The following is a 57,671-nucleotide window of genomic DNA, read 5'->3' on the forward strand; positions in this document are numbered from 1 at the left end:
CGAAGGCATCTACCTGTTGTTCCAGGCCCTGCTGGTGCTGTGGCTGGGCACCGCCAGCGTGGCGCTGCTGGGCGCCCAGGGCAACGCGCTGCTGTCGATCGCGCTGATGCTCGGTTACTCGTGGCTGCTGCAACGCTGGCTGCTGCGCGAGGGGCGGGGTGATGTCTACCGCCTGTTGCTGCTGGGCCTGGTGCTGACCATGGTGCTGGGCACCTTCACCCAGTTCATCCAGCTCAAGACCAGTCCGGGGGAATTCTCCATCCTGCAGAGCCTGGGCTACACCAGCTTCAACCGCGCCCAGCCGGCCCAGGTGCTGTACTCGGGCCTGCTGGTGGCGGCGGTGGCGCTGCTGGTGGCGCGCGGCACGCGGGTGCTCGACGTACTGGCGCTGGGGCGCGACCAGGCCATCGCCCTGGGCCTGGACCATGGCCGCTGCCTGCGCCTGCAGATGGCGCTGATCGCCGTGCTGGTGGCGGTGTCCACCAGCCTGGTGGGGCCGACCGCGTTCATGGGGGTGTTTGTCGCCAACATCGCCTACGCCCTGGCGCGCAGCGCCCGGCACCAGGTGACCCTGCCACTGGCCTGCGCCGTGGCCATCGGCATGTTCCTGCTCGCCCAACTGCTGGTCGAGCACCTGTTCAACTACCGGACCAGCGTGAGCATCCTCGTCAACCTGGTGTGCGGCGCGTACTTCCTCGCGCTGATGGTCCGCACCCGAGGCACCCCATGATCACCCTTGAACACCTGCACAAGGCCTACGGCGAGAAGACCGTGCTCGACGATGTGAGCCTGGCGTTTCCCGCAGGCCAGGTCACTTCGCTGATCGGCCCCAACGGCGCCGGCAAGAGCACCCTGCTGATGTGCATCGCCCGGCTGCTGCCGGCCAATCGCGGGCGGATCCTGCTCGACGGCCAGGACATCGGTCGCATCGCCATCGCCGACTACGCCCGCCGCGTGGCCACCCTGCGCCAGGTGCTGGACTTCAACCTGCGCCTCACCGTCGAGGAGTTGGTCGCCTTCGGCCGCTTCCCGTACAGCCGCGGCCTGCTGACCGCCGACGACCGGCATGTGATCGACGAGTCGCTGGATTTCCTGGGGCTGCAACCCCTGCGCGGGGCTTACCTCGACGAGCTCAGCGGCGGCCAGCGACAGATGGCGTTCCTGGCCATGACCATCGCCCAGCGCACCGACCTGCTGCTGCTCGACGAGCCGCTGAACAACCTCGACATGAAGCACGCGGTGCAGATCATGCAGGCGATCCGCAGGCTCTGCGACGAGCAGGGGCGCACGGTGATCCTGGTGGTGCACGACATCAACTTCGCCGCCAACTATTCCGACCACATCGTCGCCATGAAGGGCGGCGCCGTGCACAGCCACGGGACGGTCGCCGAGGTGGTCACCCAGGCCAACCTGCGCGCGCTGTTCGGCCTGGCCTTCGAGATCCTGCCCAGCGCGCACGGTTTTGTCTGCAACTACTTCAACCCATCACTATCGAGAGAGCTGGTATGAACGGAATCTGCAAGATACTGCTGGCCGCCGCCGTGGCGGCCGCGCTTCCCGGCTGCGACCAGGCCCCGCCGGCCCAGGAGCGCGCCGCCAGCGCCGACTACGCCCCGGTGAAGGTCGAGCACGCCCTGGGCACCACGCTGGTCGAACACCAGCCGCAGCGCGTGGTGGCCTTCGACATGAGCGAACTGGACACCCTCGACCAGCTCGGCGCGCCGGTGGTCGGCATCGCCAAGGACTATGTGGCGGGCTTCCTGGTCAAGTACCGCGACGACCCGCAGGTGGCCGATGTCGGCACCACCATCCAGCCCAACCTCGAACGCCTGCATGCGCTCAAGCCCGACCTGATCCTGATTTCGCCGTTGCAGGCGCAGAGCTACCAGGAACTGAGCCAGATCGCCCCGACGGTGCACTACGACATCGATATGGACAACCGCCAGGGCAACGTCATCGAGACCGCCAAGCAGCACTTGCTGACCGTCGGGCGGATCCTCGGCAAGGAAGAACGGGCCCGGGAAACCGCCGCGCGCATCGACGCCAAGGTGGCCCAGGTACGCCAGGTGACCGACGGGCGCCCGGAAAAGGCGCTGGTGGTGCTGCACAACAACGGCGCGTTCACCGCCTACGGTGTGCGCTCACGCTATGGCTTCATCTTCGACACCCTCGGGGTCAAGCCGGCCAGCGACGACATGCAGGCCGGCCTGCACGGGCAGCCGATCTCCAACGAGTTCATTCACCAGGCCGACCCGGACATCCTCTACGTGATCGACCGTACGGCGGTGATGGAGCGCCGGGCCGCGCTGGACCGCGAGACCCTGGACAACCCGCTGCTGCGCCAGACCAAGGCGTGGAAAAACGGCCATGTGGTGTTCGTCGACCCGCAGACCTGGTACCTGTGCACGGCCAGCGTGACCTGCCTGGAGCGGGTAGCGGACGAAGTGGTGAAGGGGTATCAGGGCTGATCCTGCCATTTGACACACTCCCTGTAGGAGCGGCCTTGTGCCGCGAAAGGGCCGCAAAGCGGCCCCGGCGATCTTTGCGTCAACGCTGAAATCCTGGGGCCGCTGCGCAGCCCTTTCGCGGCACAAGGCCGCTCCTACACGGATAGTGGCCAAATGACTGTGATTTCTGTTGAGGGATTCACCGCCTCGTACGGAATGACTAATGAGAAACATTACCATTCCGTCCCAAAGGACCCCCTCATGTCGCCACTGCAATACCCCAAGGCCCCAAACCTGCCCCGCAGGGCCTTGCACATAACCCTGCTGCTGGGCATGGCCACCCTTGCCGGCAATGCCTTCGCGCAACCGCCACGCCCCACCTCCTCGGCGCAGCAACAGACCCCCGATGTGAAGGAAGAGGGCCTGACCCTGCCGGAAACCCTGGTACAGGACACACGTGACTCCCTCGGCGCTCCGCCAGCGGAATATGCCGGTGGCCAGGTCGGCTCAGGCAGCCGGCTCGGCCTGATGGGCAACAAGGACTTCAGCGAAACCCCGTTCAACGCCATCAGCTACACCAAGGAATACATCGAGAACCGCCAGGCCCAGGACATCGGCTCGGTGATCGGCGCCACCGATCCGTCGGTCTACGTGCCGAGCAAGCGCGGCATCTTCGAAACCTTCTTCATTCGTGGCCTCTACAGCACCGGCAACGACATCACCTTCAACGGCCTGTCGAGCATGGCGCCGAACATGCGCGGCTCCACCGAGCTGGCCGAGCGCATCGAGGTGCTCAAGGGCCCGTCGGCGCTGCTCAACGGCATGCCGCCTGACGGCAGCGTCGGCGGCAGCATCAATATCGTGCCCAAGCGAGCCGGCGACGAGCCCCTGGCCCGGCTGACCGCCTCCTACGAGTCCGATGGCCTGGCCGGCATGCATGCCGATATCGGCCGCCGCTTCGGCGACCAGAAGCAGTTCGGCGTGCGCTTCAACGGCGTCTACCGCGACGGCGACACCCCGGTGGACGACCAGCAGCACCGCATGCAGTTGTCGTCGCTGGCCCTGGACTGGCGCGGCGAGCGGGCGAGGGCGTCGCTGGACTACTACCACCAGCGCGAGCGCATGGACGGGGTCAACTATTTCGGCATCTCTTCGATCAGCCCCGGGGTGACCCACCTGCCCAAGGCCAAGAAGGGCGATCACTCGCTGGCTCCGGAGTGGGGCTACACCGTCAACGACACCGACACCGTGGTGCTGCGCGGCGAGTACGACCTCAACGACTCGCTCACCGCCTTTGCCGGCTGGGGCCATAGGGAAGGGGGCTACAACGCGCTGATGACCAGCGGCATGCTGCTCAATGATGCCGGCGACATCGCCGCCACACCGATCCGCTCGGCCCGCGACGGCGAGCAGAAGTCTGGCGAAGTCGGCCTGCGCGGGCGTTTCGCCACCGGGCCCGTGGACCATGCCTGGTCGCTGGCGGCCACCCGCTACGACTCCGAGAACAGCTTCAAGGACAAGCGCCTGCCGACGCGCATCCTCACCAACTACTACAACCTGGACTACGGCCCGCGCCCGGAGATCGGCGAGTACGGCAACGTCACCTCGCGCATGCGCGCCCGGCTGAGCAGCGAAGCCTTGCTCGACACGATGTCGTTCCTCGATGACAAGGTGCAGTGGACCGTGGGTGCACGCCACCAGAACGTGCGAGCGTCGAACTACGACGGCAACCACCAGCGCACCTCCAAGGCCTACGATGAAAGCCGTGTATCGCCGGCCACGGCCCTGCTGGTCAAGGTCACCGACGAGCTGTCGCTGTACGGCAACTACATCGAAGGCCTGAGCCAGGGCGGCATCGCGCCGGACAACGCGCGAAACGCGGGCGCGATCATGGCGCCGTACCAGACCAAGCAGTACGAGCTGGGCGCCAAGCTCGACCTGGGCACCTTCGCCCACACGGTCAGTGTCTACCAGGTGAAGAAGCCAAGCGCCTATACCGACCCGGCCACGCAGATCTACGGCGTGTACGGCGAGCAGCGCAACCGTGGCCTGGAATGGTCGTTCTTCGGCGAGCTCGAGCCGGGCCTGCGCCTGCTGGGCGGTGCGTCCTACACCAAGGCCGAGCTGACGAAATCGATACGCAAGGAGAACGAAGGCAACCAGGCCACCGGCGTGCCCAAGGTGCTGGCCAAGCTCGGCGTCGAGTACGACTTGCGCGCGCTTCCCGGCCTGACCCTGACCGGCAACGCCAACTATGCCGGCCGGCGCTACGCCACCGATGCCAACAACCTGTCGCTGCCGTCCTACACGATCTTCGACCTGGGCGCCCGCTACAGCCTGAAGATTTCGGACAAACCGGTGACTTTCCGCGCCACCGTGCAGAACGTGGCCAACAAGGCTTACTGGATCGGTTCGTGGAACGGCGGCGATGGCAGTGGCCTGTCCGGCGGGCTGGGGACGCCGCGGTCGTTGTTGTTCTCTACCTCGGTGGATTTCTAGCCAGACCAGCGCTGGCTACGTGGGAGGGGCGGTGCGACTTGCACCGCGATCACCACGCAGCCGGTGCCAGGCTCTGCAGCCCATGGACGCTGGATGACCATTTGCTACTTTTGCATCAAACTGCTGAACGGCCTTGCAAAATGGAGCACTGGTGAAGGTGTTCATGAGCGGGCGGTCAGTTTCAGCCCGACTACTGAGGAGATCCGATCATGGTGACTCGTATCAAAGCCTGCTCAATCTTGGCCAATGAAAAAGAACACATGCGGTTAACATTGGAAGCACTGGCGGATGTTGATACTGACTGTGTGATTGATCATCAGGCCGTTCAGGCCTGGGTTGATAGCCTCGGCACGGACACACCATTACCAGCGCCGCACGGTGACGCATAACCGCTCGTACAGGGTTCGAAGTTGACAAGCATCATCAGCGTGGGAGCGGGCTTGGCCCGCGATCACCGGCATAGCCGGTGCCAGGCGTGTGGTCACCAAGTGCTTGGCGATAGTCTTGCAGCGCCTACAAGATCGAGCGCCGCCCGCGCGGCGCATCGCGGGACAAGCCCGCTCCTACATTTTTTGCAACGTGCCGAACCTGTCAGGCTATGGTTGCCCGCCTTGGCGCTTGCCTTGAGACAGGTGAGGCGCCAGTGGTGCCCACGCTGAAACCGCGTCATACCAACAAGACGGACCCGGTAATGGCACAGGATTGACTGGCCCGAAACAGATGTAGGAGCGGCCTTGTGTCGCGATGCGCCGCGCGGGTGGCGCTCGATCTCAAGAGCGCTGCAACTCTCTTGTCGGACACCCCGCAGCCCCCTCACACCCGAAACCGCGACACACTCGCCTGCATACCCTGGGCAATCTCCCCCAACCGCTGCGCCGCCGAGGCCAGTTGCCGCGTGGTGTCGGTACTGTCCCTGGACATGCGGGCAATCAGCTCGACCTGCTGCGCCACCTCCTGGCTGGCCTTGGTCTGCTCGCCGATGGTCTGCGAGATCTCCTCGACCACCGAGGCGGCGCGGCGCGCCCCTTCACGAATCTGCTGGATCGACGCCCCGGCCTGGGTGGCCAGCTCCACCCCGGCGCGTACCCGGGTGACGCCAGTCTGCATGCTGTCCACGGCATTGCCAGTGCTGTGGCGGATGCGCTCGATCATGTCGGCGATTTCCCGGGTCGACTGCGCCGTGCGCCCGGCCAGGCCGCGCACCTCGTCGGCCACCACGGCGAAGCCGCGTCCGGCGTCGCCGGCGCGAGCCGCCTCGATGGCCGCGTTGAGGGCCAGCAGGTTGGTCTGCTCAGCGATGGTATTGATCACCTGGATGATCGAGTAGATTTCCTCGGAGCTTTGCCCCAGCACAGTGATGGTTTCGGAGGAGCGATTGACCGCCTCGTCGATCCCCTGCATGCCGCCGACTACGCTGAGGATGACTTCGCCACCGTCGCTGGCCAGGCGCTCGGACTGACCGGAAATGGACTGCGCATCCCGGGCATGTTCGGCGATCTGCGCCAGGTTGGCGATCATCTGCTCGGTAGCCGAGGCCATGCTCACGGCGCTGTCGGACTGCTGGCTGGTGCGTTCCACCAGGCTGCTGGAGGCCTGGCCCAGTTCATCGGCTACCTCGCGCAGCAGCAGGTTTTCTTCGTGGATCGCCTTGATCATGTTGCCCAGGCTGTCGCGCATGTCGGCCAGCGAGCGCAGCAGGTGCCCGGTCTCGTCGCGGTCATGGACCTGGATCTGAGTAGTCAGGTCGCCCTGGGCGATGCGCTCGGCCACCGCCATGGTCCGGCTCAGGGGGCGCAGGATCGAGCGCAGCAGCAGGACGGTGCACAGCGCCAGGACCAGGGTGGCCAGGATCATCCCGCCGACCAGCACGGCGATGCCCTGGTGCAGGGTGGCGGTGCTCTGCTCGCGGCTCTTGTCGGCGTTGCCGGCGATCAGGTCGCTGAGGGTGCTGTTGCGCTGCTCCAGCTCCTTGAACGCCGCGACGAAGGCCGGCAACTGCGCCTGTGCCTGCTCGGGCGACTTCAACGCCAGCTGGATGATCGAGGTGGCGCTGGCGATGTACTGCTCCAGCAACGGGCCCAGGTCGCTGATCGCCTGGTGCAGATCGGTGTCCAGGGGCAGCTCGAGATTGCTCTGCACGACACTGCGGAACCACTTGGCGTGCTCGTCGAGGTCGGCCAGCACCTGGTTGGCGGTATCAACGTCGTCCGGCTTGACCAGCAGGGCGGCGAGCACGTCGGCACGCAGTGCGTCGTGCATCATGTCGCCTTCCATGTGATTGCGCAGGGCGGCCATGCTGTCCTCGCTGCGCTTGAGTGCCTGGTTCTGGTCATGCTCGGCGAGCAGGCCGCTACCGCCGAGCAACAGCGCGGCGAGGATGCTGACCAGACCGAACCCGATGGTTTTCTGGCGAATGTCCATTTCGAACGGCTCCATGAGGTAGGTCTGGTGAGCATAGATTGCTGGGTGTTTTTCGCCGTCGCTGCAGATTTTTCTATGATGCGAGGCAACGGTGTAGCGGATCGAACTTCTGGCGCTACGGTCGCGCGGCTATCGACCGGAGCTGTCTTCCTTGATAGCCGTCAATGGGCAGTGACCGTTGGCCCCAGCGGCGTCCGCCTGCGTTGGCGTGTAGAGTCCACGCTCCAGCATCGCTTGGCTGCTTGGCCAGACGTCAGGGCGTGGTAGCGGTGTATAGAAGGTCAACGTCGGCTCGGCGACGGACTGGCAACTGAAGCCGATATGGCGAATGAGTACTTCCTGGTGGCGTTGCCAACCGTCAGGTAGTCGTGCCAGCAATCGGGTGTCAAACGGCTGCCAGAGTTGACCTGACGATGGATGCCAAGGGTAGGTCAAGTAGATTTCGATAGCTTGCCCCTGACGGTGCTGTACCCAATAGCCGCCCTGGTCGAGCAACCGCGTATCGCGCAGCAGCGCTGCTAGAAGGTCGCGATGAACGGCATGCACCTGATGTAGCAAACGGTGATGCTCGCCCGACTGGCTCAGGCGCGCACTGCAGTATTCGCTGCGCTGCAAGTTGTCGCCATCCCAGGCAAGGCCAAGGCGACGCTCGCCGGTTTCATCGCGGTAGTGCATGAATAGCGTGCCGCGATTGTGCCGAGCGTCAAGGTCGACCGCGACACCTTGATAGCGTGAAGTGACCGAGTACTGTCGGTGCAGTTCGAGCCAAGCCGACGGGCACTCCAGGGCTGACAGTAGACCGTGCAGCCGGTCGAAGTCGACGCGGCTGTGACGGTGGGCCGCCCCGAGCCAGAACATGGGCTTGGGGCGGGTTTGCAGGCGACCGTCCAGCAGCCGCCACGAACATTCCAGGCGCAGACCTGGCAGGGCAGCGAGGTGCTGCCCCAGCAACTGTAGTCGAGGCATGTGCGGCGACGCCATTACAGACCTTTGGCGAGCTGCGTGAGGCTGACCTGGCTCCAGTTGCGCAAGTGCTCCGAGCCTGCCAACGGCTCTAGGATTTGTGGGTTGTCCAAGCACAATGCATGGAGTTCCGCCAACGTGAAACTGTAGCCCAGTGCTTCGCTCCAGCGCAGCAGCCCGTGCCAGTCGCCGGGGGCGAGCAAGGCGAAACTGGGGCCGACCTTGGCGAAGAACGCCGGGTCCTGGAGTTTCCGGACAAACGAATTCAAGGCATCGCTATTGCTCATCAACATAACCTGTTCCCCTACCAGTTCGATGGGTCGGCGTAATGTGTCACGGTATCCCACGTGCTTTGCGCAAAGCTGGCGAACGCTCCTCCTATTGTGTTGAAGGCACTCTCCACTTCGCTCGCCGCATAGCCCGCGCCCTGCAGAACGGTATTGACCGCATCGGGCGCAAGGTTGAAGACGTCGCTCAAGGCACGGGCGGTCGCCTCGGCCCCGTAGCCGACCCCGCGCAGCGCGGAGGCCACGGCCTGGGAAGAAGCGCCATAGGCCGTGGACAGCGCGCTGGCGACCTGGTCGGCGCCATAACCCAGGCCATTGAGCACGGTTGCAGCCGCGTTACCCGTGAGGTCGAAGACCGATTTGAGCGCACTGGCGATCTGATCGGCAGCATAGCCGGCCGCCTGCAGGGCCTTGGCCACCTCCTGGTCGGTCGCCTGGTACGCTGTAGTCAGTGCGCCCGCGACATCGCTGGCTGCGGCACCGAAGGTGCTCCTCAGAGCATTCGCAACTTCATCCAGCGCGTACGTCGACCCTCTTAGCAAGTAACCGATTTCATCAAGCGTCTTGCCGAAAGCATTCTTCAGCACATTGACTACGTACTCGGCGCCTTGAACGGCAGGCAGGATCGCATTGCTGTAGACCGCCTGCGCCCATCTGCCGGCATCGCCAAGCAGGCCGGCGAACAGCTGCTGTACATTGTTCAGTACCCAGTGCTCGATTGCCGCGAGTACGTCACTGAGCCCGCTGATGTCGATGTCAAGGTCGAATGGGCCGATGGTGCAGGTGAGCCCCTCGAAGTCGAAACCACCCGCAGCGCTGAACACCAGGTTGCTGGTGGAGGTGGACAGCCCCAGTGTAGTGTCGATCTGCGCGGTCAGGTTGATATGGCCCAGGCTCAGGCCGGCAATCGTCGGCAGTGGAATGTCGAAGTTGGGGCCGTAGGCGAACTGGCCGCTGAAGTTGTGGAAGTCCTTTAACACGCAGGCCATCGTGCCGGAAATGATGGCGCCGTAGTCGAGTGAGAAACGGATGCCGTTCTTGTCGATGGTGGCGTCGATACTGTCATGGAAACCGAGAAACGCGAGGCGGGCATCGAGCTTGAAGTAGGGCGAGTTCGACGTGCTGATCTGCAACTGTGCGCCACCGGGCGCTACCAATTGCTTACTGGTCGCCTGGTCGATAGCCTGTTTGGCTGCTGCTGACCTTGGAATGGTATTGTTGGCAATCGGGTTACCGCTGGCATCGACCTTGATGCTAACGCCGCTGCCATCGCCGCTGAGGGAAAACACCGGGCCAAAGGAGAAGGGTGCAAGTTCGGCCTTGCCTTGCACGCCGTTATTCAGGTCTATCGACAGGTCGGCGTAGAAGCCGAGCCCAAACAGATCCATCGCGGCGCTGAACCCGTACCCCATCGGCGCGAGGCTGCCATCCGGCAGGGTGACAGGCTCCATCGGGTTTTCCGCCCAATGCAATGACAGGTCGCTGAACTGGACCGGTACATCGATGTTGCAGGCCTGGTCGGTGAACAGGGTGATGACCTGCATGAGGCTCAACTGTGGCACGTAGAAGGCAAGATACAACGGATTGGGCACCTCACCCTGCAATGCGCACACCACCGCGAAGGTGTCGTCATCAAGCTGCACCACCTGGTTGCCTTCACCGATATGGAACTTGCCCTGGACACCCAGCGCAAAGCCAGGCGGCTCGAAGAACAGCCCCATGCCGACGCCGAACTGATCGAAATGCAGCCCCTTTATACCTGGCGGTGTGAGTAGGGTATGGTCGTTGCCATCTAGAGTCACGCCGATTTCCGCCTCGACGTTGTCGATAGTCATCGCGGCGATTGCGTTGAAGGTCGGGCTGTTGAACAGCGAGAACGGCATAATGGCCTTGATCTCGAATACCACGAACTTGAACAGGGGGAGGAGCGACAGCATTACCGTGGGTTTGTCCAGTTCGATCGTGCTGCTGCCCCCAATCGGAATGGACAGGTTATCGAACAGGCACTGCAGTTGCGTGCTGCCCACGGCAAGACCGGGCTCCAGGTCGACAACCACGGTGAAACGGAGGGTTGGCGAAGGCAGGATGGCCAACACATGGTCTAGCACGCCGCTGTCAAACGTAATGTCACTGAGCGTGAGCTGGCCACCGAGCTGAATGCGCTGGTTGGCCTGCGAGCAAAAGAACTTCGAGAGGATGATATCCGGCAGGCCAGAAGGCCAATCGATGCCCATGTATTGAAGCAGCGTCGACAAGCTGTAGCGCTGTTGGTCGGGAGGCAGGTTGCGTGTGGCCGGGGTGCGCGCCAGGGCAACCATCACCAGCATGTAGGAGATGTAGGAGCAGGTGCTATAGTCGGCGCTGTTCCTGAAGAAGGCATCGACGTCCTGGGCGCTGCTCTTGCCACCTTTGATCAACACGTTGAATTGCTGCACGAGCGGGTGGGTTGGGCTGTCCTGCATCAGTTTTACGAAGTTCTGCGTGGTGGCGATGACATCGAGGTCCGCCTGGTTCACCTCGAAGGTCTGCGGGGCCGTGCCCAGGGTGAACACACGCTTGACCGGCGTGTTCTGGCTGTCATAGAGGATGTAGGTGGAAATGGGACCGTGGATCGGCGTAAAGGCAGTAACGTTTGCCGCGCCCACACTGCCTAGGCTGGTCAGGGTGCCAAAATAGTTGGCGAGGCTCGTGTCATTGGTGTTGTCGACAAACGCATCGTAGACCGAGACCGGTCCGGCGAGCTTGTTGTCGATGGTGATCTGCGGGTAACTGGCCATGGACGATCTCCGCGAAACAGGGGCTGGTGTGCCCACCGCCGTTCAGGCGGCGGGCCTGATCGAAGCAGTGCTCAAACGGCGGCTTCGACCTCTATACCGATTTCCTGCTCGTACGCTTCGATACTTTCGGCTTCGGCAAGCGGTTCGTACTCGGCATTGATCTCTTGCCATTCGCTGGCACTTGTCTGGGCTTCGGCCAACGCTTGCGAGGCGTTTTTCAACTCTTGCACGGCAGCGGCATGTTGTTCGGCGTCGAGGGTGCCGATCAGCGTCTCCACCCGCTGCTGGGCTGTACTGATCTCAGTCAGTGCCTGTTGCAGATTGGCCTGGCCGGTGGCGCTCTGCGCATCGATGACCGCTTGTTGCAGTTGCTCGAAGGCGTTCTCGAACTCCGTTGTGGGAGTCAGCAGGCCGTCATTCATCTGCGAGGCGATCCACTCGTTGACCTGCGCACTCTTGGCCAAAGCCTCGTTCAAGGTCTGCGCTTGTTGCTTGCCTGCGGATTGACCGATCTGAGCGATCTGTGAAGTCAGTTTCCCCAGGATCAGGTCATCGGTGACCTGCTCGAAATTATCGACCTTGAGAATGCCGCAGACCTTGTTCTGGATGGCCTCGATCAGCGCTTCCTGCGTGGCTGTGCCGAGCGTCAGATCGATTTGGGCTTTTTGTACCATCGCCTCGTTGGCAAGCAGCGCCAAGTGTTTGGGCAAAATACCTTCCGGCAGTTCCGGCGTGTCGGTGACCGGGTTGCCCCGATGGACGAATTCATTGGTATTGCTGCTGTCGTAAACCTTATCGCCGACTTGGGGAGGGACGCCACGCAGTACGGTCTTGTCGTAGCAGAGCTTACCGTCCTCGTTGACGCTCCAGTGATCAGCGGGGTTCTGGGTGGAGTAGCGCTGGTCGGAGAAACCGAACGTGCGTTGCGATTTGTAGGTGGCGAAAGTGCCGTTGTTGCCGCTCATGCTGGTGCGACCAAGTTCCAGGCGAATGCGGGAGAACTGCTGAGTGACGCTGTCGTACTGGTAGTAGGAGGCATTGGCGTCAGTGGGCTGGGTGAACCAGGAAATGATCATACGCGTATCCTTTTGCGTTTGGGGGAACAGGCCGCAACCGCTCAGGCGGTTGCGGTATACGGGTCAGAGAGCGTCGGGGATTTCTTCGGTTTCTGGCGTGGTGTCTTCTTCGTTGAAACCCGAGTCGTTTTCCTCGTTGTTCATGTTTTCTTCGTACTGGTCCTGGGCCTCGTTGAGAGCGTCGGCCTGGCGGGTGGCTTCTTCAATGGCATCGGATGATTGCTGCAGCGCATCGACCTCCGACTTCTGCATTTGCTGAGCGCTCTGCTCGATGGTGGCCTGCATCGAGGTGGACGCTTTTGCCATGGTTGCGCTGGCATCCGTGAGGTTGCCCTGTTCGATCTGCTGCTGTGCCGTCTCGAATGACTGCTGCGCACTCGAGTAGGCGTTTTCGAAGTCCTGCGTCGGCGTCATGCCGTCTTCCAGCTGTTGATTAATCTCTTCGTTGAACGTCTGAGTTTCGTTCTCGATGGTCTGGGTGAGCACATCCTTCTGCTGGACCTGCGAAGTTTGTGCATAGCCATCAGCCACTCCCGCGCTGTCCTGGCTGATGATCTCGGCGCTATCATTGAAGGTCTCGGCATTGTCGCTGGCCGTGGTCTTCTCGATTTCTTGCACCTTATCCTGGTAGTCCGACTCGCTCTTGGCATCGGACTTGGCTTGCTCTTCCTGGCTCTGCTGGCCTTTCAGGCGTTTCTCGGCGATCTCGTACAGCATGACCAGACCCACGATCAGGCCCACCACCTGGCAGATGGTGCCGAAGGTCTGGCTGGAGGAGCCTGCCGCCGGTTTTTGTCCTGCGCTCTTGCTTGGCAGAGGGATCAGGGTCTGCGTCGAAACCACCTTTCTGCCGGCTACAGTACCGGTAAGCGTAGGGCCAGCGATGTAGCTCGTGGTTGGGGTGTTGTCGACCATGGTGGTCTGGATCACATTCATCCACACTGGCGTCAGCGACAGGCTCACATCCTGGCCGGGGTTCTGGTCGGTCAGCGTACCGTCACCGGCCATTACCGCACTGGAGGTCTGTTTCGGGCTAAGTGGCTGCAGGTTGCCGCTACTGTCCTGGGTGCACAGGGTCAGCGTTGCCGCGTTGCTGCTGGTACTTGAGGCGATGTTGAGCGTTCCCACAAGCGCCGGTACATAGCCCTGCGGCAATGGGTTTGGCGCGGCTTCGTACAGGTAGTAGGGGCCTTGCCAGCCTGAGGTGAACATGGAAAGCCAGGTCATGACGGCGTTCCATGAACTCAAGGTGCAGTTCTTGAAGTTCAGGGTGCCGGCGAAAAAGGTATTAATCGCGTTAGCATCGCCACTTTTCAACGCGATGTTGAGGTTCTTGGTCAGTGCTGAATCAGGGTTGGCCATTGCGTACTTGTGGAACAGAAACGACTGGATCATCGACTGCCGGTCGCTCTCGCCCACGGTGTAGCTCAGTGGCGGGGGATTGCCGAAAGTGAACTGAGTGCCGGACATGAATTTGAGCGGGAACTGGTAGTAGTACCAGCTTTGCAGTTCATCGATCGGACCGGTGTACATCGCCTCCAGTTGCGCGACCTGTCGAATGGTCGTCACGGTCCCGGTCGCGCCCGCGGCGATGGTGCCGAGCTTGGTGTAGACATAAGGCGCGCTCAGGCCGCTGGCGGCGGGGTTGAACACATCGTAGATGTCGATGGGAACCTTGAGCTGGTTGGTGATCTGTACCGGGATGCCGGAGAAATCACTGGACTGGCTGCTATTGGCGGTTGTTGCGACTTGGATGTTCATGATGGCTTCCTTGATTCCATGGGAAGTGAAACCCTGTCTGGGTAATTTGCAGCCAGGGACGAGCGGGTACGAATACAGCGCGATGTCTCCGGGGCAACACGTCACCTGCCGACGGTCAGTCAGCATCGTTGCTTGCGTTGTGATGAACGAGTAATGGACTTAGAAGCGCACTTCGCCGAACGGCGGCGCGTTGATCAGTTGCGAGCCGATAATGTCGGATGAAACGTGGAGGCAAGCGGCTGCGATGGGTGAGGGTGGCACGCTGGCGGCAGACATTGCCAAGCCCGTTGCGTGACGTGATCGACTCGAGAGCTTGGTCATTTTTCCTTCCCTGGGTGAAGAGCAACCAAACTGAAATGAACACTTCAATGTGTTCACGGTGTTTCACAGATATTTTTACCGAGGTTCTACATGACGGGTGGCAATAAGCCAGCAATCAGACGTTAGCCGGACCTGCCCTGGCTTTCCATGACAAGCGACGAACGGAGAATGTCCTTTGCCTGGAAGTTCTCGTTCCCCGTGTCTTGACACATTGCTGGTCATGACCTCGACGGAATCTGCAAGAGCCGATAGGTGAGGGGATGAGCATGACGTTGTCTGGCGTCTTCATATATAACTCAACTAAATGAATATTTAGTTGAGTTATAATTAATGATCATCAAAAAAACGGGCAGGGCACCTTTACCCATCAATCATGTGAAGTTTTCGCCCAGCTCGCATACCCTGGCAAAACCTTCAAAGGAATGAGACACCTTCATGCGTGGATTCACCGTCTTACCGCTGTTGTTTGCCCCCATGATCGCCTGGGGCGACTGCACGCAGCACCTGCAAACCTGGGCCCACCACCTGCATCCAACCTTGAAGCTCGCCAGCGAGTTTGCGGTCTGCAAGGTCAATCCTGCAGACGCCAGCCAGGTCCTGGCAGCCTTGCCCGTGATGATGAACGTCGATGAGTACGGGCAAGGCGATTATGGCCTGGATGTCCTGGTGGCCGAAGCTGTCAGCGGCAAGATCATTGCTCGCAGTTACCAGGAGGCAGCGATCGTCTCCGACGCGGTGCAGTTTTCAGGCCTGACGCTGGACACGGCGCGTTATCAGGTTGCGCCTGGGCAGCGGGCATTTGGCGTGCGCATTCGTCATACAGGCTCGTCGCGGGTCAATCCGTTCAGCAGCGAGACACTGAGTCTCTACGTGAACGACGGCTCGCAGTTGCGCCGGGTCATGGGAGGCCTGGTTGTAAGCAAGGGCAACGGTGAATGGGATGGTTCCTGCGCCGGTGAGTTCGGCGAGACAAAACGCACGCTAGCGATTGGCAAACCTGGCAAGGATGGCTTCAACAGGCTGCGGGTGACCGAGATATCGACTGGGAGTCGGAGCGTGCTCAAAGGCGAGGATGACTGTCAGGAAATCGAGAGCAGTACGTCGACGAAGACGTTCGATCTGGATTATGACGGTGGTCGGTATAGGGTACCGGAAGAACTGACGTTCCAGTGAGCTGGATTGGCATCAGGGCTTTGATGGAGGCTGAGATCTGGCCTCCCACTGGGCGTGGTGCTCAATGCGAATATACGCATAATGTATATTATGTTAAATCGCGTATTGTGGAAGGTGACCTTCTGGGTCGATCACCTGTGGTTTGCGTCTGCCAGATCACGCTCGAGCTGCCGGCGCCATCTCGACAACTGCACAGCGTCCTTTCGTGCGTACCTTCTGCACCAGTCGTGCTCTGTTGATGAACATATCGATCTGACAACTGCCTGAGTGCTACAACTCTTCCCAGGTCACGAATTAGCTTCGCGCAGTTATGCGCTCTGATTGCTGGATTGCCGGCTTGGGTAAGGCCATGCGAAGGCTTTCACGATACTGCTCCGCCGGCGCTTCATGGGTTACCTCGACAACAGCATCGTAATTTTCCCGGATGATCCTCTCGATCTCTGCAATCTCAGCTCGGAAGAACTCTTTCCGCCCGTTGACCTTGTTAAGCCGGCCAGATGCGAAATGCTCGTGGAGTTTCGCTTCCAATGCTGGAGCGTTGTTCGAGAAAACCATTGCATGCACGTCGAACCAAAACGGTACTGACGCGTCACCCAGCTCATCAACTCGATCCATAGGCTCTAGCCGGCGAGTCATGCCGATCTTGTAAATCCCTTCCCCGAATGCCCCCAGGTTAGAGATCACATACACATACCCAGCTTTGGCATTCTGCTCACGGTAATCAATGAGCTTTTCTTCGCTTTCGAGCTCGGCTCGCCCTGCCTCAACCTCGGCCAACTTCACCAGCAGCGCTGAGCGCTCCTCATCAGATTGCACTTGCTCAAGGCGAGCCTGAAGGTCACGCATTGCGGTCGTGAAGTGTTTCCGCTCCTTGGCAATTTTCTCCCGGGCCGCGCGAATTTCCTGCTCGAGCTTCTGCTGCTCTCGAAGTTCTTCACGAGCGCGTTTGGCCTCTTCCTTTTCCTCTTGCTTCTTGATTTGGAATTCATGAGCAAGGTGCAGTTCATCGAGCTTGAGATCGAGATAGATTCCAGATATCTCTACGCTCATGATCTTGCCTAGTCGATTGCAAGCTTCAAAGGATTTGAGGATTCGCTTTTCACCTAGCTCGACATTGTCAAACTTCACGTTAGACACGCAGGCATCGGTTTCGTTGTTGAATGAACGAACCACCAATTTGATCATGTCGTTTACGAGCTTACGACCTTGGGTTTGGCTGTTGTTCACCGTCCAGTTCGTGTTGCCGGTGGCTGCCTGCCCATTCTTGATCAGGACTTTTTGACGATCACGAATATGATCCAACCGAGCCTTGTACTCCTGGCTGGTTGTCAGCTTGAACTTAGGCTCATAGAGGGCAAAGCTTTCGAGGAGCAACGTCTCTTCCCATACGAGTATCTGCCCCTGCAGATCAGTGGAGCGCTGTGCAAGTGCAGCCAACTCCCTCTCTGAACGCTGGGTTTCCTCGCGTACAACTGCCAGCCTCGCTTGCTCTTGTTCAATCTGTTTCTGGACATCCACTACATCCATGGCGCCAATTTTCGTAACGAGCTCTTGCAGTTGCGAATGCTGTAACAGAAGCTCCGCAAGTTGTGCTTCTAGAGCTTCAGCACGCTGTCGGTGAGCCGGGCCTTTCAGATAGTCACTAAACGACATGGGTTCCTTCCTCGTTTTGAGTCGAATGCATAGACTGAAGAAGCACGAGGTAGGTATCGCAACGCCCTACAACGATTTGTCGTGCAAAGCCCTAATGGCACTGGCTCACTGCACCTCTTCTCTGCCGAGAATGAGCGTAACCGGAGTGAAATCATAAAGCCATCACGAAGTCTGCGGTGTCCGATGCTTCACTCTGTCTGGGGAAAAAGCTATTTGCATTCACACCGTGAACGGACCGGGCGCCGTGAGCGGCGCATGTCTGCTTGAGAGCGGCGCGGTCGGTGGGAGCCGGCTTGCCTCAGCACAGTTGCCTGTTCAACTGCATGGTCTATCGAATGGCCCGCCACAACACGGAACAGCGGGTCTTGACCGCCCTCCTCTCCAGCTTCGCCGAAATGCCCGACGCCGGTGGTTGTGAGCTTGCCTATCGAGCATGTCGAGCTCATCTTATGGACGATGTCGAGTGGTTGCGAAAATCCTAGGCTGGCTAAGGTGCGGCTGGAAATACCTTTTCCCTCTCTTACGATGCGTTCGATAGCCAAACATCACATCGCCCACAGATTCCGGGTGCGGGGCATCGCATCGTCCCGTGGATCCGGGCCACCTGACCTGTGCCAGAGCCCTTCCCTCTCATCCCTCTCCAAGCAGCGCTTGGATGAGTCATGGCTTTTCGCTATTGTACCTGAGCTAATGCGCTGGAGTAGGCCTGCAGAGCCAAATGACGTCCCTAGAAACCCCGAAACTCAGCACGTACCACAAAGGCGATCTCTTTGAGCAGAAGGTGTTCGAGTACCTCAGCCGTGAGCTTGAGGCCGGTAACCTCTTCTTCGCTCCTCAGTTCACCACTATCCAACGAAAACCGAAGTACTTCTCTCGAGAGCGAGAGGACTACATTGTGTTCGATATCTCCATCGAGGTGACGCGTCCAGGATTTGATACCCCTTCGATGATCATGCTGGTCGAGTGCAAGAACTACGGCAGCACCATACCGATCAATGACGTCGAGGAGTTCAGCTCCAAGATTGGTCAGGTCACCGGCCATAATGCCAAAGGCATGTTTGTCACCGCGAGCGCATTCCAGGCTAGTGCCCTGAATTTCGCCAGGAACAAAGGCATGGCGGTAGTTCGTCACCTCGATGAGGGAAATTTCACCTGGGAACTCTCGCGCTCCCTTCTCATGGGCGCTGTGAGCGCATCTGAACGCAGGAGCACTGAAATCCTGAATGCACTCATTGCTCCCTCGTTCCAGCCTGCAATCTACACTACCTACGCCGCCACTCCTCAGGGTTATACGAATTCATTGGCAGGTGTTTTCCAAAATCTTTTTTCTGAGCTTGGAAAGGATACCGCGGGCTATCAGCAGCTAATTCAGCGTCAACCTGCGACTAGGCAAAGGGTCGCGTTCCTCTCCTTACAGCAGATTGAGCAAAGGGCAACAGAGGTGCTACAGCGCACTGGCTACACCAGCGGTCATGTCGATCTGGAAAAAATAATTGACCATGAGCGCACGAGTAGTGGGCTAGAGGTGATCTTCAGCGGGCCATCGAGATCGGCCTTGGGCGGTATCTCATTCGCCCCTCCGGAGATCCAGATCTTCACAGACAACAAGGATGCGCCTCTCGCCCGGTTCACCTTGGCTCACGAGTTAGGCCATTACTATCTGGGTCACGGTGCATATCTGAAGCGTGAGCAGCTGCATGCGAGCGATATGGAGAAGCACGATAGCGTCCGAATACCTAGAACCGACGTGGAGCGACTGGAGTGGCAGGCCAATGCATTTGCTTCGTTCCTGTTGATGCCAACCATGAGGCTGCTCGAACGACTCGCGTTACTCGCAGTGATCTACAACATCCAAAACCGAGGACACGGTCTCCTCTACCTCGACCACCAGCCTGGGAATTACCGAAGCTTCCGACTGGTTTCAGACAATCTGAGCCATCACTTCCACGTATCAAAAACAGCCATTCGTCTTCGCTTGAGCCGTTTGGGGCTATTGGTTGACGCCCGAACATCAAACAGGCCACCTCTCGGCCTCCCGCAAATTGCTAGCCAAAGCCAAGAGTGGTAGTCTCCGCACCACGGTACTCGGTAGGTGCCGGCAGTCCACGCCAGCGAAGCTTTAGCACTATCGTGACAGTTGAAACACCGAACCTGACCATCATCAGGTTGCCTCGTAGTGGACACCAGGCCAGCCCTTTGCAGAGCTGAAAAATGCAAATTGCCTACAGCCACATCAAGCAAGTCAAACGCCTCGCCAAAGAGCTCAAGCAAGCTCACCCCACGCTCAAGTTAAGTCAGCGCCAAGACATCGCAGCAGTCCAGGTACTGGGCGTCAGGAACTACCACGAAGCCGCTCGCAGGTATGACCAATGGCTCATGCTCCATGTGCACATCTCACCTGACCGTAATGGTGCGAGCAAATGTACATTCTGTGACTTTACCTTTGCAGCTGATCTCAAAGAAGATCGCGATGCTCACCGTGAAGTACACGAGAAGCTGCATGAAGCAGGTGAAGCTCTAGGCTATTTCCCGGCCAACTTCTTGCAGCGTGAAAAAATGAAGTCTGAGGGTAGGAAGCAAGCGCTCTCAAACGAAAGCCTGGAGGCCCGCATCGAAGGTGTCTTGTTGGCGCTGCGTGGGTGGTTCGATCGCTCCCTAAACAATGCGATCTCTGGCGAGTACTGGCGCAGGCATCCATCGTTCGAGCTCTACGTGTCCATGATTCTGGACACCCTGAGCCATCTGTACGCAGACCTCCTACCGGAGTTAAAGGCCAGGTATGGATACCGCCCGGGCGAAATCAGCCCAGGTAAAAGCGACTGGTATCCGAAGTCCCGTTAAGCCCCTGAACTGGCCTCACCGTGATGGTGGGGCCTGCTTCCATCAGCGTAACTCAATGCATTTTGCGCCGCGCCTAACGTTCAGAAACGTCAGTAACCCCGCTCATCCATGTCGTTTTGAACCTGTTTGCGATCGCGATTGAAAGCTGCATACGGAATCGCGTGCGACGACAACCGAGGTGGATAGGCATAAGCCTCGCACTTTCACTCAGGATGGACAGAGAGATGTCACTTCGCTACCTTCAGCTCTCCGATAGGCACACTTCAAGGATCGAAATGAACGTCACAACCGTGGAATGCGAAAGCTGGGCTGACTTCAAGATCAGGATTATTAGTGATCTTTTTCCAGCAAGCAGCTTCCAAAAGGGCCGATTTCTTTTTCGAGGTCAAGGCGGTGAGTCCTGGAAACTGGCTTCCACATTTGACCGCTGGTATGCAGATAACGAAGGTCTACCCGCCAATAAGGTTGCTGTGGCTAACAGCATCCTGGAGGGATTCATACGTGAGTGTGAGCAGGAAGACCTGCCTCCAAACGTCCGAAATGACCGGATGATGATGCTGAGCTTAGGACAGCATCACGGGTTGCCCACTCGATTACTGGACTGGAGCGAAAGCCCCTACGTAGCTGCGTTCTTTGCGTTTAGCGGGCACATCCGACACGGTAATCGAATAGAGTCCAATGTGGCTATTTGGGTACTGGACTCAACACACTATATCTGGAATGACGATTCAGGTTGTTCGATCGTTAATGTCCCAAGTTTCGGTAACGAACGCATCCGAAACCAGCACGGGAAATTTACATACCTGCAGAACCACGCTCGTTCAATCGAAGACTACGTCGCGCAGCGTGAGGGTAATGAATCTGCCCTAAGAAAATACCTTGTACCAGTTGATGAAACTGGCTCTGCAATGGCTGATCTTGATGCTATGGGCCTCAGTCATTCAAGGATCTACCCTGGATTAGCTGGCAATGCCAAATCCTCGGAGGTCAGGGCAATTCTGGCTATGCGTGCAGAAAATCGCTAGAGCGGGCTTCAACCACACGGGGGGGAGCTCAAATGCACCCCGCCCGGCTAGATTTAGTGCTTGCAGAAACTAAACTCGACAGCAACTTTCGCCGCTGAAAGCTACGCGTCCTTGCGGCTTATCTAGTTTTTTGTGGGCGCGGGGCCTGTGGCCCCCTACTATGCTCTTTTGAAGGGCGTTGGCCCTGGCACTATCTCCGACTTGAATGGAAGTCGGCTCCTCGGAATCGGATTCGAAGGCGACACGGGTACCGAGCGCCCCGAAGCGGCCACCGCATTCCTACTCAGCTCTCCGTCCCACCATCAACCCATGATTCACATCTTGGGCCAGCGCCTTGGCCATGCCACTGAGGTAATGCACCGCCGTCAGCAGCGTAGGCAGATGATCCGTCTCCGCCATGGCCAGATCACTGATCTTGTGCACTGCACACATCAGCACGGTTGCCTGCTCAACCGCATGGTCCATCGAATGGCCCGCCACAACACGGAACAGCGGGTCTTGACCGCCCTCCTCTCCAGCCTCGCCAAAATGCCCGACGCCAGTGGTTGCGAGTTTCCTGATGCGCGGGGTCTGCAATTCCTTATCCATACCACTCCTCCTGCGGCCCCGCGAACGGCGCGGGGCCTGATCGGTGAACATCAATTGTGAGCCCGGGCTCGCCAGGTCAATGACGGGATTGCACGCGACTCAGCGCCACTTCCACCAGGGTGCGGGCGCTGTCGATTTCGTGCATGGCTGCGAGGGTCAAAACCTGGCCTGGGGGTTTGGCGTGCAGCAAGACGGTCTGCTGGCTGACGGTCAGGGCGCAGACGAGGTATTCGGAGATCTGGACCAGGAGGTCTTCGAGGGTGTGGGTGGTGTACTTGTCGTGTAGCGGTGGGTCAGGAACGATCTTTAGCATGGTTACACTCCTTCATCGGGATTGAACCGCCAAGATCCTGCTGTCAAACAGAATGGTGGCAGCGGTACGTGGGTTGACAGACCGAGGATGAAGGAACCCGGCGCACACGAGGTGCCCCACGTACAGCCGCCATAAGCGACAACGTGCAATCCTTCTATCAGCAACGGCCTGTCAAAGCCGTGTCGCGGGTTTGGTAGCGACTTGGCGAGACTAGATGGCTGATAGGGCTGCTGCAATGGGCTGTATGGTGGTGGGAGTATGTTTCGGAAATGGACTACAGAGAAGAGGGAAAATCCGATCCTGTGTAGATTATGGTCTCCCTCACCTGCTCCACGACGACACCGAGCTTTTCGAACAAGCTGACGATGGACCGGATATACGTTGCAGCGCTTTCACCGGTCAGGTATATGTCAGGTAAAATCCCCTTCAAACGTGGCATTGCGCCATGAATTTTTTAAAGCGCGCAACCTAAGTCATACATGTAATACCAGATCAAAAGGACGACCTAATGCAGATTTGTTTTATATGGGTAAAAAAATTTAAGAATTTAGAAAATTTTGGTATCTGCCTTTCTAATGATTTCGACTTCAAATTTGATAGCTCAAGAAATTTCCTCCAGCGCGTAGAGAAAAGCCCAATACCCAATTTATTTGGCGACACCATAACAAGCATCACTGGAGTGCTAGGTATAAACGGTGCAGGAAAAACGAATTCGCTAGAATTGATATGCCGCGTTCTGACCAGTAGAGAAAAACTCGGGCATGAATACTTGATGGTCTTCAGCGTTAATGGGGCTTTCTTTTGTTCTAGCAATTTAAAGCAACCCATTACTGCCAACTTCGAAATCAGCAGATCGACAGATATAGATAGCAACAAGGAGATGTACGCAGTATTCTTTTCTAATGTTTTCGATAAAAACTATATTGATTTTGGCGATGGGGTTGCCGATGTTTCTGTGAACAATAAAAATAACCCTAGAACTCTTGCCAGGTTACGAGACTCAATAGAGTCAGACTTCATCAATGATGTTGAATTTTTTCATTCAAGAGAATTTAAAAAGCTTGAGCTACAAGCGCCGCCGAGGGTTGAAATAAAAATTGAAAAATTTATCACCCGACACAACCAAACCTCCAGGCAAGGACCCGTAGTGCCAATTCTAAATTATTTAGCGGAAACCCGAAAGAAAAATAGGGGCAGGGGAAAACTTTACTTAGTGAGACAAACCATCCAGATGGGTTTTCTAAAGGTCTTGCTTGAAAGGGATGTACCAGATGAGCGTCTCATCGCTCACATGCTAAGTATTTTAGATGGCAATCCGCACCAAGAGCTCGAAGAACTTATTGGAGAGCTACGAGAGTGCTATTCTTCCGACAACGATGTGATCCCGTGGAATTCTAACTTTCTATTATACGAAACCCTGACAATTCTATTTAAACTAGAAAGCTTTCTTGATGAGATGAAATTCGAAATCGACGACACCATCAAAGGGCAAAAGTTTATATTTTCAATTGACTTTGAGCCGAGCGAGTCGTTCTGGTACAGACATTTGGCATGCATAATTCAATCTCTTAGATTTGGCTCAATTAGCTGGTCGGGAGTTAGTTCGGGTCAGAAAGCATATCTAAATCTATTTAGCTCGATATGGAATGGTGTGGATCGCTATAGATACACAACCAATAGAAAGCAATCAACCTTGATATGCATTGATGAGGGCGATCTCTACCTACATCCAGAATGGCAGCTGGAGTTTGTAGAAAGACTCATAAAGTGCCTACCTGAACTTTCCGAAGGAACTGTGCAAATAGTTTTCACAACGCACTCCCCGATTCTAATAAGTGATCTGCCTAACCAATGCGTGGTCATTTTAAATCATGAATACGATAGTTGTATTGGGGGTGGCGACCAGATTGCAAGTAGACACAAAACATTTGCGGCCAACCTTTACGATATTTACCAATATTCATTCGGGCTGAACCAGAAAAGAAGCGGGAATCTGTCCTCTGGTTATTTGAGAGAAATATTTAAACTTCTCGACAAAAAAAATTTAAGCCAACAGGATGCCGAAAGCCTCAGACTTGCACTGTCTGTGGTTGATGATGACGTCATTAAATTTCACATTCGCAAGCGGGTCGAAGCGCAATGATAAGCATTAATAGTCATTTGTCGACCAAGTACGCCGATGTACCCCAGCTTCTTGATGATATTGTCGAGGAAATGTGGAACGACTTGAATCCTGCCAATAGATTCAAGCAACCGATCAAACACGCCCTCACATCAAAAGCCCGAAGATTGAGGGCGTTAGTTTCAAGTCAGAAGCACGTGAATCTGGTTGGCGGCGATGCCGCTGCCAGACAATTGAAGTATGTTGAACTACTAGAGGACCCAGCTTATCTCAAGCATATCATTACCGCAAAACCTAGCCAGCTAAAATCAATAATAGCGACAGCCCAAAGTATCTTACGCGAGGAAGATCTATTTGTAATACTCAAAGGCAATACCAAGTCACAACCGTTTGGAGACCTCCTACTAAAAAGAGTATTTAATTATACGTCTTATCGGGGCAGCGATCATTGCTACAGACGCTATCAAAAGTTACTTTTTGAGCAGGCAACCTGTCCGTATTGTAACGATGAATCGGCAAAGATCATAAAAGTCGCAAAGGCTGCGCCAAAAAGCAGAATCATGATGCTTTATGATATTGATCACTTTTATCCGAAGCACGCTTTCCCTTACCTGGCGCTATCATTCTATAATCACATCCCTTCTTGCAAAACATGCAATCAGATATTTAAGGAGGGTAAAATCTTTGACATTGACACTCACATACACCCCTATCAGCGGTGTTTTGATTCTATCTATAGATTCGAACTGAACCACTCAGTGCTTAACAATGAGCCTATTGATAAGGTCAAGCTCATTAATGTGAGTACATTCCCTGACCAACTGGCTGGAATTTTAGGCCTAGAAGAGCGCTACACTGGTGGCACTAAGCTTGCGCGCACAGCAGATCTCATTGATATTCTCAGCAAGAGGACCCACTTACTTGCTAATCCTGCATGCGCTCCCGATGAGTTTAAAGCATTATTAGATTTAATTAACGCTTTTGGCGTAATAAAGAAAAAAGAAGAAATTTTATCTTTGCCGTACGGGAAATACAATAGAGACATTGTAAAAATGTTTGATATAAACAATGTATTAAACATTCACTAGTATCGGTGGTTTTTGTTCGAAAGGATTCCAGAGACGCCGCTGCAGCCCGCCAATGGTGGGCGCAGTGGCAAGCTCCATCCGCGCTAGTATCGTCGTCGCATAGACGTACCTGCGCTGTGTGGCTAAATGGGTAGCAGCGGTACGTGGGTTGACAGACCGAGGATATCGGAACTCGGCGCACTGAAGTGCCCCACGCACAGCCGCCATAGAGCGTTGCACATGATCCGTATATCAGGGGACGGTCTGTCAAAACCGTGTCGTCGATTTTGCGGCGACTTGGCGAGACTAGATGGCTGATGGGGCTGCTGCAATGGCTGAAAGGCGGCGGGAGTATGTTTCGGAAATGGACTACAGAGAAGAGGGAAGTCCGATTCAGAGCACATAAAAAGTGTTCTCTTGTCGACAACATAGGGCTGGTTGCGCCCCTGGATGTTCCCGGGCGGTACCACGGGTCAATTTTCCGCCTCGGGCGCCCGAAATGCTTTGCTGTAATAGCCGGACGAGTCGAAACAGCAAACCTGCTTCTTGCCGGTCGCAAGCATCTCGCAGGCATCACCTATTCGCTTTTCACGCGTCTTGAGTTGCTTCGCTGAGGTAATCCAGTGGATCCAGTCCACCCGCGCGAGGGTCGTCGTACTGTTCCAAACCTTTCTAGCCTCAGGCATGGTTGCCAGGGCTTCCTCGAAATCCGCTGGGATGTCAGGCTCGGGCTCCTTCTTCACAGGGACTAATTCGAGAGTAACGATATCGCCGACGGCCACACCTGCCGCGTCGAGTAACTCGCTACCGACCTTCAGCCAATGGCTCAGCTGACCATCGGGCTCCAGGGTTGCCCGGAAAGGATGCCCATTGATCGTGCCGTCAACGGACGTCCTTCCCCGCCTCGGAAGCCGTTCGCTCGCGTCCCTTGGAAGAACAGCAAACGCCCACGACCTGTCATCACCGGGCTTTAACGGACGAAGAAGCTTGGCTTCGAATCGGGACCTCGCATCGTCTGTTGTCATTGCAAGTTCTCCCACCGAGCGCCTAGTTAACCATCACTTCGTCCAGCGCCTGCTCCAGAGTGCTGACCGTACGCTCGATATTGTGTAGCTTTTCGAGCCCAAACAGGCCGATGCGGAAGGTCTGGAAGTCGGCCGGCTCGTCGCATTGCAACGGCACGCCGGCAGCAATCTGCAGGCCGTGGCTGACAAACTTCTTACCAGTCTTGATATCGGCATCATCGGTGTAGCTCACCACCACGCCAGGGGCCTGAAAGCCCACTGCGGCCACGCTCTTGATACCTTTGCGGGTCATCATTGCGCGCACCCGATCACCCAGGGCCTGTTGTTCGTCGCAGACCTTGTCGAAACCGTAGGCTTGCGTCTCTTTCATCACTTCGTTGAACCGCGCGAGGGCATCGCTGGGCATGGTCGCATGGTAGGCGTGGCCGCCCTGCTCATAGGCCTGCATGATCTGAAGCCACTTCTTCAAGTCGCAGGCGAAGCTGGTGCTTTGCGTCGATTCGATGCGCTCGAGGGCCAAGGCACTGAGCATCACCAGGGCGCAGCAAGGTGAGGCGCTCCAGCCTTTCTGCGGTGCGCTGATCAGCAGGTCGACCGCGCATTTGTGCATATCAACCCAGATCGCGCCTGAGGCGATGCAGTCCAGCACGAATAGGCCACCCACCGCATGCACAGCGTCGCCCACGGCCCTCAGGTATTCATCGGGCAGGATGATCCCTGATGACGTTTCAACGTGGGGGGCGAAGACAATCTGCGGCCTCTGCGCCTCGATGGCGGCCAGCACTTCGTCCAGAGGGGCCGGGGCGTAGGCAGCCTGGCGCCCCGCTTCAACCGGCCGGGCTTTCAGCACCGTTGTGGCCGCCGGAATGTTGCCCATCTCAAGGATCTGGCTCCAGCGATAACTGAACCAGCCGTTGCGTATCACCAGGCATTGCTGGCCGGTGGCAAACTGCCGTGCCACTGCTTCCATACCGAAGGTGCCACTGCCCGGAACCACCGCAACCGCTTGGGCGTTGTAGACCTGTTTCAGGGTGGTTGAAATGTTCTTCATCACACCTTGAAACGACTGGGACATGTGGTTGAGCGAGCGGTCCGTGTAGACCACCGAGTACTCGACCAGCCCTTCGGGATCGATACCGGGATAGATCTTCGACATGGTGCGGTTCCTTTGGCAGAGAGGTCCATGGCATCGACCCTGCCCTAAGCTATTGCAAATGACAAGATGCATCAGGCACTTCGCAATCGACAGTCTTGCCCCACCATCAAATTGGCATTGACCTATCAGCCCAAGCGCAAGATCGCGAGACTGGTAACCAGGACCTCGAGCAGATCGTTGCAACTCATCGGCTTGTACATCAGGAAGCCTTGGCCCACATCCACACCCAGCCGTTGCAGATGCAGCCGCTGCTTCTCTGTTTCGATGCCTTCGGCTATCAGTTCGAAGCCCATCGTTTGCGCCAGACCTACCAGCGCTTCAACAACCCGTGTCTCCCGCAGGCTGTTCACGTGGGCAACGAATCCTGCGTCGAGCTTGACCTGGGCAAACGGAATGCGCGCCAACCGCGCAAGTGTCGAGTGGCCCGTACCAAAGTCATCCAGCGCCAGCCCTACTCCGCTCTTCACCAGTTGGCTGATGTTCTCGATGCTGTTGAGGTTCAGCGCCAATGGGTCACGCTCGGTCACTTCGAGCATGACCTGGCTGCAAGGTACGCCGGCCTGCTCGATATGCCGGAGGATTCGGCTGGCGAAACCTTCTTCGTCCAACTGGCTGGGCTCGATGTTGTAGGAAAACACCAGCCACTCCCCCGAAGCGCTCAATTGCAGGTGCTTTTGCAGTTTCAACCCCTGCTGCAACAGGCAGTCCAGCAGTCGGGCATGGCGTTGCGGCGTATCAATCAGGTCGAGAAAAGCCTGCGGCCCCAACACCCCCTTTTGTGGATGCCGCCAGCGGGCAAGCACTTCGATACCGCAGATGCGCCCACTCCTCAAACAGACCTGTGGCTGATAGAAAGCCACGATTTGCTGCTGATCCAGAGCCTGGTCAATATCCAACGCCTCTCTCCAATCGTTCATCACTTCCCGCGATGAACGTGGCAGGCTACCGAGATTATGGCGCCTCACCGTTCGCTTGACCGTCAACGCCTTGAACAGCAATCCATCGATTTGCGCTGCCGCCAACGCATCGTAGCTGCCCACGAAATATTTGCCCGCCTGCACACGAAAATGGTTGAGCCCCCAGCGGATGGGGGCTGCCAACGCCTCACATTCGATCACCGAGAAAAAGCCGCTGTGCTCGCACAACCGACGCAAATAACCAATGCCTCCTCGCGCAGGCAAGCTGTCGCACACCACCAGGTCCGGTCCCTCCTGTCCACAGAGAGGCTCAGACCAGTCGCTTTCGTGGGTGACCACCTGCAGCCGAACGAAATCCAGCCGTGCGAACAGCGCGGTGAACCGCTCGACCCTGTAGGCATTCGCGCACAGCAAAAGCACGCTCAATGTCGGCATGGCCTGCAACTCCTGATAAAAAGCCGCGCATCGGCTTACTTGTAGGTGACAGTGAACGCCGCGCGCGCATTGGCCGAACCCGGTTCCGGGCCCAGCGACGAATCGGACGTCTGGATATAACGAGCCTTGAGCTCGATGTTCATGTTGCCGCTGCTCAGCCGCGAAATGGCCACTGCCTGCCCCAGCGGCAATGGAGTGACCCCGTCCTTGCGCAGTACCTGTACCGCGACCCCTTTTGCAGTCGACTCCGGCGTTAGGCCCAACAGACCACGCCCGGCATCAACGATGGTCGAGCCTTTGGCGCCATCGAGACGGAGCCAGGCATTGGCATTCTGATAGTAGTTCCAGCCTTGGTTGGCGGGGTAACTGCCCGGCGTGCAGTTGGTGAGCGGAATCAGTACATCGTTGCTTTGCGTATAACTATCCTTGCCCTTGAATACGTTGCGCCCGATCGTGCCCATGGGTACTTCGATATAGGCTTGGGCATTCCCCTCGATGGAGCACTCGGAGCGCACGACCGTACCCACCAGGAAGATGCTGTGCTTTCTACGATACGACCAGTAGCTAATCGTAGAGTAAGGGTTTTCTATCTTCGAGCTTCCAGCGGGAATCGCTTGACTTATTTTCACCAGGGTGAATTTTGCCGTGGCACTAGTATGTTGCGTTACCCAGCCCGTCAGACGTGTCTTGTAAGGAACATAGGGCGGCGACCCACTGCTCACATTATATTTCTTCAACGGCTCCGAACTGACCACCAGACCCACTCCGGGCACATTGGTCTTGACGATGGTCGCAGTGGAAATTCCACTCTCCATCGATGGTAATTGAATACCGTTTACCACTGGGAAGTTATCGCTGAAGCGCACATCCCATTCATCACTGGCGCCGCAGTTCCAGGGATTGTCGGGGCGGTACACATAACTCATGTTGGCCGTGCCTATGACCGACCCCACGGGGGCATCACGTGGCACATACTGTGTACCCATGTTGAAGGTTAAATAAACCTCTTCACCACCACCCGTGCAATACGAAAAAGCGGTCCCGCTGTGCAACAGCGCCATCGAGGCGAAGCCCAATGCCAGCCTATTCATCTGTCACCTCGCGTTGCATATCGACATCGCCGACAGAATAAGGCAGCCGAGTTTTGAATTATCCAGGACGCATCTTGTTAGCCACCAAGAACGTTCCCGGACTGCAACACGCCTTATCCAGATCACTGGCTAAGCGACTGTCAGGCTATAATCGCTTCCAACGCATACAAGCCGATTAACCAGAGACTAACCTGACATGAGCATTACCGTGCTGATCGTGGACGATCACCCGATCTTCTCCAGTGCCATCAGCGCCTTTCTGGAACAGACCGGATACAACGTTGTGGGCGAGTGCACCGACGGCATCGAGGCCCTGGCGAGTTTGCGCCGGCTAAGCCCGGATTACCTCATCCTGGATATTGGCCTCGACGGTCTGGATGGCCTCTCGGTGTTGCAACGCATCCACGCCGAAAACCTGCCGGTAAAGACACTGGTGTTCACCTCGCAGATGGCTGCCACCTACGCCTCACGCTGCATGCAAGCGGGTGCCAGTGGTTTCATCAACAAGAGCGCAACGCTGGACGACCTGTTGCGCGGCCTGAAGACGATCCAGGACGGCTACCTGTACTTCCCCAAGGACGTGCTCTCGCACTACATGGACTTCAACCCACAGAGCGACAACGGCACGCAGAGCCTGACCAACAAGGAAATGCTGATCCTGCAGTTGCTGGCCCAGGGCTTGAGCAACATGGAGATCGCCGAGCGGCTGCACCTCAGCCACAAGACCATCAGCGGCCACAAGGTCAACATCCTGCGCAAGCTGGGGGTACGCACCACCATCGAACTGGCCGATATCGCCAGAGACATGAACCTGATCTGAACACTGCCCCGTGAATACCCTGCGCGCCCTCCTCGCTTCGCTCCTGCTGCTGGCTGCCTTGCCATCGCTCGCCCAGGAACTGGCCCTTTCCTCCCGTGGCCAGGCCTTGAGCTTCTCTGCCCCGGTCAGCGAACCCGATCGTGCGTGGCTGGCGCAGAAACAGGTGGTCACCGTGGCCATCTCCAGCCCCGACTACCCGCCACTCACCATCATCACTGAGCACCAGCAGCTCGAAGGCATCCTCGCGGAAAACCTGCTCGCGCTGCAGGATGCACTGGGCATCCGCTTTCGGGTCGTGGTCTACGACAGCCGGGACAGTGCCTTCGCCGCTCTGGTGGCTCGCCAGGTCGACCTGGTGGACGCGGCCACGGCGCCCGAGGCCCAGCGCTACAAGGTGGCGTTCACCGCCCCCTATGCCTATACCCGCATCGCCCTGTATTCACCCACTGGGAGCTTGCTGGATATCGACCTGCGCGATGCGTCAGCTGAGATCTCTTCGACCGCCGATGGGTTCATCGATGCGCAAACGTTCCAGCTGTTCCGCACGGCCACGGTGAAGAACTACCCTACCCCGTACGAGGCCATCGCTGCGGTGCTCAAGGGCAAGGCCCAGGCGTACCTGGGTGACACCGTCAGTACCCTGTACCTGCTGAACCAGAGCTTCAACAACCTCCTGGTCACCAACACCAGCGTCAACGCCATCGAAACCGGTATCGGCTTCGCCTACACCGCCGACAACCGCAGGCTCGCAGCCATTCTCGACCAGCAGTTGCACTCCCACAGCCGTTGCCAGGTCATCAATCAGGTCAACTGGTGGGTGGCAGCGCTCAAGTGCCGTGAAGATGAACAGGTCAGCACGCTCGACGCCCAGGAAGAAGCATTGCTTAACCGCCGCGAGCCGATCAGGATAGCCGCCAGCGAAGACCTCGCGCCCTATGCTCTGTTCGACAGCCAGGGGCAGTTCGGCGGCACCATGTCCGACATCCTGGAGTTGGTGCGGATCAACTCCGGGCTGCGTTTCGAGGTGGTGCGCACCCGCTCGATCCACCAGACGCTGCAATTGCTGGACAGCGGCCAAGCAGACCTGGGGATCATCTCCCAGACAGCGTCGCGAGAGCGCAAGTACCTGTTCACCCGGCCGATCATCAACACACCGTATGCGTTGATCACCCGCACCGAGGCACCGGAGCAGCCGTATCTGGCTCCCGGTTCGACCCTCAGCATTGCCCTGCCCGAATCCGATGCGCTGATCGACTACCTGCGCGAACAGTTCCCGTCGATTGCCTTGAAGCTGACCGACAACGTTCCCGACGCGTTGAAAAGTGTCAGCAACGCAGACAGCGATTTCACGCTGCTCTCGGCCAACCAGGCTCGCTACTACCTGTCATACAAATATGAAGGGCAATTGAAAGTTGCCGATATGCTGACTCGTGTCTATGCACGGGTCGGCCTTGCGAGCACGGCGGACAATCCGGCGCTGATCTCGCTGCTGCAAAAGTCTCTGCAACGCATCTCACCCAACGAAGTCGCCACCATTTCCGGCCGCTGGCGCGCCAACGCGGCCACCGACAATCTTTACTGGACGGGCCTCAGCCTGCGGGTCTACCAGGTGCTCAGCGGGCTGTTCGTGCTGCTGCTGATCACCTGTGTGTGGATCGTCTACCTGCGCAAGCTGATCTTCAGGAAAGCCACGGTGCGCAAGGCGCTGCAAGCCAGGCTTGGCCTTATCCAGAACATTGTCGACAGCATTCCGCACCCCATCTATGTACGCGACCTTCAAGGTGCGCTGCTGCTGTTCAACACCGCCTACGCCGACAGTTTCCGTCCTTTGGCCAGCCTGGAAAGCAGCGGCGCGCAGCTCGACGCCATGCTCAATCCGACGCAACTGGCGCAGTGGCGCCTGGATTATGCCCGCGTGGCCAATACCGGCCAGCCCTGCGCGAGTGACCAGCAGCTGGCCCTACCCGGCAAGATGCTCGACATCTACCACTGGATACAACCCTTGCGCGAAGACGGGCAACAGATCTTCGGGCTGGTCTGCGGTTGGCTGGATATCGGTGATCGACTGCGCATACTGGGTGAGCTGCACGAGGCCAAGGACGCCGCCGACCAGGCCAACAGCAGCAAAACAATCTTCCTGGCGACCATGAGCCATGAAATACGTACGCCCATGAACGCAATCATCGGCATGCTCGAGCTTGTGCTGCAACGCAATGACATGGCAGGAAGATCGGTGCAGCAAGTTCAGGTGGCACACGATGTCGCGTTAAGCCTGCTGGAGTTGCTGGGCGGCATCCTCGACATCTCCAGCATCGAGTCGGGCGAGACCCGGCTGCACCTTGCGCCCTGGACCATGAGGCAGGTGGTCGACGGCGTCTTGCAGATTTTCAGCCACCAGGCTCATCGCAAGGGCCTGGACCTGGACGTTACCTACGAAGGGCATGTTGATACAGCGGTGCACCTTGACCGGCTGAAGGTCAAGCAAGTGCTGTCGAACCTGATAAGCAATGCGATCAAGTTCACCGAACAGGGCAGCGTCACCTTGCAAGTCGTTGGTCAGTCTTCGCAAGCAGGCCTGCTGGCATTCACCCTCCGCGTGCAGGACACCGGGCCCGGTATCGCTGAACAGGAACTACCGACGCTGTTCGTGCCCTTCTCTCGCGGAACCGTATCGCGCAACAGCGGCGCTGCTATCGGGCTGTCGATTGCACGCTCGCTAGCCCGCATCATGGGTGGCGATCTGGTACTGGACCCTGCATCCGACAACGGCACCAGCATGACCTTCACGCTGCCGGCCGAACCTGCGCCCGCCTGTACCACCTCCATGCCTGACGCGCTCGACGGGCCTGCCGCAACGGGTCGCGGCCCATTGAAGATACTGATCGTCGAGGACCATCTGCCAAGCCTGGTGCTGCTCAAAGAGCAGCTCGAGCTGCTCGGCCATCAGCCGACCTTGGCCCACGATGGACTCGAAGCACTGATGTGCTGGGAACAGCATGCCTTCGACCTGATCATTACTGACTGCAACATGCCCGAGCTGGATGGCCTCGGGCTGACGGAGGAGATCCGTCGCCTTGAGCGTTTGCAACGTGTACGGCCAGTCACCATTATTGGCACTACCGCCAGTGCCCGTGCCCAGGATCATGCGGCCGCCCTGGCCGCTGGCATGGACGCCTGCCTGCTCAAGCCCCTGAGTCTCGTGGTGCTGGCGCGGCATGCGCCGGCCTTCGCCCAGCAAGCACCGAGCGGCAGCGAACCTGCCGACCTGTGCGTGCCGTTGCTCGCAGGACTGCCGGAAGCGAAACGCCGACCGTTGCTGCGCAACCTGATACTGACCAACCAGCAGGATCTTTCTGCCCTGGACGACGCCCTCGGCTGCCAGGACCATGCTGCGCTGGCGAGCCTGGCGCATCGGTTCAAGACCGCTGCGCAGTTGATGCAGTCCGACGCCTTGCTGAAGCATTGTGAAGCTCTGGAGAAAGCTATCGAGGCTGGCGCCAAAAAGCCTTCGCTGACAGCGCAATGCCAGGCTATCGCAACCTTGGTGAACGACCTGAACGCTGCGCTGGCGGCCAGCCTCGACGCAACATGAGCAGTCATCCGGAGGCGCAACTCACTTCGGCCAGGCGCAGGCCGTCCTGTTCTCGGGTCTGCGCCAGGTCAAGGCTGAAGGCGCACTGCTGATCGGCGGCCTGGCCCCAGACCAGACGGTAATGCCGGTCTTCACCGACGGACAGCAGTACCTGGCCCATGGGCCCCACGGCACTGACACGCTGCCCAGTGCCATCGAGCACCGCCGCGCCAAACGGCACCGTCGTGCCACCCGGCAAGCCCACCGTGGCCAGTACCTTGTCACTGCGCCGTGCGCTGAACCGCGCCAGCACCACCGCGCCGCGCCGTGGGACCACGGTACCGACACCATTGTCGATGTCGGTGTTGGTGTCCAGCTTGCGAGTGTCGAGGCTGATGCGGTTGCGTCGGTAAGGCTGAACATACGGCACCAGGCTGTATCCCCGAGCGTCGGTGAAGACACCGGGAGCATTCAGCACACCTACATTCGGCGTGTCCGTGACCTCGACCAGCGCCATGGTCTCACCCAGGTGCTGCCCCAACTGGATACCCCCAGCGTGGGCCAACAACGCCCCGGACATACCGATGTTGAGCGAGCGATAGTCGCTACTGTGGCTCAGCCCCGCATTAAGGTCGGCCCAGGGCGCACGGTAACCGACAGAGGCCGAGCCGGTATTGGCCGAACGTGCGTTGCGCTGCAGGTCGAGGTTGTAGTTGAGGTTGTTGTATTCACCGGCCAAACCACTCAACCCCAAATGCTGGCCCTGACTGCCATCAGCTTCGCGCTCCACGCTGACCCTCGCGCTCTGGCCCCCCAGAGGGAAACTGATGGTCAGGCCTACCTGCAGCCCTTGCTGATCGTCAGCACTCAGGCTCTTGCTGGCGTGCAGCGACAGGTTGGCCCGTTGTACTTGGCTGCTCACGCCGAACTGCAGCTGGCGTTGCTGGCGCGCGCTGTTCCAGTAATCCTGTTGGGACAGGTTCAGGTACATCGAAGTGCTGCTGGCAAAGCTTTGTGAAACGTTGGCCTCCAGACGGCTGCGCCGGCTGACCATCTTGTATTGGCTGTCGTCAGCCAACGCTTGCTGCCAGGTACGATCCCCCACCACTTCGCTGAAATCACGGTAACCGGGGGTCGAATAGCGGTAGCCGGCAAAACGCAGGTTGGTCCCCGTGGCGAAGGCCTTGCCATAACGCAGGCCATAGCTCTGTCCGGTCACGGCCGAGGGCCAGATATCCGACCGGGCGTGAGTGACGTCCAGTGATACCGCGCCCAGGCTGCCCAGCCCCTTGCCGACACCTAACTGGTAGGCGCGGTAACCCTCGCCCACCAGCCCCGCCACGGACATGGTGAAATCGCGTGGCAAACCTCGGGCATATGAACCGAGCATGAAGCCCGGCTGTGCTTCGGGTGAACTCGCCGCATGGTAGTGCCCGGCGGTCACGCTGTAGCGCCAGGTACCGTCGCGTAGCAGATTGCCAAGGGTTGCATAGGGCTGGGTGAAACGCTGCTGCGTGCCGTCGGCCTCGGTGATGATCACTTCCAGGTCGCCACTGCCGGATGCCGCGTTCAGGTCACGGATCTCGAACGCGCCTGGCGGCACGAAGGTGCTGTAGAGCGAATAGCCATACTGACGCACCTCGACTTTCGCTTGAGTGCGGGCAACACCCTGAATGACAGGCGCGTAACCTTGCAGCGAATCCGGCAGCATTTGCAGGTCGCTGGCCAGTTGCACGCCGCGAAACGGGATGCTTTGCAGGGTGTCACCCAGGGTCATGCTTTCTCCGATCAGCAGTTGCCCCGCGGTGCCTGGCAAGTCACGTTGCAGATAGCTGGCTGCGCGTTCCCAGGTGCCGTCCTTCTGATACGAAGAACTGGAGCGCAGGCGCCAAGCGCCAAGGTTCAAACCACCATTGAGGTAGAGGCTGTATTGATCAGTGCCCTGATGCTGGTACTCACTCCTGGAACCGGAAAACTGGTAGTTGAGAAACCCAGCATTGATCCCTGCGTCCCACTCTTCGGGGCGCACGTAGCCCAAGGCATCGTGCCTGAGGTAGACCTGTGGAACACTGATGTCGAGCCTGAGTTGGCGGCTGTCGAAATGTACCGACGCTCCCTCCAGTGTCGCCAACCAGTCGGGACAATCCGTGTCGTCGATGGCGGCGGGCAACTGGATTCCCAGCCGTTCCAGCTGCGCCCGGGACAGGCATGGGCTTAGCGCTTCGCCCATGCGCCGGAAGTCGACCTCACGTTGCCCGATTGCCTCCTGGTTCAGGCGCACACTGACCAGGTAGCGCCCGGTCGGCAACGCCTGCTCGTGCAGCATGGCCTGCAGGTCACCCTGCCAGCCCGAACCGCCAATATCGACCATGAAGCCGGTATCGAATTGTGAGCCGGCCGCGGCATCGCGCAGCATAACCAGGAACAGCACCGTCCCTGCCCTTGCCATTCGTCCCTGGATCATGCGGTCAGAACCCGACGCGGGCTTTCAGCGGGTCCTGGTAACCGCCATGATCGTTGATGGTTGAGAACTCGACCATCGCGCCCGCCACCCCGACCTGACGCTTGAGCGGGTAATCCAGGCTCGATCTGGGCGCCAGCATGTCGATGTCCCGCAGTTCGATCGGCTTCTGGCCGTCCGTGACCCGAATGCCAATGAAGGTGACGTGGTACGCGCTGGGGTTGCTGACCCGTAGCAGCGTGCCGGTGGGCCGGTCGATCAGTTTCCACTGCAACTGCCCAGGGGCTTGCAACGCGGTGCCCGGCAAGCCCTTTGGGCGGTAGAAGAGTTTGACTCGGGTGCGCACGGCGACCTTGAGCGCATTGTCCTGGCGCTCGTTCTGCACTGGAATTTCCTGGGCGTTGAAGTAGAACACCGACTCACGATCGCTTGGTAATTCACCGGGTGTCCTGATGATCCGCACCACCTGTTCTTCGCCGGCACGCACCCTGAACAGCGCGGGCATGGCAATGAAAGGGCTGGCGCGGTCGCGGCTGTCGGCGGCGTCATTGACCCAGGCCTGGACCGCATAGTCGTCACGCCCCAGGTTGGAAACGATGGTTGATACGCTGCGCTCGTCCGCGCCGAGCACGATGCGCGTGCCGTTGAGCATCACGCCGGCACTGGCCGGCAGTGCTGGCCAGCAGACGATGAGTGCAACGCAAATCCTGCGCAGGCCGAAGCCGCCCGCGCGCGCACGAAGAAGGGTTTTCATTGCAGTTCGAACCTGAACATTGACAGCACCGGAGCGCGACCTGGCCCCGGTGCAGGGGCGGGTTACTTGTAGTCGACGCTGAAGGAGGCCTTGGCGTTGGCAGTGCCTGGGGTAGCGGCGCCGGTGGCGATGTAGTTCGCGGTGAAACGCAGCGGCTCGCTCAGGTTGGCGTACTCGCTGGAGGAACGGCCCATCTGTACATCGTTGCCCGCGGCGTCGCGAATCTGTACCGCGACATTGCGCGCTACACCGTCGCTCCCGGCATTTTCAAGACCCAGCCATTCACCGTTGGGCCCGGCAACCCCGCTCATGCCGAGGAACCGTACGGTGGCCGTCTTGTCGCTTAGGTCGCAGTCCTCGTCCTCGACGCCCGAGGCTTGCAGATGAAGCTCGAACGCTGCGGCGCCGGCCGTATCGTTTAGTTTCTTCAGTGACTGGGAAGATACGTTGCCGAGTGACACGATCGAGCTTGCGGTGTTGTTGACATCACCGACGCTGACCGAGCAGGTTGAGGCGTTGACCGAGCCGACGAAACTGATCTCACCATCAGCGGCCATGCCGGATGTGGCGACGCAGCACAGGCCGACGGCCAATGCCGATTTCAGAAGATTCATGGAGGTGCTTCCTGTTTTCCGAAGTTGAAGGGAACCGCTGGATGCGGGCCGTTGCAGACTAGGGAAGCGATGCGCCAGGGGGTACGGGAGCCGTCTTGAATACGGGCGAGAGCAGTCTTGATACTTGCCCATATGTGGGTAAGAGCGGTCGAATAATAGGTCCGGCATGGCAGCAACCAGGCCCTGGCAGGCACTGAGGGAGGGACTGTCCCTTGACTCACACGCAAAACTCCTTGTCCCTTCCACCACTTTTTCCCATCCCCGCCTCCACCCAGAATCCGCCCCTGACACCATTTCCCGTTCAGGAGCCCACAACTTGCACTACTTCAAACCCCTGCTACTCACCCTGGCCCTGGCCACCACCGCCCAATCCACCCTGGCCGCCGACTGGCAATCCTCCCCCTACGGCCCGAACGACGAAATCGGCGCCGCCAACCTCCTCACCCCCGAGGTGGTCAAGCAAGCCATCACCCTGGTCAAGACCGGCAAGACCTATCCCCTCGCCGTCCCCGTCAGCAAGGACCTGCCCGCCTTCCGCCACCGCAGCTTCCACCTCTACAACATCCAGCCCGGCGAACAGGCCGGCCAGACCCTGGGCAAGAACAAGTTCAGCTTCAACGACGAGCTGGTCAACGGCTGGACCGGCGTCGGCACCCAGCTTAACGGCATCGGCCATATCGGTATCGACAACGTCTACTACAACGGTAACAAGGCCGCCGACTTCGTCACCGTCGAAGGCGTGACCAAGCTTGGCGTGGAGAAAGTGCCGCCGATGGTCACCCGTGGCGTGGTGCTGGACATGACCGCCTACTACGGCAAGGCCATCGTGCCGGGCGGGACGTCGTTCACCGTCAACGACATCAAGGCGGTGCTGAAGCGGCAAGGCATCACCCTGCGCAAGGGCGACGTGGTGCTGTTCAACACCGGCTGGCTGGAGCTGATCGGCAAGGACAACGCGCAGTTCCTCGCTACCGAGCCAGGCATCGACCTGCCGGCGGCCGAGTGGCTGGCCGACCAGGGCATCGTCGCCTTTGGCGGCGACACCTGGGCCTCTGAGGTCTACCCGAACCCTACCGGTGAGGAGTTCCCGGTCAACCAGTTCATGCTGGCCAAGCGTGGCATCTACAACCTGGAGCTGATCGACACCCGCGCCCTGGTGCGTGACAAGGCCTTCGAGTTCCTGTTCGTGCTGGGCCAGCCGCTGTACAAGGGTTCGACGCAGGTAAATATCAACCCGGTGGCCATCTATTGATCATCAGGCCTTGAGGTGTTGTACCTCGCCTCCCTGGGGCTGCTTTGCAGCCCTTCGCGGGTGAACCCGCTCCCACAGGTACAGCGCCAACTCCAGAAATTGGGCGATCCTGTGGGAGACAGCTTTCAGCCTGGCCGCGCTGTTTACGGCGCCGGGTAGAAGCCTCTGCATTCACGTCCTAAGGGACCGTCTGCAAACGTATTGCCGCTGCAGCAGTCCAACCCGTCGCGCCCCACGTAGGTCCCCGCCCTGCACGCTGCAGGCAGCAGCTTCCTCCAGGTTTTAGTCCCTGCGTCATTTCTGCCCGTGCCATTGAGCTCGTAGGTGCAGTCATGCTTACGCTTCTCTGCATTCGGCACCTGTTGGTTATAGGCTGCTTCCCCCAGCTGGAGACATTGCTTGTACTTGGGGAGATCCAGTTCGCGTTTGGCCTTCGCCTCTGCAATGATTGCGGTGCATTTGGGGTCACCCGGTGTAGCGAGGCAGTTGATTCGCCCACTCAATGCCTTGGCTCTTTCCCTCAAGCTTACGCACTCCTTCGCCAACAGAGGCTGCGCCGGTGTACTGGCGCACGCTTGCTGATAGAACGCCGGGGTGAAGTCGAAGGTATCCGGGTGCGGGCCACTCCCCCGATACATGACCTTCAAGCACTGCTTTTCACCGGACTCGAAGCAAATGCGACACTCTTCTTCCTTCACGCACTTGCTGTACTTCGTACCTTCCTTGTGAGCGAACTCTGTTCCATTCATGGCTTTGGAGAAGACGACATGTGCGTCGCAGTTAGCGGGACAAGAAACCCCATCGTCGTAGATCGTGAGTTTTTTGACCTCTGCCTGGCTGGCCGGCACCGCCGCTGCGAGGAACAGCATTGAGAACAGGAGTCGGATAAGCATGTGATCCTCCGTGGAACTAGCGGTTTAGCGTTTGGTAGCACGCCAAACCGCTTCACTTGGGACTGGCGCATCTGCTTGCTGGACGAACACGAACTGTGCGGTCAGCCGACAACATGCGGATAGATTGCAGGATGAATGACCTCCGAGTATTGCAGAGAAAGCTCAGCTAAAAAGTCGACAATATCGGCCCGTCTATTATCTCGATCATTGTACAGAGTTAATGCGGCCTGAATATTGCAATCAATATTCAGGCGTAGCGCCTCGGAAGATATTCTTTCGGCGCACCGCTGCATTGGTTCCGACAGGAGCTCTGGCGTTCCCGCTTGCGCGGGATCCTTTCCGAGTGGCAAATACTCTGGATGGCGAGGCACCAAATCATACCTGCAAAGCAAGTCATCGAGCAGCACCAGCACACTCACATAGTTGTTGAAGTCTTCAGTAATCCGCAGATTTAGAAAATGCTGTGCGGGTAGGTGTATGAACATGATTTCATTAACTCCATGCCAAGAGATCATTCACGGCATCTGCGTGGCCAGCATAGCATCCAGTATGGCCTTTCAGCTTCCCGTACCTGGTCGACTCATTGTCATTGAAGTAGATGTCGAACTCCAAATCACCGAGATCCTGAATCAGGTACTCGCATGAGCCCTTCAATCCCGAGCCTGCCAAAACTGCTCTTTGCGTGTTGAGTAACGCGTTTATATCGGGCTTGATCCTGTAAACCACCGGATAAAAGAAATCGAGATGTATGCGATCGGCAACCCGATTGAGGTCGTTCGCTATGCGCGGGAGGATCGTGTTGTCCTGTTCCCTGGCAAGAATGCCTTTGCGAACCGACATTCGATGTTGTGTCACGAATTTGTCGTAGGGATCCCGGTCCTGCCAAGGCTGATACAGGTCCATGTAGATCAACAGCGGGTTCGATGACTTCGGGTTGCCTCTTCCGTATGGGAAAAACCCTTCTGCGACGTACGTGAAATGCTTGCCGCCGTAGAAGTGCTTGTTAATGGAAAGCGTCAAGAACGTAGTCGTCGAATAATAGATAGCGGTCATTGTGTGTCTCCGTGCATAGGTTAGACTAATTGAACAAACCCCCATAATAAAAGTGACGTACCACCCCCTTCCTTTCTTACCTAATAGCGTCAATGACTCCAGAGGCTCACGCTTTCCAGTCGAGAGACAACCGTCACATCACCTGCGCACTGGTCAATCCTGCGTTTTGACCCAATCTTCCATTTTATGCTTGAACGCGGCCACTTCCTCTTTCTCCGCTTTGCTGGCTTTGGCCTTATAGCGGTCCAACACGAATTCGGCCTGCATCTGTACCTCTCTCCACTCCAAGACCGCCGGTACACGTCGTTTCAGGTCAGCGAATTCATTGAGCAACCGAGCGCTATTGGCTTTCAGTTTGCCGTTAAGCAAGACCAGATACAGACCGGCGAGGATCATCGCGACCACATTACCGAAGTCCGGACTGCTCTCTACCCAAGGCTTGAGCTGCGCCTGGACTCGCAGAATGTCAGCCTTTACCGGAGCGGGCTCAGCGACGAACAGTTGTGCGGCGAGGCGTTCGAGGGCTGGCTCGTAAGCGTGGCTCGGATCGCTGGCGGTAGCACGTTGCTCAGCCTCGGAAAAATAATCTTCCATCTTCTGCAAGGCGCTCAGCTCGGCGGGCTTGTCATTGGCTAGCAGCTCTATCCAAGCCAGGCGCTTATACGCTGTTCCGCAAAGACTGGTGCGCCCCACTGTCGGCTGTACCTTACACACCCCACTCAACATATTGATTGCACTAGTTATTTGCTCGCGGGCCGAGCTCAACTCGGCATTCAATGCCTGCGCAGACTCTTTGGCGGCCTCGTTCGCTTTCAGCCAGGCTCGGCGCGCCCGCAAATCACCCAATTGCTCGCTGGCTTTAAGACTGGCGCCGCCGTCGTTGGCGCTGATGGCACGCTCGAACCAGTCGATCGCACGTTTGGTCTCACCGGCTTCAGCCCAGGCTTGGGCGAACGCTTCGCACACTGATCCCATCTCGCTCCACAAACGCGCGAAGCGGGTTTCCAGGATCTCGATCATGTTGATGACCTGGGTCTTGGGTACTTTCTTGTAGCGGCTGTCATCGATGGCGATTTCCAATGCCAGCACCAAGGCCTGAGGTGAGGCGATGCTGTCGAAACCCTGGTCTGGAGCCGAAGCAGATTGCTTGGCATCTCCCGGTATACGCGTGAACACCCATTCCGGGTCGCCGTAACACTGGAATGCTGCCCAAGTGTTGCCTTCGGGAGCGGCCTGCCAGGCCTCCCGACGCGCCGACGCCACCGCATCAATGAACCGAAGGCCGTTCAGTACCTGGCTATAGAACTGGGTTGCAAAGAGACGGGCTACTTCGTCGTCTACCGCCCAGCCCGCGACGACAACGCAACGCACCCCGATGGCAATCAGCTCCTCGGCCACCGTAGCGGCGAAGCGCGTACGATCGTAGTTCAGATGCTCGGCCTTCAACAATTTGCTCTGATTGATCGCGCCCAGGTAGCAACAGTTGATGAAAACCAGTTCAGGCACTACGCGCATGCTCATCATTTCCCGAGGACCAAGAAAGATGTTTTTGGACAAAACGACGCCCCGTGGGTTGAGCATTTTCGGCTGAGCTTCACCAACCTTTGAAGGGGCATCGATGTTCGGCACGGGTAAGGTCTCGAACAGCGGCGGCTCGCCGTGGCCTGCAATGTGTACGATACGCCAGTCATGGGCCAGCAAGGCGCTGGTCACCGCTACAGCATCGACGTCAAGGCAGGGATCGGTATCGCTGGATATCAACGAGCGCACCCTGTCGGCCGACAAGTGGTTTTCCATCAGTTGACAGATGGCAAGGGCTTCGGTCCGCGCACCTGGCAGTCTCGGATAGCGTCTGGAGTCGGTGAGCGGCTCGCCGATGATCAGCACATAGGCTTCGGTGGTGGCATCGACTACCTGTTCACGATAGTTCTCGGTTCGGAGCTTGCGCAGAAGCTTGCAACGAATTGCCCAGGGTTCCTGTTCATCCGTCGTCGTTCTGTCCGGGTCGCGCTCGGTATTGAGTAATTCCCAAGGAATCGCCGCAGTAGAGCTGTCCAGTTCGATTTGCATCTCCGTTGTGCCACCTAGGTAGGTATCCATTTCCAGTGGCACCAACAATTTGAACAGTGTTTGACCGATAGTGTTGCCAGCCGAGGGCTGGTTCGACGAGGCGCTGACCAACTCTTGCAGCAACGCCACCTGCGTCGATTGTCCCCGAACTTCGGCGCGAGCGCGCCGGGTGTCCAAGGTGTAGACAATCATCGGCAACTGATTCTCATCGTATTGGGTTATCGCGGAAATGAAGTCGTAGCGAGTGCCTCGGTAACCGCCCTCCAGTGGCCGACGTAGCCAGCCGGTACCGGTCTTGATGGTCGGCGTCACCAGGAAATCTTTCGGCCGTGATTCGCCAAGCAGCTGCACTGCTCGCCAGGCGTCCGTGGCGCGATCCAGGTACAGCTCGGTCAAGTGCAAGTGGCTGACAGTCGGCCAATCCTTTCGTTTAAGGCGGATGTTAGCCTCGCGCACACCTTGGGCAATCAACGCCGCCGACTGCCCTGGCGACATGCCCGCCCCGCCGCTGCCGATCAGCGCGGCGGCCAGCTCGAACTGGACTGGGGCACCGCGGTGTTGTTCAGCCAAGCGCTGGGCCCAAGCCAATACGCCTTGACGCACCGTCAGCATAAGGTCATTGGAGGTCAGTTTGCCCTCTGATCCCAAGCCCACCACTATGGCTGCTTCGGGACGCGGTAGTTGCAATGGATTGTCACCATTGGCGGCAATGTTCATGAATGTCTGGTGGCTGCCTGGTTCCGAGGGATAGAGCCTCATCTTCAAGGCATCGCCCAGCAGGCCTCCGACCATTTCATCAACCACCCGTTCGCTGCCGGTCAGCCCGGCGCTGGCATAATGGCCAACGATCAGCGGATCGCGGGCGAACTTCAGGTTACAGTTGATCACCGTCACCGGTAGAGGCGGTAGTTCTTCCCGCGTCGTCTGGGTGATCACCTGACTGTACAAGTCGAATACATCACCGGCGCTGACTGGCACAGTGATCTGGTTGGCGCGCACCGGCCTGCTCGTGACGTAGGACAGCGATCTGCGTGTGGAAACCCCACGGCTGGTTGTTTCGCTCAACTCCCTTAGTTCAGTGGTTCGACCGGTCTGTAACAATGAGAGAAAAGCCGGGTACGCAGCTCGCTGCTTGGGCAAATCGCCGTGAGCGCAGTCCAATCGATAGGTTTGCACGCCGGGTAGCAGAGCGCTGTGCAGGGGCACCCGGCCATCGCCGCCACCCAATGCATCCAGGTAAGTGAAACCATCTTCGGCACTGATGTCATAACCATCGGGGGTAAATTGCGCATTGCCTACAACCATCGACAGCTTGCTCTGCCAGGCACTCAAGTCTTGAGCATCCAACGCCTTGCGCCACGCTGTCGCGACCTTCAGCACTTCGGCGCTGGGCACACCCCAATCGTAGTAATCCTGCTGGATACGCAGGTTGTGCCACAAGCTGTGCTCCTTCAACCATTGACGATCTTTTTCAGCCAAGTTCGCCCAAACCGCTGTATCGGACAGTTTGAGCACTGGATCGAGCAGGTTGGCTTGCAACTGGATGAATCCTGGCAAGGTCGCCATCAGCGCCCGGGAGTTCTGTGGTGAGAACGGCGCTCCAGCGAATGCCAGGCTGTTGCCGAACGAATCATCGCCTGACAGCACCTGCATTGGTGCCCACGAACCGCCATTGGGTGTACCAAGCATCAACAAGCGTGCCTCCGGGTCTGCCATCATGCGCGCCCACACTTGCGGACACTCAAGCAACATCGTTCGCGCCAGCAAACCTCCCATGGAGTGCGCCAGCATTCTTACCGGCTGTCGAGTACCGGACCTGGCATCGAGGGCCTTTTCTACTGCGTCGGCGAGACGTTTAGCCTCTCGCGCCATCGGCAGTCGCCAATCGTAGGCAAATTCAAACACCTCGTGGCTCGACTTGAGGTAGTCGATCAGGTCCTCGTAAACCAGTCCCACCGCGCCATCAGGTTCGACATTATCCTGCACGTCTTCCTGGTAGCTCAGTTTATCGAGACCATTGATTAACCATGGCCCCAGCCAGATACGCCGATCACCTACCTTGAGGTTGCTGCCGAGAATGCCCGGCAGTACAAATACCGCAGGCTTCTGTGCAGCAGGTTTGTCGTTGGCGCTGCCGCGCAGTCCTCCAGGATCGCGCCCCTGCCAAGAGAGTGGTCCGATATCACTGAACTCCTTGGGTTTGTCCAGTGTCAGGCCGTCGACAATGGCTGCCGCAGTGCGCTCGTTGCTGAAGTAGGAGAAATGCGAAACGGTACCGCCCCGATTCAGAAGAAAACTGGCCGACCTGCTTCTGGGGGCGCCGCCGTACATGGAGCTGGTTTGCACCACCAAGTCATTGTCGGTCCAGAAGTACGTGTCGGAGAGCAGGGTCTTGAGCCAGCTGATCACTGAGTCCGCTTCCATGTCACCTGCGATGACGCGCAACTCGCTGTCGACCGGTACTTGAATCAGGTGCAACCACTTGACCAGCGGACTGTCAGGCATCTGGGCAGCAAGGCCAGGCATCAGCAACGGGTTGCTACGCCGTCGTGCCACTTCGCTGATCAACTCGATTAGCTCAGGTACCACCGGCAGGCCACTCAGTTCCATGCTCCATTTAAGCACCGAAAGGTAGGCATCCAGTCTATTTGAAGCCAGTAGCGTACCCCGTGCGGGGCAGGCAACTCGCACGAAACGCGTGACCTTGAGGTTCTTTTCGTTGACCAGCTTGATCAGCTCTTGCAGATCACCGCGTTGAACCTTGTATTCATCGCCTTCGGCCAATTCATCGAAGCTCTGCTGAAGACGGTCGCCACCGTTGCAGACTTTGACCAGAACCTCGCCGACAAGTCCGCCCCGCGAGTGTGAAAGCAAGTGCATCACTGTATCTTGGGGGAGCGCCCGGGCCAATTCCATGGCGTTCTGAATCGGGCTGGCGGTCAAAGTTGCGTGGTCCAGAGCGTAGACGCCGTTGTAGGCATCAAACAAACGCCGAACTTTCTCTGGATGATCGACCCAAAGCTTGCCGAAAGTGCCCTGGGTAGTGGAGAAAGTGCCGTGCAGCAGTACCAGAATAGGCTTGCCGCTAATGGCAATTTCTGTGGCCGGGGTGCTGCCCTTGAGAGCTTTAAGCGCTTTGGCAGTGAGTTTGTAGAGGCCGGGATCGACCTGGCTGTCGACAGCTCTCGATGCCAGCGCAGCCGCGGTATCCACAACGTTATCTTTACCGACACCGGTGATGACCTGGATCAGTTTAACGAGCACCTTGCCTATCGGCCCACGTGACGGACCACGGGTCTGCCTCTGAACTTCAGCATGACCATCCCATGCCAGTTGCGCGGGGATCCGTATGCTGTCTGTGCCCTGAGCGCCTCGGGATGCCGAACTCTGCTGAGCAAGAAACAGTTCGCTCGCGGTCTGCGGGTTTAGTAGCAGCACGGGACCGTTGGCGATATGCACAGCCATTACGTCCTTATCCGGGTCGACGTTGAGCGACACTTCGCTACCGGTACCGCGACGCACCGCTACCTGAACCGAGTACTTTATCGTTCCGTCAGTCAATCCGGCCGGCAGTTGCAACGGCACCCTGAGGTTTGACGTATTTTGTTCATGCCCAGAAACAACAAACGTAATGCTCACCTTGTTCTCCCTGGCGCGCAGCCCGCTCATGAAGATCAATAAGTACGATAGGTGAGCGAAACGCCATCCTTATATTTTTTCGCCAAGTGAGCTATAGCCAACAGTTCGCCTGCTTAAGCGATGGCTACATAGGTGTAACGGCTATAGAACATAGGCAATGAAACATATTTCCGAGCAAAACCTTATAGCTTTCAAGGCACACTGACCAGAGAAGGGATAGCGCCCTGGCCAAACTAGGTTTGGCCCTACAGCCAAAAACCAATACGCGCTATTGTTCAGTGGCTTCCTATTTAGTTTCGGTCACCTTCATGAAGCGTCAGTTTGGCCATTACTTTGCGAACACTGACGATCAACTTGAAAACAAAAAAGAACACAACCGGTATTCCACGGCGTTCTATGGCCGTCGCGCTCCACATCAAGCCCTGTCGGAATTTCAATAAACAACTGCATGATGGTGACTCCTTGGGCGCAAGTAGCCGCAAAACAGCTCACCCCGTCACCACCTCATACCTCACCCGATGCGCCTCGGTCGGCAGCGGCACCTCCCACTTGAACAGCATCCGCCGTATATCGTCATTGCGCAGCGACGTGTCGCGTCGCTGGTTACGCCGCATGATCTCCTCCTCCGGCCGCTCCAGGTAGACGATCTCCACCTGCGCCCCGTAGCCATACAGCAAGTCCAGCGTACGGCTGCGCATCTGCGCCGACAGGTGCGTCGAGTTCCACACAAACGGCCTGTGCTCGCGCAACAGCGCCTTGGCCCGGTCGATGGCGTAGTGCGCGGCGGCGCCTTCGTTCTGGCCGTGGCGCAGGCCCAGGGCCTGGCGTGCGTCGTCGAACGACACCACCGGCAGGTCCGGGTGGTGTCGGGCGGTCCAGGTGTCCTTGCCGCTGGCCGGAAGGCCCGAGAGCATCACCACCTGGGAGCCTTGGGGTTCATGCAACGCATAGTCCGGGTGCACGCGGGCGCCACGCAGGTACTGAATACGCGTGTACTCGTCGGCAAACGCCCGTGGGCCGTACAAGCATCCCTCCTCTGCCGCCAGCTCGCGCCACAGTTCGATGGCGGTCAGCACATCGGCCTTGCCGGCATAGTGGCGGCCCTGCATGTCGGCCTCGGCCACCGCGCAGAGCATCCACACCGGCAGCTCCCAGGACAGCTTGTGCAGCAGGAACTCCGCGCTGCGCCCGCTGCGATCGCCCTGCAGGGCAAAGAACGGCAGTTGATGCACGGTAATGATTCGGCAGATCTGTTCACGCAGCGCGAACGGCACGCCGGCGCGCCACAGCAGCAGGCGCGCATCCACCGCACCTCGGCGCGAGTGGCCGGGTTGGCCGATGCGCCCGGTCTGCGGGTCGATCACCGTGGTGTCGGGTTTGGCGATGTCATGCAGCAGGGCAGCGAAGAACAGCACGAAGCGCTGCTCGGCGCTGGCGTCGCGGTAGGCGCTCTGCGCCAGCAGCGCCTCGACCACCAGGCACGTATGGACCCACACATCGCCCTCGGCGTGATAGGTCGGATCCTGTGGGGTGTCGGCCAGGCGTGCCAGGGCCGGGATGGCCGCCAGGCAAGCGGCGCTGTCCATGTCGTGCCCGGGGTCGGGCACCAGTTGTTGCAGTTGTCGAATATCCATTTCAGGAAGCTCCTTCAGTCGCCGCGGCGTTGGCCGTGCCAGTCCAGGGACAGGCGCGGTGCATAGAGATCGACGCCGGCGGCCAGTTGATTGGGTATGTACGGTTGGTTGGCATGGTGCTGGTCGGCGTCGAGGATGGCCTGGACGAAGTCCTGGCGCACCCACTTGAGCCGGCCCAGGGTCTGGCGCTCGTCTTCGAGCTTCAGGTACAGGCCCTCCATGCGGCTCGAGCGATCGCACTGGCGCCAGGCGCGGGCCAGGTCGAGGCCTTCGCGGCGCACCACCTGCTCGAACACTTCGCGCCATTGCGCGGTCTTGGCCAGCGAGTCGCCGAGCAACGCCATCAGCTCGGCGTAGCGGCGTGGCGCCGGGCCTTCGTACAGCACCGGCACCGACAGCACCGGTCCATTGGCGAGCAGGCGGCGGCGCGCCGCGGTGGACAGGAACAGCCCCGTGGCGCGGTCCCACACGTCGAACTCGCAGAAAAAATGCGGCAGGTGGTCGTAGAACACCGAGTGTTTCTTGTGCAGCCACTCGCCATACAGCACGAAGCGGTCTTCAAGGCGCTCCAGCAACCAGTGCTCGTGGGCCACGGCCCATTGCTTGAACAGGTTGAACTGGCGCTCGCGGCCACCGCCGCTGAGGTAGTGGCCACGCGATTGCAGGCGGAGCTCGCCACCGTTGGTAAAGCTGATGCCGGCGTTGGCGCCGTCGAGTTTCTCTTCCACCACCAGCCATTGGCCGGCCAACGAGCCATAGGCCACCTGGCCGGCATCGCTGTCGCCGTCCTGCAGGCGCGAGCCTTGCAGATGGGGTGTGCGGGGGTATTTGAGCAGTTCGAGGGAATGTGCGTCGGCACGAAAATCCATGTTCATGGGTTTCTCCTTGGAAATAGGGAAAAACCGACGACAGGATCAGGCAGGTACGAGGATGAAGCGCCGCCGCGCGCAAGCACGGGCAGCCATCAGGCACGATGGACCGTCGTCGGTATCAGGCGTGTTTGATGGCGCAGGGCACTGGCTTCACCACTTGGCAAAAGGTTGCGGGGATTCGAGGGCGCATATTCAACAGCAGGTACCGCTAGCGGGTCAAGCCTTCAATAGCATCAATGTGATAGCATCCGCGTGCCCCTGGAGGGGCAATCTTTTGAAACCCCGCAAGGAACATGCTTCGTGAAAGACTTCGTCATCAGCGTCAACAACATCGTCCTCTACATCTCCCTGGCCGTTATCTGGCTCTTCGCGCTCATCACCCTGTTCACCGGCGGATTCCTGCCAGCCTTGGGTGTGTTCGTGGCCGGTAGCCTCGGCTGGTGCATCGTTTCCGGCTTCTGGTTCGTCCAGTCCGCCACCTACGAAGAGCTGCGCAAGCTCAACGCCAGCAAAGACTGACGCTCTGCTCGGTACGCGCGCTCATGGCGCGCCTTCCGGCAAGCGTCGGAAGAACAGGGTGATCTGGCCGATCTCCAGGCCCAACTTGCTCATGCGCGAGCGGTTGATCAGGGTGTCCTCGTCCATCAGGTACATCCAGTCGTCCAGGTCCACCTGCCAGTGCCGCCCGTCCACGGGCAGATCCAGCGTGTAGCGCCAGCGCAGTGCGTTACCGGCCACTTCACCGCGCGCCTCGCCGATCACATCCCCCGCCGTGCCGCGCCAGCGATCGGGGCCGTCAGGCACCAGCGTCCAGGTGCGCCGCTGGCGTGTGCCATCGCTGTAGAGAAACTGCTCGTCGAGGATCAGCCGTTCGCCTTCCCGGCGGCTGTCGATGCGAACGTGAAAGCGCTTCACCACTTCCCCGGAGCGCTTCTGGAACATGCCCCAGGCCTGCACCGGGCGCGAAAAAAAGGCCGCCAGGTCGAAACGGGGTTGCTCCGCGGCGTAGCGCTCGACGTCGACATTGCCGCAACTGCCCAGTACCAGGCAGGCCGCCAGCAACAGCATTCTGTACATGTTCAGGATCCTCCTCGAGGCTTGCCGGCCAGGCCGAGCAGTTGCAGGCGCAACTGGGCGTCCCGAGCCCGCGGGTCCAGCCAGATGGCGAAGAACGCCCGGGCAAAGGCCGGGTCGGCAAGGGTGCGGGTGGGCTGCTCATCGACATAGAAGCGACCGCCCTGCCCTGGCAGGTACAAGCCCGTGATGCGCATGCCGGGGCGCACATCCACGAATGCCTCCTGTAGTGCCTTGGCCCAGGCTGCAAGCTGTTGCGGCGTCACACGGCCGGCGCCTAGTCGACGCATCTCTTCAAGGCTGGCTTGCACCAGCGTGTCCCGGGACAATGAGCGGTGGTAGGTCAGTTCCAGGGCGAAAGGTTGGTTCCAGTCATGGCGCGGACCCTCGGTCCACAAGCGGGCGCTGTACAGCCGCAGGCCGAACCAGGTGAAGTCGCCACCGCCCAGTTGCTGGGCCGCCGGCAGCGCTGCACGCCAGTCCGCATTGGCCACTGGCATCGACATCAGCAGCAGGCAGAGACAGGCCCAGCGCGCAAGGAATGCCATGGCGAATCTGCAAGGAGAGAAAACCTATACAATACTAGGATTTTGTATAGATAAAATCAAATCATGTATAGATCAGCGGGTGCACCACTGCGCGATGCCGGTTGCCCGTTGTGCCTCACGGGTGAGGCGCAACGGTAGTGGATATCGGATCAAGGAAGACCAGTTGCAGCGGCTCCGCCAACAGCAGGTCGGCCTGTTCGGCAAAGCGCTGGAAGTGGCCGGTGGCCAGGTGCGTGTCCAGGGCCTGCTGGTGGTCGAACGCCTCACGCATGTAGAACGTCCCGGGCTCATCGCTGCGCTCGAAGAGCATGTAGTCGCGGTTGCCGGGTTCCGCCCGGGTTGGCTCGATCAAGGCCAGCAAGGCGGCTTTCAGCGAGGCTGCGTGGCCTGGCTTGGCCTTGAGGATGGCAAGGGAAACGAGGGGATGGTCTTGTTGCTTCATATCTGGCTCCTGGTCAGTTGCGGATCGACTGGCCTGCGGTTGTTTGTGCATGGGCTATTGACCGTGTGTGGGCCGTTGGGTGTCCGCCGCGATTCTTGCAGCGCCTATGAGATCGAGCGCCGCCCGCGCGGCGCATCGCGGGACAAGCCCGCTCCTACATCTGTTTCGGGCCAATTTTTCCTGTGAATGAGGCGGCGCCCGCCTTGGTGCATGCCTCAAATCGTGCGGGGCGGCAGTGGTGCCCATGCAGAGATTTCGTCGGGCCAACAAGGCGGACCCGGTAATGGCACAGGATTGACTGGCCCGAAACAGATGTAGGAGCGGGCTTGTCCCGCGATGCGCCGCGCGGGCGGCGCTCGATCTGATAGGCGCTGCAAGGCTTTCGGCGGACACCTTGAAAAGACTGGCTTCAGAACCCTTCCAAAACAATCTTGCCGCGCGACTTGCCGCTCTCGACCAGCGCATGGGCACGGCGCATGTTGGCGGCATTGATGGCACCGAAATGCTCGCCCAGGGTGGTGCGCAGGATGCCCTGGTCGATCAGCCCGGCCACCCGCTCAAGCAGCTCGTGCTGGCGCACCATGTCGTCAGTCTGGTACAGCGAGCGGGTGAACATCAGCTCCCAGTGCAGCGACAGCGACTTGCGCTTGAGCGGGATGACATCCAGGGTCTGCGGGTCGTCGATCACCCCCAGGCGACCTTGTGGCCGCAGCACCTCGACCAGTTGCGCGAAGTGCTGCTCGGTATGGGTGAGGCTGGCGACATGGCTCACCGACTCGATCCCCAGGGCCTGCAGTTGCCCGTGCAGTGGCGCGCTGTGGTCGATGACATGATGGGCGCCCAGTTCGCGCACCCAGTCGGCGGTCTCGGCGCGGGAGGCGGTGCCGATGACCGTCAGGCGGGTCAGTTGCCGGGCCAGTTGCACCAGCATCGAGCCGACGCCGCCGGCGGCGCCGACGATCAGCAGGGCATCGCCCTCGCCGCCGCCTTCGACTACTCCCAAGCGATCGAACAGCAGCTCCCAGGCGGTGATGGCCGTCAGCGGCAGCGCTGCCGCCTGCGCCGCACCCAGGCTGCACGGTTGGTGCCCGACGATGCGTTCGTCGACCAGGTGGTATTCGCTGTAGCTGCCGGGCCTGGCGATGGAGCCGGCGTAGTACACCTGGTCGCCGGGCTTGAACAGGGTCACCTGAGGGCCGACTTCACGGACGATACCGGCCGCGTCCCAGCCGAGTATTTTCGGCTCGCGCGTGAAAGTACCGGCACGCACCTTGGTATCGACGGGGTTGACCGACACGGCCTTGACCTCCACCAGGATGTCCCTGGGCCCTGGACTCGGCCTGGGCATGTCGATGTCCTGAAGGGACGCAGGGTCTTCGATGGGCAGGCCGTTCTGGGTATAACCGATCGCTTTCATAGGCATTCGCTGCTGGATATGGTTTGATTCGTGAACCCAGTCTGGCGTGTCCGGTCGTTGGGAAAAACGGGTTGTACCCGTGAACACTTTCATTGCAGGAGTGAAAATGATCCGCCTCGACGACCTGGCCATCTTTGTTCGCAGCGCCGCGTTGGGCAGCTTTACCGCAGCCGCCCACGAAGCCGACCTGCTGCCCGGGCAGGCAGCCGAGGCGGTCAAGCGCCTGGAGCGTGAGCTGGATGTGCGGCTGTTTGCCCGTACCACGCGCAGCCTGCGCCTGACGGCCGAGGGCGAGCAGTACCTGCCCTCGGCCTTGGCCGCCCTCGAGGCCCTCAGGCAAGGACGGGACAACCTGCAGCAGGAAAGCGCCCAGTTGAGCGGGATCCTGCAGGTGGCCGCGCCGTCCGACCTGGGGCGCAACGTGCTGCTGCCCTGGCTCACGGCGTTTCGCCGCGAGCACCCGCAATTGAACCTGCGCCTGTTTCTCTCCGACCAGATCGCCGACCTGTTCCGCGATCCGGTGGATATCGCCATCCGCTACGGCCTGAACACCGACGCCAACTACATCGCCCTGCCACTGGCACCGTGGAACCGCAAGGTACTGGTGGCCTCGCCCGAGTACCTGGCCCGGCAAGGCCCGCTGCAAGCCCCCGCAGAACTGCGCGAACACCAATGCCTGCTGTACATGCAGCAGGGCCGGGTCTACGACAAGTGGCAACTGGGGACGCAGACCGTGCAGGTGCGTGGCGCCCTGCTCTGCGACGATGCCGATATTGCCCGGCGATGGGCCGTGGCGGGCGAAGGGATCACCTACAAGTCCTGGCTGGATGTGAGCGACGATGTATTGGCGGGGCGGCTCGTCGTGCTGTTGCAGGATCACCCAGGGCCGAGCATGCCATTGAGCCTGGTGTGCCCGCACCGCAAGCAGTTGTCGCCTGCGGTGAAGCAGCTGCACGCCTGGCTGTCGAGCCGTATCGCCGCGCTCGAACGCTACTGATCAGCCTGCTGGCAGCACGCCCTGGATCGCCGATACCACCTGCCGCGTCGCCGCTTCCAGGGTGTCTTCATTGCGGCACAAGAACCAGCCTTGATCGGCAACCGCTCGCTCGAATGCTTGCGTGCAGGCCACGTGTTCATCCAGTTCATGCATCACGGTACTGCCTAGCCCACGCGAGCGCGCCGCTGCCCTGCCCCAGGAAATTTCAGGGTCGGTGATCACGCCCACATGCAGGTCCGGCACCCGCACGTCGCATTCGATGTTCAACCGTAGAATCTCGGCAAACGGCACCAGCCGGCGAAACGCGGCATCGGACGGGTACCAGCGATCGATCAGGATGATGCTGTCCTTGGGCTGTCTGGCCAGCACATGCCGGGAAATCCAGGCCCGGCTGTGCGCAAGGCGTTCACAGACCTTCATCTCCAGCTCCCGGCAGGGATGCCTGACGAACTGGTTGACCAAAACCATGGTTTCGCCCCGATAGGGATCGCTTTTCTTCTCGCTGATGCGGATCACTTTCCTGTTGTCCGCCCTCAGTGCTTGGGTGACGGACTCCAGCAGCGTGGTCTTGCCGGTGCCTTTTGGCCCGTCCAGGGAAATGAACAGCGAATGATTCATGCGTCACACAACGATTGGATTCCTTCATCAACTGACATCGACTCACATCAGGCAGTAGAACTCGCTGACCTCGGCGACGATCTCCCGGGCGGCATTGTACAGCCTTGCCTCAGGTGTCAGGGCCATGGAGCGGGCTTCGAGCACATAGCGCTGGCCGGCCTGGAAACCGGCGTAGTCGAGGGTCAGGTAGCATTGGCGGACCGTGGTGCCGCCCATCATGCTCAGCCCACCTCCGCCGCTCGTTTCGTAGTCGAACCTGACCACCAGCTCATGGCTGCCGGGAGTCACCTGGAAGAAGCGGCCTTCGACAAGGCGCTGCTTGTCCAGGCGTTCGGCCAGCAGGACACGGTCGTTGGGAAACGGCAGCGAGAGGTCGACCCAGGCCATCTGCGGGTTGGCGGCGGGCATTGGCGCCTGGCAACCCGGGATGACGGTGATCAGCAACAACAGCATCAGCCGGCGCATGACAAAGACTCCTCTGGGGCCTGTATCAAGGATAGCGCCGTGGCCTTTGCAATGGAGGGGTTTGTCAGGCTTCGGGCACCCGTGGCAGGGATTCGGCCTGGGCAGTGCTCTGCGCAGCCGGCGGGGTCAGGCGCAGCACCCGGTCGCGGCCACCCTCGGCGAGCAGATAGCCGCCCTTGCCGTCCGGGACGATGGCCTGGGGCGCCTTCAGGTAGTTGAGCACCGTGTGACGGGTGCCATCGCCGTCGATGCGCAGCAGGCGCGCACGGTGGGTCGAGTCCTCACTGATCCACAACCCACGCTGGTCGCACAGCAGGAACGTCGGATTGCGCAGGCCCTCGACCACCACCGGGTCGGCACCCTCGGCGTTGAACGCGCGGATCTTGCCGGTGGCTTTCTCGGTGTACAACAGGCGCCCGTCGGTGCAGCGGGTCAGGCCTTCGGTTTCGGTCAGGCCCGCACGCAGCACATCGAGTTCGCCGCTGCGCCAGTCGTAGCGCATCAGCCGGCCATCGCCCTTGCGGTCCTCGATGGCGTAGAGATGCTCGCCATCGTTGTACAGGCCCTGCACGTTGTTGCCTTCGAACAGCTGGCTGACCTGGCCGTTGCGCGACACGCTGACCGGCGCCCCGCCCACTTCCTGGCTGAACGCCCAGCCACCGTCGACGGCGACCATGCCGTCGGGCTTGGACAGGCCGTCGAGCAACACCACCCGGTCGCCCTCGGCGGTGATGCGCATGATGCTGCCCTTGCCGCCGTTGAGTTCGCGGCTGACCAGCAGGCTGCCATCAGCCTGGGGCAGCAGCGAGGCAGCCCGGGTCACCGAGTTGTGCAGTACTTGCACGCCCCAGCCTTCGGCGGCCTGCACCGGGTAGAAGGACTGCCAGCCGAAGAAACCCAGGGTACAGGCTACCAGACCTCCGGTACCGGCCAGAGCGAGGCGGACAGCACGTTTGCGCAAGACAGGCATCATCGATTCAGCTCCGTGGAAGTGCTGGCGATGCTAGCAAGGTGATGTGAAAAAAATGTCATTGCCATAAAGCCTGGGAAACTTCCTACACCCGCACCATGAGAATACCGTCATCACATTCAGCAATTGGATACCGGGTATTCCAACATTTAATTTGTAGATGGCACAGCCACGCCCCTATGCTGGCGGTGCATCCCCTGCACGCACCGGCCGGTGTGGTCCAAGGCATGGGGAGAGAACAACAAAGTCGAGACCGTTCATGTCGAAACCTTCCTACTTCGCCCCCCACGGTGGGCACCCGGCTCAGACCGAGCTGCTGACTGACCGTGCCATGTTCACCGAAGCCTATGCCGTCATCCCCAAGGGCGTGATGCGTGACATCGTCACCAGCCACCTGCCATTCTGGGACAAGATGCGCATGTGGGTCATCGCCCGCCCGCTGACCGGTTTCGCCGAAACCTTCTCCCAGTACATCGTCGAAGTCGCCCCCGAAGGCGGCAGCGAGCGCCCTGAGCTGGACCCGAACGCCGAAGCGGTGCTGTTCGTGGTCGAGGGCGAGATCGATATCACCGTCGAAGGCAAGCACCACACCCTGGTGCCGGGCGGCTACGCGTTCCTGGCCCCGGGCGCCGACTGGAGCCTGCGCAACAACAGCAAGGCCAATGTCACCTTCCACTGGCTGCGCAAGCACTACCAGAAGGTCGAGGGCCTACCGGTTCCGGAGTCGTTCGTCACCCACCGCGACAACGCCACCGTCATCGAGATGCCGGGCACCGAAGGCGCCTGGAAGACCACCCGCTTCGTCGACATGGCCGACATGCGCCACGACATGCACGTCAACATCGTGACCTTCCAGCCGGGCGGGGTGATTCCGTTCGCCGAGACCCATGTCATGGAACACGGCCTGTACGTGCTGGAAGGCAAGGCGGTGTACCGCCTGAACCAGGACTGGGTCGAGGTCGAAGCCGGCGACTTCATGTGGCTGCGCGCCTTCTGCCCGCAGGCCTGCTACTCCGGCGGCCCGGGCCCGTTCAGCTACCTGCTGTACAAGGACGTCAACCGTCACGTGCACCTGACGCTCAATCCGCAGCGCTGAGGGCTTCAAGGTGACTCTGCAGGTGCCGCCAGGCCCTGCAGGTTACCTGTGGGAGCGGGTTTACCCGCGAATGCGTCGGTGAAGGCACTGCCGCATTCGCGGGTAAACCCGCTCCCACAGGTCGGTGGCTGCAACACCATGCATTCCCGGCCATACTGAGCGGACCACCCCTCCCGGCCCCACGCCATGCGCCTGCCTCGTCTCCTGCTTGCCCTGCTGCTCCTGCTGCCGACCACCGCATCGTTGGCAGACGACTGGCAACTCGCCCACCAGGAAGACGGCATCGATGTCTACCTGAGAAGTGTCGACGGTTCGCCCTACCAGCAGTTCCGCGGCATCACCCGGATCAAGGCCAGCGTCCGTACCCTGATCGACCTGCAGGAGAACCTGCGGGTGGCCTGCAAATGGCTGTACGCCTGCGCCGACATGCGCCTGCTGGAGGTGGACGGCGAC

The 57,671-nt window shown here is 59.3% G+C and carries 47 protein-coding genes and 1 pseudogene (2 of these 48 cut by a window edge); 18 read left to right on the plus strand and 30 right to left on the minus strand.

The window, feature by feature from the left end; translation table 11 throughout:
• The 5 genes and pseudogenes from NMG10_RS01905 to NMG10_RS01925 all read left to right on the plus strand — a co-directional run.
• Positions 1-730: the 3' portion of an iron chelate uptake ABC transporter family permease subunit gene (locus NMG10_RS01905; protein WP_254463771.1), read on the plus strand. It extends 206 nt beyond the left edge of the window; only the last 730 of its 936 coding nucleotides appear in the window; its start codon lies beyond the left edge, outside the window; its stop codon occupies positions 728-730.
• Positions 727-1,509, plus strand: a complete 783-nt coding sequence (locus NMG10_RS01910) for an ABC transporter ATP-binding protein (RefSeq protein WP_254463675.1) — start codon at positions 727-729, stop codon at positions 1,507-1,509. The genes NMG10_RS01905 and NMG10_RS01910 overlap by 4 nt, the downstream gene beginning before the upstream one ends.
• Positions 1,506-2,468 (plus strand): siderophore ABC transporter substrate-binding protein, encoded by a 963-nt coding sequence (locus NMG10_RS01915; protein WP_254463677.1) that lies wholly within the window; start codon positions 1,506-1,508, stop codon positions 2,466-2,468. The genes NMG10_RS01910 and NMG10_RS01915 overlap by 4 nt, the downstream gene beginning before the upstream one ends.
• A gap of 240 nt (positions 2,469-2,708) precedes the next feature.
• Positions 2,709-4,946 carry a TonB-dependent siderophore receptor gene (locus NMG10_RS01920; protein ID WP_254463679.1) on the plus strand — a complete coding sequence of 746 codons (2,238 nt, stop codon included), beginning with the start codon at positions 2,709-2,711 and terminating at the stop codon, positions 4,944-4,946.
• Positions 4,947-5,147: 201 nt separating this feature from the next.
• Positions 5,148-5,335, plus strand: a pseudogene (locus tag NMG10_RS01925) (CopG family transcriptional regulator).
• 424 nt (positions 5,336-5,759) lie between these two features.
• On the opposite strand, the gene NMG10_RS01930 reads toward NMG10_RS01925, so the two are convergent.
• The 6 genes from NMG10_RS01930 to NMG10_RS01955 form a co-directional block, all read right to left on the minus strand.
• On the minus strand, positions 5,760-7,367 hold the full coding sequence (locus NMG10_RS01930) for a methyl-accepting chemotaxis protein (RefSeq protein ID WP_254463772.1): 1,608 nt from the start codon (positions 7,365-7,367) through the stop codon (positions 5,760-5,762).
• A 129-nt stretch (positions 7,368-7,496) separates the two neighbouring features.
• Positions 7,497-8,333 (minus strand): hypothetical protein, encoded by an 837-nt coding sequence (locus NMG10_RS01935; protein WP_232856219.1) that lies wholly within the window; start codon positions 8,331-8,333, stop codon positions 7,497-7,499.
• 14 nt (positions 8,334-8,347) lie between these two features.
• Complete coding sequence (locus tag NMG10_RS01940; protein ID WP_232856220.1) at positions 8,348-8,617, minus strand: hypothetical protein; 270 nt, start codon at positions 8,615-8,617, stop codon at positions 8,348-8,350.
• Positions 8,618-8,634: 17 nt separating this feature from the next.
• On the minus strand, positions 8,635-11,394 hold the full coding sequence (locus NMG10_RS01945) for a hypothetical protein (RefSeq protein WP_232856221.1): 2,760 nt from the start codon (positions 11,392-11,394) through the stop codon (positions 8,635-8,637).
• A 71-nt stretch (positions 11,395-11,465) separates the two neighbouring features.
• Entirely contained in the window at positions 11,466-12,470 is a 1,005-nt protein-coding gene (locus NMG10_RS01950) for a hypothetical protein (RefSeq protein ID WP_232856222.1), read from the minus strand.
• 63 nt (positions 12,471-12,533) lie between these two features.
• Positions 12,534-14,231, minus strand: coding sequence for a hypothetical protein (locus NMG10_RS01955; RefSeq protein ID WP_232856223.1), 1,698 nt, complete (start codon positions 14,229-14,231; stop codon positions 12,534-12,536).
• A gap of 756 nt (positions 14,232-14,987) precedes the next feature.
• On the opposite strand from NMG10_RS01955, the gene NMG10_RS01960 reads away from it, so the two are divergent.
• Entirely contained in the window at positions 14,988-15,725 is a 738-nt protein-coding gene (locus NMG10_RS01960) for a hypothetical protein (protein ID WP_232856224.1), read from the plus strand.
• A gap of 294 nt (positions 15,726-16,019) precedes the next feature.
• Here NMG10_RS01960 and NMG10_RS01965 read toward each other — a convergent pair whose 3' ends face one another.
• On the minus strand, positions 16,020-17,378 hold the full coding sequence (locus NMG10_RS01965; protein ID WP_232856225.1) for a DUF4041 domain-containing protein: 1,359 nt from the start codon (positions 17,376-17,378) through the stop codon (positions 16,020-16,022).
• A 718-nt stretch (positions 17,379-18,096) separates the two neighbouring features.
• Here NMG10_RS01965 and NMG10_RS01970 point away from each other — a divergent pair.
• The 3 genes from NMG10_RS01970 (at position 18,097) to NMG10_RS01980 (ending at position 21,244) form a co-directional block, all read left to right on the plus strand.
• On the plus strand, positions 18,097-19,446 hold the full coding sequence (locus tag NMG10_RS01970; RefSeq protein ID WP_232856226.1) for an ImmA/IrrE family metallo-endopeptidase: 1,350 nt from the start codon (positions 18,097-18,099) through the stop codon (positions 19,444-19,446).
• Positions 19,447-19,589: 143 nt separating this feature from the next.
• On the plus strand, positions 19,590-20,219 hold the full coding sequence (locus NMG10_RS01975; RefSeq protein WP_254463681.1) for a hypothetical protein: 630 nt from the start codon (positions 19,590-19,592) through the stop codon (positions 20,217-20,219).
• 275 nt (positions 20,220-20,494) lie between these two features.
• Positions 20,495-21,244, plus strand: a complete 750-nt coding sequence (locus NMG10_RS01980) for an FRG domain-containing protein (protein WP_232856228.1) — start codon at positions 20,495-20,497, stop codon at positions 21,242-21,244.
• A 279-nt stretch (positions 21,245-21,523) separates the two neighbouring features.
• On the opposite strand, the gene NMG10_RS01985 is transcribed toward NMG10_RS01980, so the two are convergent.
• On the minus strand, positions 21,524-21,832 hold the full coding sequence (locus NMG10_RS01985; RefSeq protein ID WP_232856229.1) for a DUF3077 domain-containing protein: 309 nt from the start codon (positions 21,830-21,832) through the stop codon (positions 21,524-21,526).
• A 76-nt stretch (positions 21,833-21,908) separates the two neighbouring features.
• Entirely contained in the window at positions 21,909-22,145 is a 237-nt protein-coding gene (locus tag NMG10_RS01990; RefSeq protein ID WP_028688843.1) for a hypothetical protein, read from the minus strand.
• A gap of 508 nt (positions 22,146-22,653) precedes the next feature.
• On the opposite strand from NMG10_RS01990, the gene NMG10_RS01995 reads away from it, so the two are divergent.
• Positions 22,654-24,288 (plus strand): AAA family ATPase, encoded by a 1,635-nt coding sequence (locus NMG10_RS01995; protein WP_232856230.1) that lies wholly within the window; start codon positions 22,654-22,656, stop codon positions 24,286-24,288.
• The gene (locus NMG10_RS02000; RefSeq protein ID WP_232856231.1) at positions 24,285-25,355 is read left to right on the plus strand and encodes a hypothetical protein; all 1,071 of its coding nucleotides are present in this window, start codon (positions 24,285-24,287) and stop codon (positions 25,353-25,355) included. The genes NMG10_RS01995 and NMG10_RS02000 overlap by 4 nt, the downstream gene beginning before the upstream one ends.
• Positions 25,356-25,807: 452 nt before the next feature.
• On the opposite strand, the gene NMG10_RS02005 is transcribed toward NMG10_RS02000, so the two are convergent.
• The 4 genes from NMG10_RS02005 to NMG10_RS02020 form a co-directional block, all read right to left on the minus strand.
• Positions 25,808-26,359: a YdeI/OmpD-associated family protein gene (locus NMG10_RS02005; RefSeq protein ID WP_254463683.1), complete on the minus strand. Its 552-nt coding sequence runs from the start codon at positions 26,357-26,359 to the stop codon at positions 25,808-25,810.
• A gap of 22 nt (positions 26,360-26,381) precedes the next feature.
• The gene (locus tag NMG10_RS02010; RefSeq protein ID WP_254463685.1) at positions 26,382-27,515 is read right to left on the minus strand and encodes an aminotransferase class V-fold PLP-dependent enzyme; all 1,134 of its coding nucleotides are present in this window, start codon (positions 27,513-27,515) and stop codon (positions 26,382-26,384) included.
• 125 nt (positions 27,516-27,640) lie between these two features.
• Positions 27,641-28,867 carry an EAL domain-containing protein gene (locus NMG10_RS02015; protein WP_110737109.1) on the minus strand — a complete coding sequence of 409 codons (1,227 nt, stop codon included), beginning with the start codon at positions 28,865-28,867 and terminating at the stop codon, positions 27,641-27,643.
• A 35-nt stretch (positions 28,868-28,902) separates the two neighbouring features.
• Positions 28,903-29,958, minus strand: coding sequence for a fimbrial protein (locus NMG10_RS02020; protein ID WP_110737111.1), 1,056 nt, complete (start codon positions 29,956-29,958; stop codon positions 28,903-28,905).
• A 196-nt stretch (positions 29,959-30,154) separates the two neighbouring features.
• On the opposite strand from NMG10_RS02020, the gene NMG10_RS02025 reads away from it, so the two are divergent.
• A complete protein-coding gene (locus NMG10_RS02025) occupies positions 30,155-30,778 on the plus strand; it encodes a response regulator transcription factor (RefSeq protein ID WP_110737113.1) in 624 nt (207 codons plus the stop codon).
• A 10-nt stretch (positions 30,779-30,788) separates the two neighbouring features.
• A complete protein-coding gene (locus NMG10_RS02030; protein WP_254463687.1) occupies positions 30,789-34,370 on the plus strand; it encodes a transporter substrate-binding domain-containing protein in 3,582 nt (1,193 codons plus the stop codon).
• Between the two features lie 4 nt (positions 34,371-34,374).
• On the opposite strand, the gene NMG10_RS02035 is transcribed toward NMG10_RS02030, so the two are convergent.
• The 3 genes from NMG10_RS02035 to NMG10_RS02045 all read right to left on the minus strand — a co-directional run bounded on the left by NMG10_RS02035 (position 34,375) and on the right by NMG10_RS02045 (position 38,178).
• Positions 34,375-36,780: a fimbria/pilus outer membrane usher protein gene (locus NMG10_RS02035; protein WP_254463688.1), complete on the minus strand. Its 2,406-nt coding sequence runs from the start codon at positions 36,778-36,780 to the stop codon at positions 34,375-34,377.
• Between the two features lie 37 nt (positions 36,781-36,817).
• Positions 36,818-37,564: a molecular chaperone gene (locus tag NMG10_RS02040; RefSeq protein WP_254463691.1), complete on the minus strand. Its 747-nt coding sequence runs from the start codon at positions 37,562-37,564 to the stop codon at positions 36,818-36,820.
• A 62-nt stretch (positions 37,565-37,626) separates the two neighbouring features.
• On the minus strand, positions 37,627-38,178 hold the full coding sequence (locus NMG10_RS02045) for a fimbrial protein (protein WP_110737120.1): 552 nt from the start codon (positions 38,176-38,178) through the stop codon (positions 37,627-37,629).
• Between the two features lie 316 nt (positions 38,179-38,494).
• Between NMG10_RS02045 and NMG10_RS02050 the strand changes: the two genes are divergently transcribed.
• On the plus strand, positions 38,495-39,430 hold the full coding sequence (locus NMG10_RS02050) for a cyclase family protein (RefSeq protein ID WP_254463693.1): 936 nt from the start codon (positions 38,495-38,497) through the stop codon (positions 39,428-39,430).
• A gap of 143 nt (positions 39,431-39,573) precedes the next feature.
• On the opposite strand, the gene NMG10_RS02055 is transcribed toward NMG10_RS02050, so the two are convergent.
• The 7 genes from NMG10_RS02055 to NMG10_RS02085 all read right to left on the minus strand — a co-directional run bounded on the left by NMG10_RS02055 (position 39,574) and on the right by NMG10_RS02085 (position 49,594).
• On the minus strand, positions 39,574-40,323 hold the full coding sequence (locus tag NMG10_RS02055) for a hypothetical protein (protein WP_254463695.1): 750 nt from the start codon (positions 40,321-40,323) through the stop codon (positions 39,574-39,576).
• Between the two features lie 101 nt (positions 40,324-40,424).
• Positions 40,425-40,808 carry a hypothetical protein gene (locus NMG10_RS02060; RefSeq protein ID WP_254463696.1) on the minus strand — a complete coding sequence of 128 codons (384 nt, stop codon included), beginning with the start codon at positions 40,806-40,808 and terminating at the stop codon, positions 40,425-40,427.
• Between the two features lie 7 nt (positions 40,809-40,815).
• Positions 40,816-41,376, minus strand: coding sequence for a hypothetical protein (locus NMG10_RS02065; RefSeq protein WP_254463698.1), 561 nt, complete (start codon positions 41,374-41,376; stop codon positions 40,816-40,818).
• Between the two features lie 153 nt (positions 41,377-41,529).
• Complete coding sequence (locus NMG10_RS02070; RefSeq protein WP_254463700.1) at positions 41,530-47,115, minus strand: CHAT domain-containing protein; 5,586 nt, start codon at positions 47,113-47,115, stop codon at positions 41,530-41,532.
• Positions 47,116-47,391: 276 nt separating this feature from the next.
• Complete coding sequence (locus tag NMG10_RS02075; RefSeq protein ID WP_254463702.1) at positions 47,392-47,535, minus strand: hypothetical protein; 144 nt, start codon at positions 47,533-47,535, stop codon at positions 47,392-47,394.
• Positions 47,536-47,573: 38 nt separating this feature from the next.
• Entirely contained in the window at positions 47,574-48,719 is a 1,146-nt protein-coding gene (locus NMG10_RS02080) for an AAA family ATPase (protein ID WP_254463704.1), read from the minus strand.
• Positions 48,720-48,733: 14 nt separating this feature from the next.
• Complete coding sequence (locus NMG10_RS02085; RefSeq protein ID WP_232856240.1) at positions 48,734-49,594, minus strand: RNA ligase family protein; 861 nt, start codon at positions 49,592-49,594, stop codon at positions 48,734-48,736.
• 297 nt (positions 49,595-49,891) lie between these two features.
• Here NMG10_RS02085 and NMG10_RS02090 point away from each other — a divergent pair, with 297 nt between their 5' ends.
• Positions 49,892-50,110 (plus strand): hypothetical protein, encoded by a 219-nt coding sequence (locus NMG10_RS02090; protein WP_050705559.1) that lies wholly within the window; start codon positions 49,892-49,894, stop codon positions 50,108-50,110.
• A gap of 21 nt (positions 50,111-50,131) precedes the next feature.
• On the opposite strand, the gene NMG10_RS02095 is transcribed toward NMG10_RS02090, so the two are convergent.
• The 4 genes from NMG10_RS02095 to NMG10_RS02110 form a co-directional block, all read right to left on the minus strand.
• Positions 50,132-50,668 carry a DUF3833 domain-containing protein gene (locus tag NMG10_RS02095; RefSeq protein WP_232856241.1) on the minus strand — a complete coding sequence of 179 codons (537 nt, stop codon included), beginning with the start codon at positions 50,666-50,668 and terminating at the stop codon, positions 50,132-50,134.
• 2 nt (positions 50,669-50,670) lie between these two features.
• A complete protein-coding gene (locus NMG10_RS02100; protein WP_232856242.1) occupies positions 50,671-51,213 on the minus strand; it encodes a chalcone isomerase family protein in 543 nt (180 codons plus the stop codon).
• A 115-nt stretch (positions 51,214-51,328) separates the two neighbouring features.
• The gene (locus NMG10_RS02105) at positions 51,329-51,655 is read right to left on the minus strand and encodes a putative quinol monooxygenase (protein ID WP_254463706.1); all 327 of its coding nucleotides are present in this window, start codon (positions 51,653-51,655) and stop codon (positions 51,329-51,331) included.
• A gap of 409 nt (positions 51,656-52,064) precedes the next feature.
• Positions 52,065-53,072 carry a zinc-binding alcohol dehydrogenase family protein gene (locus NMG10_RS02110; RefSeq protein ID WP_254463707.1) on the minus strand — a complete coding sequence of 336 codons (1,008 nt, stop codon included), beginning with the start codon at positions 53,070-53,072 and terminating at the stop codon, positions 52,065-52,067.
• A 106-nt stretch (positions 53,073-53,178) separates the two neighbouring features.
• On the opposite strand from NMG10_RS02110, the gene NMG10_RS02115 reads away from it, so the two are divergent.
• A complete protein-coding gene (locus NMG10_RS02115; protein WP_203646485.1) occupies positions 53,179-54,069 on the plus strand; it encodes a LysR family transcriptional regulator in 891 nt (296 codons plus the stop codon).
• Here the strand turns inward: NMG10_RS02115 and NMG10_RS02120 are convergent, their stop codons facing one another.
• The 3 genes from NMG10_RS02120 to NMG10_RS02130 all read right to left on the minus strand — a co-directional run bounded on the left by NMG10_RS02120 (position 54,070) and on the right by NMG10_RS02130 (position 56,125).
• Positions 54,070-54,687, minus strand: coding sequence for a dTMP kinase (locus NMG10_RS02120; protein ID WP_203646487.1), 618 nt, complete (start codon positions 54,685-54,687; stop codon positions 54,070-54,072).
• A gap of 42 nt (positions 54,688-54,729) precedes the next feature.
• The gene (locus NMG10_RS02125; protein WP_203646489.1) at positions 54,730-55,152 is read right to left on the minus strand and encodes a hypothetical protein; all 423 of its coding nucleotides are present in this window, start codon (positions 55,150-55,152) and stop codon (positions 54,730-54,732) included.
• Between the two features lie 64 nt (positions 55,153-55,216).
• Entirely contained in the window at positions 55,217-56,125 is a 909-nt protein-coding gene (locus NMG10_RS02130) for a hypothetical protein (RefSeq protein ID WP_254463709.1), read from the minus strand.
• A 256-nt stretch (positions 56,126-56,381) separates the two neighbouring features.
• Here NMG10_RS02130 and NMG10_RS02135 point away from each other — a divergent pair, with 256 nt between their 5' ends.
• Together NMG10_RS02135 and NMG10_RS02140 are read left to right on the plus strand one after the other, a co-directional pair.
• Positions 56,382-57,218, plus strand: coding sequence for a bifunctional allantoicase/(S)-ureidoglycine aminohydrolase (locus NMG10_RS02135; protein ID WP_110739035.1), 837 nt, complete (start codon positions 56,382-56,384; stop codon positions 57,216-57,218).
• Positions 57,219-57,404: 186 nt separating this feature from the next.
• Positions 57,405-57,671, plus strand: partial view of an START domain-containing protein gene (locus NMG10_RS02140; protein ID WP_203646493.1) — the 5' portion only. It continues 339 nt past the right edge of the window; only the first 267 of its 606 coding nucleotides appear in the window; its start codon is at positions 57,405-57,407; the stop codon falls past the right edge of the window.

Source organism: Pseudomonas sp. DVZ6, from assembly GCF_024259445.1.
Lineage (GTDB): Bacteria > Pseudomonadota > Gammaproteobacteria > Pseudomonadales > Pseudomonadaceae > Aquipseudomonas > Aquipseudomonas peradeniyensis.

Coding starts and splice junctions, on each gene's coding strand:
- NMG10_RS01910 (WP_254463675.1), top strand. CDS start 727: ATGATCACCCTTGAACACCTGCACAAGGCCTACGGCGAGAAGACCGTG.
- NMG10_RS01915 (WP_254463677.1), top strand. CDS start 1,506: ATGAACGGAATCTGCAAGATACTGCTGGCCGCCGCCGTGGCGGCCGCG.
- NMG10_RS01920 (WP_254463679.1), top strand. CDS start 2,709: ATGTCGCCACTGCAATACCCCAAGGCCCCAAACCTGCCCCGCAGGGCC.
- NMG10_RS01930 (WP_254463772.1), bottom strand. CDS start 7,367: ATGGACATTCGCCAGAAAACCATCGGGTTCGGTCTGGTCAGCATCCTC.
- NMG10_RS01935 (WP_232856219.1), bottom strand. CDS start 8,333: ATGCCTCGACTACAGTTGCTGGGGCAGCACCTCGCTGCCCTGCCAGGT.
- NMG10_RS01940 (WP_232856220.1), bottom strand. CDS start 8,617: ATGAGCAATAGCGATGCCTTGAATTCGTTTGTCCGGAAACTCCAGGAC.
- NMG10_RS01945 (WP_232856221.1), bottom strand. CDS start 11,394: ATGGCCAGTTACCCGCAGATCACCATCGACAACAAGCTCGCCGGACCG.
- NMG10_RS01950 (WP_232856222.1), bottom strand. CDS start 12,470: ATGATCATTTCCTGGTTCACCCAGCCCACTGACGCCAATGCCTCCTAC.
- NMG10_RS01955 (WP_232856223.1), bottom strand. CDS start 14,231: ATGAACATCCAAGTCGCAACAACCGCCAATAGCAGCCAGTCCAGTGAT.
- NMG10_RS01960 (WP_232856224.1), top strand. CDS start 14,988: ATGCGTGGATTCACCGTCTTACCGCTGTTGTTTGCCCCCATGATCGCC.
- NMG10_RS01965 (WP_232856225.1), bottom strand. CDS start 17,378: ATGTCGTTTAGTGACTATCTGAAAGGCCCGGCTCACCGACAGCGTGCT.
- NMG10_RS01970 (WP_232856226.1), top strand. CDS start 18,097: ATGACGTCCCTAGAAACCCCGAAACTCAGCACGTACCACAAAGGCGAT.
- NMG10_RS01975 (WP_254463681.1), top strand. CDS start 19,590: ATGCAAATTGCCTACAGCCACATCAAGCAAGTCAAACGCCTCGCCAAA.
- NMG10_RS01980 (WP_232856228.1), top strand. CDS start 20,495: ATGAACGTCACAACCGTGGAATGCGAAAGCTGGGCTGACTTCAAGATC.
- NMG10_RS01985 (WP_232856229.1), bottom strand. CDS start 21,832: ATGGATAAGGAATTGCAGACCCCGCGCATCAGGAAACTCGCAACCACT.
- NMG10_RS01990 (WP_028688843.1), bottom strand. CDS start 22,145: ATGCTAAAGATCGTTCCTGACCCACCGCTACACGACAAGTACACCACC.
- NMG10_RS01995 (WP_232856230.1), top strand. CDS start 22,654: ATGCAGATTTGTTTTATATGGGTAAAAAAATTTAAGAATTTAGAAAAT.
- NMG10_RS02000 (WP_232856231.1), top strand. CDS start 24,285: ATGATAAGCATTAATAGTCATTTGTCGACCAAGTACGCCGATGTACCC.
- NMG10_RS02005 (WP_254463683.1), bottom strand. CDS start 26,359: ATGACAACAGACGATGCGAGGTCCCGATTCGAAGCCAAGCTTCTTCGT.
- NMG10_RS02010 (WP_254463685.1), bottom strand. CDS start 27,515: ATGTCGAAGATCTATCCCGGTATCGATCCCGAAGGGCTGGTCGAGTAC.
- NMG10_RS02015 (WP_110737109.1), bottom strand. CDS start 28,867: ATGCCGACATTGAGCGTGCTTTTGCTGTGCGCGAATGCCTACAGGGTC.
- NMG10_RS02020 (WP_110737111.1), bottom strand. CDS start 29,958: ATGAATAGGCTGGCATTGGGCTTCGCCTCGATGGCGCTGTTGCACAGC.
- NMG10_RS02025 (WP_110737113.1), top strand. CDS start 30,155: ATGAGCATTACCGTGCTGATCGTGGACGATCACCCGATCTTCTCCAGT.
- NMG10_RS02040 (WP_254463691.1), bottom strand. CDS start 37,564: ATGAAAACCCTTCTTCGTGCGCGCGCGGGCGGCTTCGGCCTGCGCAGG.
- NMG10_RS02045 (WP_110737120.1), bottom strand. CDS start 38,178: ATGAATCTTCTGAAATCGGCATTGGCCGTCGGCCTGTGCTGCGTCGCC.
- NMG10_RS02055 (WP_254463695.1), bottom strand. CDS start 40,323: ATGCTTATCCGACTCCTGTTCTCAATGCTGTTCCTCGCAGCGGCGGTG.
- NMG10_RS02060 (WP_254463696.1), bottom strand. CDS start 40,808: ATGTTCATACACCTACCCGCACAGCATTTTCTAAATCTGCGGATTACT.
- NMG10_RS02065 (WP_254463698.1), bottom strand. CDS start 41,376: ATGACCGCTATCTATTATTCGACGACTACGTTCTTGACGCTTTCCATT.
- NMG10_RS02070 (WP_254463700.1), bottom strand. CDS start 47,115: ATGAGCGGGCTGCGCGCCAGGGAGAACAAGGTGAGCATTACGTTTGTT.
- NMG10_RS02075 (WP_254463702.1), bottom strand. CDS start 47,535: ATGCAGTTGTTTATTGAAATTCCGACAGGGCTTGATGTGGAGCGCGAC.
- NMG10_RS02080 (WP_254463704.1), bottom strand. CDS start 48,719: ATGGATATTCGACAACTGCAACAACTGGTGCCCGACCCCGGGCACGAC.
- NMG10_RS02085 (WP_232856240.1), bottom strand. CDS start 49,594: ATGAACATGGATTTTCGTGCCGACGCACATTCCCTCGAACTGCTCAAA.
- NMG10_RS02095 (WP_232856241.1), bottom strand. CDS start 50,668: ATGTACAGAATGCTGTTGCTGGCGGCCTGCCTGGTACTGGGCAGTTGC.
- NMG10_RS02100 (WP_232856242.1), bottom strand. CDS start 51,213: ATGGCATTCCTTGCGCGCTGGGCCTGTCTCTGCCTGCTGCTGATGTCG.
- NMG10_RS02105 (WP_254463706.1), bottom strand. CDS start 51,655: ATGAAGCAACAAGACCATCCCCTCGTTTCCCTTGCCATCCTCAAGGCC.
- NMG10_RS02110 (WP_254463707.1), bottom strand. CDS start 53,072: ATGAAAGCGATCGGTTATACCCAGAACGGCCTGCCCATCGAAGACCCT.
- NMG10_RS02115 (WP_203646485.1), top strand. CDS start 53,179: ATGATCCGCCTCGACGACCTGGCCATCTTTGTTCGCAGCGCCGCGTTG.
- NMG10_RS02120 (WP_203646487.1), bottom strand. CDS start 54,687: ATGAATCATTCGCTGTTCATTTCCCTGGACGGGCCAAAAGGCACCGGC.
- NMG10_RS02125 (WP_203646489.1), bottom strand. CDS start 55,152: ATGCGCCGGCTGATGCTGTTGTTGCTGATCACCGTCATCCCGGGTTGC.
- NMG10_RS02130 (WP_254463709.1), bottom strand. CDS start 56,125: ATGATGCCTGTCTTGCGCAAACGTGCTGTCCGCCTCGCTCTGGCCGGT.
- NMG10_RS02135 (WP_110739035.1), top strand. CDS start 56,382: ATGTCGAAACCTTCCTACTTCGCCCCCCACGGTGGGCACCCGGCTCAG.